Below are 57,671 nucleotides of genomic sequence, written 5' to 3' on the forward strand. Positions count from 1 at the left end.
CCGTACTGTTGGCGCCGGTGTGGTGGCTAAAGTAACTAACTAAGCCTAATCAGCTTAAGGTGACTAACTAATTATTGGTTTACTGATTGTTAGTTTTCACGATAAAAAAAGACGTCCATGGTGACGTCTTTTTTTATGGCCGCTAAAATTACAAGATAAAGGGTTCAATTAGCATAAAAAATAGCCATTCGTGATAGTTTTTGCATTTTCAGTGAACACTTGTCCCTAATTGATAAAAGGCTGGCCTATTTTGCACTACAGTAACGACGCGGGGTTTTTTATGATCAGGTTATAGGCAGTGTCGTCCTTCGACATCAGCAAGAGGAAAATAACATGAACGCCACAGTTGCTACGCAAGTTGCTTCAAATAGCTCAATTAAAGCCAATGCCATTAAGGCCAGCTTTCCAGTACGTCGTATGGACTTTGAGTTTAATCAGGTACCTGAATACTGGATGAATGGCTCTGCGGGTCTAACCCATTTTATGACCGCATTATCTGCCCTGTTTCCAGATGGCGAAAAGTTCTTTGTGGATAGTGTGCGTGCTGTGCGTTATCACCCTCTGCTCAAAGACAATCCGGCTATGCAAAAGGAAATTTCTGCCTTTATCGGGCAGGAAGCCATGCATTCCAAGGAACACGTAGGGTTTAACCAGTCTGCCAATGCATATGGGCATGATGTGGCCAGCCTTGAGCGCAAGACCAATACGGTCATTCAAACCTTCCGTAAAGGGTTTGTCAAACTGCTTAAACCTGTTGGTATTACCCAGGAAATGATTGACCTGACCGCGACCACAGCGCTGGAACATTTCACGGCTACCATTGCTTCCCAGTTACTGCGCAATGAAGAAATTCAGGCTAAAATGACTGATGAAACCATGTATCGCCTGTGGATGTGGCATGCGGTTGAAGAAAACGAGCATAAAGCCGTTGTCTATGATGTGTTTGAAGCCATTCATGGCCGTGGTATCAAGGCATATGGCTTGCGTACATCTACCATGGCAATAGCGATGGTGGTGTTGTTAATTACCCAGAGCTATTTTGCTTACCGTTTGCTGAAGCAGGATGGCCAGTTTAATGCCAAATCGCTGGGTGTGATTTATAAATACGCCTATAGCTTTAAACACGGCATTATTACCGGCATGCTTCCAGAATTGGTTGATTATTTCCGTCCGGGCTTCCACCCCAATGATCATGACACCAATGCGTTGCTGGCGCGCTGGAAAGAAAAGCTGGGCTTTAATACCCACTAAGCGGTTTGTTGTGCTCCATAGCGGCTGATTACAGCCGCTTTTTTTATTCTGAAATTGATTAAAATATTACAAAATAGACTTAATGAATTAAGTTAATTCTAAATATAAAACTTGAGATTTTGTCTCTGCCAGTTGTCCTTAAGTGATCAAGCACTGGCCGTTGTTGTCAACATTCTTATAAATTTTTTTATGCCCCGAAATGCCAGCATTAAAGCCACTTATTCTGGTTCTGGGTTCTGCATACGTGGCACGCCATTAAGGCATAGAGGTATAAAACCGTATCATACTATTTTTTTATATGTTCTGACTGGCTAATCCATCACACTGAAAACTGCTGGGTTTCCGCTAGGCGCTTACTTATAATAATGCTTTAAATTCTGGTATATACCAATGGCCGTTTTACTTCGTAGCATGACACTGGCTGATGTACCGGCAGTTTATGCCATTGAACAGCAGGTACAAACCCATCCATGGAGCCAGCAGTTGTTTGTGGATAGTATTGCTGCCGGGCATCATTGTACAGTACTGGAGCAGGGCAGGGCAGGGGATAGTCAAATCGTCGGGTTTTGTATTTTGCAGCCAGTGCTGGACGAAGCCAATTTGTTACTTATGGCGATTGCCCCAGCTTGTCAAAAACGGGGACTGGGCTATCAGCTACTTGAGCAATCCATTGATGGGCTGGTCAATGCACGTAGTACGCAAGGCTGCAATATGATTTTTCTGGAAGTCCGTCAAAGCAACCACGCCGCTATTGCATTGTATGAAAAACTGGGTTTTGCCCAGATTGACCTGCGCAAAAATTATTATCCTACCAGTACAGGCAAGGAGCATGCAGTCATTATGGCGCTAACCCTGCACATGAGTTTTGCCTAAGTAATAGTCCATGAAAAATATAAAAGCTGAGGTATCTGGCAGGCCAACTAAGGAGAGTTAGTAAATCTGGATAATTTTATCTACAGGGCCTAACGATTTGCTAAGTTCGGCAATTTCCTGGTCAGTTAAATGATCCGGCAGGCAAGTCCATTGACCATTCATGAGTACTTCCAGGGCAGCAAACTGTGCCTTGTATTTCATCTTGGCGGCGCTGGGAACCCAGTAACCCAGATAGACATACGGTAACTGGTTGCGTTTGGCCCATTCAATTTGCTGCAAAATGGCAAAAGTACCCAGACTGCGTTGCGGCAAACTGGGGTCAAAAAAGGTGTACACTGCAGAAATCCCATCATCCAGATGGTCACAGGTGGCTACAGCCATCAACTGGTTGCCCAGCCACATTTCCAGAAAAAAACTGTTGGTGCAGCTATCGACCAGAAATTTTTCAAACTGCTCACGGCTTGGGGGATACATGTCGCCGTCAGCATGGCGCAGCCGGATATAACGCTCATAGAGCTGATAATGCACATCCGTGGCATGATAGGTTGCACGGGTTTCCAGCCGTAAATCCTTGTTGCGTTTTAAGGCTTTTTGCTGGCTGCTGTTTATTTTAAATGAGTCAACCCGAATGCGCGCAGACAGGCACTGGCGGCAATGATTGCATTCAGGGCGATAGACAAAATCGCCACTACGCCGAAATCCCTGGCGCGATAATTCAGATAGCGTGACAGTATCAATCCGTTTGACCGGATCCAGAAATACCATGCGCGCGGCCCGCCCTTCAATGTAACTACACTGATGCGGCGGTGTAATGTAGTACTGAATGTCCTTCATGGTGGACTAATATAAACGGCCCTTTATCCGGTTAACATAATCCGATATGGCTTAGTGAATCAAGTCTAAAAACGCATCAGTTGTTAATATATATTGAGTGGGAAAAGCCCGGGCAGTAAATGCATGCCAATTGGGTGGCACCTGTGTGATCACTGATTTAAGCTGCTGCAAAAATTCATGGCGCGGCAGGGTGGTGGCACCAAGGCTGATCAGGTGGTCATTGGGTAACTGGCAATCTACCCATGTAAAGTTTGAGGCTGCACACAGTTTCATTAAAAAGCAAAACGCCATTTTGGACACATCGGTCTGGCGGCTAAACATGGATTCACCAAAAAATGCCCGGCCAATCTGTACCCCATACAACCCACCGACCAGTTGTGTGCCTTCCCAGACTTCGACGCTGTGAGCCAGCCCGGCCTGATACAAGCCAGTGTAGCCCGCAATAATACCTTCGGTAATCCAGGTTTCCTCTGCATAGGCACGCGGTTGTGCACAGGCGCGTACCACCTGCTCAAACGCATGGCTGAGGGTAATAGTATAGCGGTTTTTTTTGAGCTGGCGGATCAGTGATTTGCTGGGCTGAAATTCACTGGGATAAATGATGCAGCGCGGATCAGGACTCCACCAGCAAATGGGATCATCCTTGGAAAACCATGGAAAAATGCCATGGCAATAGGCTTCCAGTAACGTGGACGGCGACAGGTCTGCACCAATGCCAATGATGCCTTCGCCTTGGGGATCAACCTGTTCGGGATCGGGAAACTGAAACTGGCTGGCAGACAATCTCATGTGTTTAACTGTATTGTGGTAAAAATGAATAGTAAGGGATTTTAACCAATAATCACTGCCCAGAATAACAATTTGCCTATAAAAAAACCGCGCTATCCGAAGATAAGCACGGCTTTGTTTCTGTAGCCAGACTCAACCAATAACAGGTTAAACCTTGGGAGCTTCCAGCTCATCTTCGGTATGAGTTTCCAGCGCATCCAGATACTTTTCAGCATCCAGTGCGGCCATACAGCCTGAACCTGCTGAAGTAATGGCCTGGCGGTAGATATGGTCGGCCACATCACCGGCAGCAAATACGCCCGGAATATTAGTTGCGGTGGCATTACCCTGAGTGCCGCTTTGTACCTTAATATAGCCATTTTCCAGATGCAGCTGGCCTTCAAACAAACCCGTGTTGGGCTTGTGTCCAATCGCAATAAATACGCCTTGTACATCAACAGTTTGCTGTGCATCGTCAGCAGTAGATTGCAGGCGAACGGCATTAACACCACTGTCATTACCCAGAATTTCATCAATCTGGTTGTTCCACAGGATGCTGATTTTGCCTTCTTTTTGCTTAATAAACAGTTGGTCCTGCAAAATCTTCTCGGAACGAACCTTGTCACGGCGATGTACCAGCGTGACATGGCTGGCAATGTTAGCCAGATACAGTGCTTCTTCCACGGCTGTGTTACCGCCACCGACCACCATTACGGGCTGGTTTTTGTAGAAGAAACCATCACAGGTTGCACAGGCACTTACTCCACGGCCCATGTATTCTTCTTCCGAGGGCAGGCCAAGGTACTGGGCAGTAGCACCCGTGGCAATAATCAGCGCATCACAGGTGTATTCGCCTTCATCACCCACCAGACGGAAAGGGCGCTGCTGCAAGTCCACTTCATTGATGTGGTCGTACACCAGTTCAGTCCCAAAACGTTCGGCATGGGCCTGCATGCGTTCCATCAGCGCCGGGCCGGTTAAACCATGTGGGTCGCCGGGCCAGTTATCTACTTCAGTCGTAGTGGTCAGCTGGCCGCCCTGTTGCATGCCGGTAATGATCACTGGCTTTAAGTTGGCACGCGCCGCATAAACAGCAGCACTGTAGCCTGCGGGGCCGGAACCTAAGATCAGTAGACGGATGTGCCGGGAATTCATGGTTATTCCTTTTTTCAGATGTTTTTACGATTGTTCGGAATTATACGGCAGATCATTGTAAATGCCAGAAAGGAATGACAAGAAAATACATATCATGATAATCGGTTTTCTCGTTTTAGCAGGCTGGCATGCCGCATTAATCAGGCCGGAATAAAGCGGCTATTTACATCCAGCCGCTAGACGGAACAGCCAGAACAGGTCAAACTTGGGAGTTATACTGGCTTTTCGGTATGATGCCTTTTGGCACAGTGTTTTGATAACATGCCTTGATAAAAAGTAGTGCGCAGGGGCGCATGATGAGTGCATGGTACTTATCATTGATAATTGTAGCTGATACTTGGTGGTAGGACATTAATGAACCCAGCAGCGGGCGCATATGCGCAGCGAATTTTACTGACAGTATTTCTGGCATCGTTTGGTATCTATTTGCTGATAGCAACCATCACCTATACGCCGTTTGATCCGGGCTGGACGCATGTATCCAGCGATACCCAGCAGGTGAGCAATGCCAGTGGGGTTGCCGGTGCCTGGATTGCCGACTTGCTGTACGGCTTTTTAGGCCGTGCTGCCTTTTTATTGCCGGTTTTTATTCTGGTCGAAGCCATTCAGTTGTGGTGGCCGCACAGCTTTTTAAGCCGTCCGTTTCGTGTGGCTGCCGAAGTGTTTTTGCTCATGATCATGGCAGCCCTGTTTAGCCTGCATTGGCTGGAACCGGCGGATACCTTAAGCAATGCCTCTGGCGGGATTATTGGCTATGAAATTGGCCGTAACCTGCTATCGCTGATGGGCATGATGCTGGCTACCGTGTTTTTGGTGGGGTTGCTGCTGGTCATGGTGACGCTGGCTTTTGGCATTCGCTGGGATAAAACCATGGATGGACTGGGTAAAATTCCTGGTCTATTGCAGGAACTGTTTTATCGCAATGTCCCGGAACGTGAAGCTGCCCCTGATTTAACCATTGCTGATTTTCCCGGCAAGAACTTTACCGCTAATAATTTGCCAGACACTACAGGGCAAGTGGCCAACGCAACAGGCTCTGCTTCACTGGATCAGCTGGAACTGGCAGACACTGCTACAGCGGCTGAGGTAGCCTTAACTCAGGCTGCTGTACCTCAGGTGATCCATAGCGGGGAGCGCTGGGCAGCACATACAGCCCCAACTGCCAAGGCCAGTGAGGCAATGCCAGCGGCAATAACTACCACGCCTGTAACAGCCAAAGCAGCCACCAGCACGCTGGATCATCTGGCCGAGCTGGTGCAGAGGGCCGATCATGTGCTGGCTGAAACCAACACCCCCATTAGCCTGTCCACCAATGAGGCCACGGCACAGGTGCTTAATACCCAGATTGAACCCAGCTTTGCCTGGCAGGACAATGACCTGCTGGATGAATTACTGGGCACCAGCCCTGAAAATCCGTTTAAACCGGCAACGGTGACCAGTGCATCAAATGTAGCTGTGCCTTCTGATGCGCTGGAACGTACCCTAAATATTTTTGAGCAATCACTGGTTGTGGTACCTGAACCTGCTCTAACAACTGATGAAACCCGGGCTGATATTGATGGCAAAGACACCGCGCAGCCTGATTTAGTAGAACTCCAGCCTACTGAATCCCAATATGTTGAACAGGTCGGGCAGTCATTAAATTCGACTCGTGATACTCATGTACAGCTAACAGATGGTGTAACTACTGCAAGCCCGCAAGCTGTAATTCAACCGGCAATGATTCAGCCTGTAACTCCAGCACAGCCTGCAACACGCCTATCTACCGAAGAAGATATTGAAGCCCTGATTAAGGAGTTTGGGCAAAATGAAATCGATCAGCAGGATGCCTTGGCTGCTTATGCCGATCCTGTTAGTCAAATAGATGATTTTGATGCACCGCTCACTGACGCAACAGGCCGACCCATGTCGCGTGCCATGCAGGTCATCCAGCATCGTGCCACCCTGCCACCCTTGCCGGGCCTTGACCTGCTGGACTTACCAGACCCCAGCCGTAAGGTGAGCTATACCGCCGAACAACTGGAGCGCCTGTCCAAGCTGCTGGAAATCAAGCTACAGGAATTTAATGTCAAGTCCAAAGTGGTTGAAGCACAGCCCGGCCCGGTGGTTACCCGCTTTGAGCTGGAACTGGCACCGGGGGTTAAAGCCTCCAAGGTCACCAATATTTCCCGAGATCTGGCGCGCTCTATGTCCATGGCTTCAGTGCGCGTGGTCGAGGTGATTCCCGGCAAGCCTTACATTGGCATTGAAGTGCCCAATACCTCGCGCGAAATGGTGCGCCTGATTGAACTGCTGGAAACCCCAACTTACCGTGATCCGGCTGGCCTGATTACCATGGCGATGGGCAAGGATATTGCGGGTAAACCAGTCTTAACTGATTTATCCAAAGCGCCGCACATGCTGGTCGCAGGTACTACAGGTTCAGGGAAATCAGTGGCGGTGAATGCCATGCTGCTGTCCATTTTGCTTAAATACACGCCGCAGCAAATCCGCCTGATTTTGATTGATCCCAAGCAGCTCGAGCTGGCCAGTTATAGTGATATTCCGCATTTGCTCACCCCTGTGGTTACCGACATGAAAGATGCGGTAAGCGCGCTGAACTGGTCAGTGAATGAAATGGAACGGCGCTATAAGCTGATGACCTTTTTAAAGGTGCGCAAGATTGATGAGTTCAACCGCAAGGTGAATGAAGCGATTGAACGTGGTGAAGACCTGCTTGATCCCACATGGAAGCCCAATGACAGTGCGGTGCAGGATCGTGCGCCTCGTTTGCAGGCGCTGCCTTCCATTGTGATTGTGGCCGATGAATTTGCCGACATGATCATGCAGGTGGGCAAAAAAGCCGAAGAACTGATTACCCGTCTTGCACAAAAATCGCGTGCTGCCGGTATTCACCTCATGCTGGCCACCCAGCGCCCGTCAGTGGATGTAATTACCGGTTTGATTAAAGCCAATATTCCAACCCGTGTGGCCCTGCGCGTGAATAGCAAGATTGACTCGCGCACCATTCTGGATGGCGGCGGGGCAGAGGACTTGCTGGGTCATGGCGATATGCTGTTTTTGGCACCGGGTAAAATTGAGCCGGAGCGTGTGCATGGTGCATTTATCAGTGATGATGAAGTCAACCGCATTACTGATGCTTGGCGTGAGCGCGGCAGCCCGGATTATGTAGATGACATCTTGACACCTTACGATGAAGACGGTGGCTCCAGCCGTGGCTTTGAGTCTGATGAAGGCAGTTCTGACCGTGATGCAATGTATGATCAGGCGGTGCAGTTTGTACTGGAAACCCGTAAGTGTTCAGCTTCTGCCTTGCAGCGCAAGTTTAGCCTTGGCTATAACCGTGCTGCGCGTTTGATTGATAACATGGAAGAAGCGGGCATCATTAGTCCCATGGGCCCCAGTGGCAAGCGGGACATTCTGGTTTAATCGTTCAGAATGAATAAACACATGGATGAGTTGAGGTATCAAGCACAGCTTATCCAATGGCTTTTACAGGATCAGCAGCGTATGCAAATTTTGCAGATTGCTGCTAATTTTTGCCAAAAAAACCATTTAAATGACTGGTGTCTGGGTGCAGGTTTTGTCAGGAATCTGGTGTGGGATCACCTTCATCACTATATTGATGCAGTACCACTGAATGATATTGACCTGATTTATTTTAATCCTGCCAATCTTTTGGAAAGTACAGACTTACAGTTTGAACAAGAATTAAGGAAACAATTCAATATTAACTGGTCGGTAAAAAATCAGGCCCGCATGCATCGCCGTAATAATGACTTGCCTTATAAAAATACCGCTAATGCGATGAGCTACTGGCCAGAAATGGAAACTGCTGTGGGAGTTTTAATTAGGCAAAACCGGCTTGAAATCATAGCCCCTTTTGGGTTGGCGTCACTGTTTGCCGGTCATATTACCTTAAATCCAAAACGACCCAAGCTAGAAATTTTTCAGCAAAGAATTCAGCATAAAAGATGGCTGGAAAAATGGCCGAAACTGCAAATCAAGCTACATTAAAAACCTTATTCCTTTACCTCAACCGGCTTACTGTGCTCCACATCAACATTTAACAAGTCACGGGTTTTAAAGTAGGTCAATGCGGCCACCAGCAAGGTAATGCTGCCACCCAGAATCGTGGCTGGAATCACTGTTAAATAACGTGCGGCCACGCCGGACTCAAATGCACCCAGTTCATTGCTGGATGACACAAACATGCCATTTACCGCGGCTACACGACCACGCAGGTTTTCAGGTGGAAAGATTTGCAAAATGGTTTGGCGGATGACCACGCTAATGCTGTCAAATGCACCGGTCAGCGCCAACGCCAATAGCGATAGCCACAGGGTGGTGGAAAAGGCAAATACCAAGGTAAAAACCCCAAAACCGGCCACCGCCAGCAACATATTGCGCCAAGCATGATGGGTAGGCGGATACTTGGCCAGAACCACCATCATCAATAGCGCGCCAACCGAGGGCGCAGCACGCAACAGGCCAAGTCCTTCAGCACCGACCTTTAAAATATCATCGGCATAAATGGGCAATAGGGCAATCACACCGCCAAACAATACCGACACCAGATCCAGCGAAATCGACCAGAAAATAATCTTGGTTTTAAAAATAAAGCGAAAACCTTCGCTTAAACTCAGCAACACACTGTCATGTTCAATGGGTGGAAAGCGACGACGTTTGAGCAAGGTTAGCAGCACACTACAGACCAGCAGCAACCCTGTTACCAGATACAGGGTTTGATGCAGACCCAAATAGCCCAGCAGCAAACCACCAGTGACCGGCCCTAGCACCACGGCACTCTGCCAGCCAATGGTGGTCCATGTGGCGGCATTGGGATACAGGTTTCGGGGCACTAAAAATGGCTTAAGTGAGCTCACAGAAGGGTTATAAAAACCACGAATTGTCCCCAGCAAAAAAATAATGCCATACACGCCCATCGAAAGCTGCTGCGCGGTTAAATCCCCGTTTTCATGGCTACTAAATAACGCTGATAAAATAAGCGGCAATGGTAGCGACAGCACCATACAGATTTGCATAATAATCTGGCGGTTGTAGCGGTCAGCAAAATACCCACCCCATAAGGATAGCGCAATAAACGGTATAGCCTCTGCCAGCCCAATAAAGCCCAATACCAGCGGATCACGCGTGAGGTGATACAGCGCATAGGCCACAATGACTTCCTGCATCAGGATAGCCAGCGTCAGACAAAACTGGTTAATGGTGACAATGGAAAAATCACGGTAACGCAGGGCAGCAAAGGTATCGTGCGGAACAGGCGGGGTAGGCATTGGCTGGGCTTGGGTACAAAAACCATTCTGGCTGTTATGATAAAAATTAAGCCTGATTTAAGATAGAATTTTTTAAACTAATTTCTGTAATAGTGTTGCCTTGAAAAATAATAATTTATAGCGAGGTCTAATGCTTTTTTTTTAGACAGAAATCAATTAAACTACGCGCCCCCTACCTGCAAGCCGTCTGTAATGGTGCAACGTGCTGAACAGGTGCTCAAAGAGGTTGTTATGGCTAAAGTTAAGATGAAAACTCGCCGTGGTGCAGCAAAACGCTTTAAAGCGACTGCAAATGGCTTTAAGCGCAAGCAAGCATTCAAGCGTCACATTTTGACCAAGAAATCTCCTAAGCGTATTCGTCAATTGCGCGGCTGTGTAATGGTTCACGTGAGTGACGTTGCATCAGTTCGTCGTATGTGCCCATACATCTAAGGAGAAATTAAATGGCTCGTGTAAAACGTGGTGTAGTGGCTCATCGTCGTCACAAAAAAATTCTTGCCCGCGCTAAAGGCTACTACGGTGCGCGTTCGCGTGTTTACCGCGTAGCGTTCCAGGCGGTAATCAAAGCCGGTCAATATGCATACCGTGACCGTCGCCAGAAAAAACGCCAATTCCGCGCACTGTGGATTGCCCGTATTAACGCTGGTGCCCGTCAGAACGGTCTGTCATACAGCCGTATGATTGCTGGCCTGAAAAAAGCGCAAGTAACTATCGACCGTCGTGTACTGGCTGACATTGCCATGCATGATAGCGTTGCATTTGCTGCGATTGCATCTTTGGCCAAACAGAATTTGGCGGCTTAATTCGTCATTTCTGTAGTGCTTTAATGCTAAAAACCGCCTTCAGTAATGACAGGCGGTTTTTTATAGTCCTTATTGATATAGTTTTTTATAGCGATTAATCGTTTTTCCATATCTTTAGAAAATAGATAGCTAATGAGTGGCAGCAATAATTGTCCTAATAATCCGCCTTTAAGTTCAAAATTATAAGTAAATATGAGGAGTGAATTCTGGTCATCAATTTTTTTTGACATTCCACGCACCACTAAAGCGTTTCAAAATATAGTTACCTTTAACCATAGTGACTGCTGCAACATAAGGTCGATGAAATGATATATATCTTGAAATCATGATTGACCCTGACGTATTTCGGCAGAATACTTCTACCCCAACAGCTGGCTGTTGCGCATTATTCATTAACTAAGCTTTTGCTAGATAATTATCCCATTCGAGACGTTTTTTATAATTCTGGGTTAAAACAAATAGTGCTGTCTGGTTAATTGGCAGTTCAATAGAATGTCTTATAGTTTTCATATTGTTGCCGCTTAAATATTGATGTGAGACATAGTGCTATCTTATGTAGCATTTAAAATTCCAAAATGTCAAAATTCCTATAAGATAATAATGATTAGACCAGTATAAAGAAAACATGAGTTCTTCAAACCTGGAACTTCTCGATTATATTATTTTTTTCGAAAGTGAGCCGGAATGGATTCACTCGGATGGCTGGTATTATGGCGTACGCTTTTTAGTGAAACGCGATAAAGAGTGCCTTTTGGTAACTCTGGCTCCTGATGAAGCAGAGCTTGCGGTAGAGTGGTGGCAGGATGGAATTCTTCGAATCAAATTCAAAACGGTTATGGCAATAAGCTGGCAAATACATAGCCGTGATTCACAAGAATGGTTATGGATTCAGTGTAATACTGAGCGTAGCATTTTTTGTAGAATTCAGCTAAAACCCTATATTCAAGTTGAATGGGAAATGACTTGGTAAGACTACGATGCAATAAAATATATTCCTGCTGAATAATACAAGTAAGATTGAGTAGAGCTATGAAACTGATCAAGCGCGGCGGCTTTCGCGAACAAGCCGCCCGGCAATTAAAATATAAAAATTCAGTCAATCAACGTGCCGATATTACCGCCCAAAAAGCCTACCAGCCTTCGCATCACACTGATGAAGCAGCGCAGGACAGTACCACGCCACCTGATCCAGTTCTGGTAGATAATATGGATGACGTATCCAGTCATTCTTCCACTGAACACGATGCAACCCATAAAAGCATCCATAAAAATACCTAAGCTGTCGAAAAATCTTACCAATTGCCAAGCCCTTCATTTCAAAGCCATACCTTTCTGCTGTAAAAAACTGTTAAAATACGCGGCTAACTTAAGTCATCACAGACTTATTTTTTAACTCAATTGATCAGAGAGAAATCATGTCACTGGACAACCTGAAAGACGATGCATTGGCAGCCATTCGCGGCGCCCAAGACTTAAGCAGCCTTGACCAAGCACGCGTTCAATTTACAGGCAAAAAGAGCCAGCTGGCAGAGTTTTCCAAGGGGTTAGGCGCGCTTGACCCCGAGCAAAAAAAGGTGCAGGGTGCGGCAATTCATGCAGTGCGTGAAGCCATCAATGCGGCATTAAACAGCAAGCAGGCCGAGCTACAGCAAGCAGCACTTAATGCCAAACTGGCTAGCGAAACCATTGATGTGAGCTTGCCGGGTCGCGGTCAGGCCATTGGTAGCATTCATCCAGTCACGCAGGTACAGGAACGCATCAGCAACTTTTTTACCCGTGCCGGTTTTGTGGTAGAGCGCGGGCCAGAAGTCGAAGATGACTACCATAACTTTGAAGCACTCAATATTCCGGGCCATCATCCGGCGCGTGCCATGCATGACACCTTTTATTTTGATGCACACCACCTGCTGCGTACCCATACCAGTTCGGTACAGATTCGCACCATGGAAACGCAAGGCTTGCCCATCCGCATTATTTGCCCGGGGCGTGTTTACCGCTGCGATTCCGACCAGACCCATTCACCGATGTTTCACCAGATTGAAGGCTTGGTCATTACCAAAAACACCAGTTTTGCCGAGTTGAAAGGCCTGATTATCAATTTACTGAATGAGTTTTTTGAAAAAGAATTACAGGTGCGTTTCCGTCCGTCTTACTTTCCATTCACTGAACCCAGTGCTGAGGTGGACATTATGGATGAGCGCGGACGCTGGCTAGAAGTGATGGGCTGCGGCATGGTGCATCCGAATGTACTCAAAAGCTGTGGCATTGACCCGGAAGAATACAAAGGCTTTGCCTTTGGGCTTGGGGTTGAGCGTTTTGCCATGCTGCGCTATGACGTGAAAGACTTGCGCCTGTTTTTCCAGAATGATGTGCGCTTTTTAAGCCAGTTTGCTTAAAACCTTTAAAACCCTCTCTAACTCTCCCTTAACAATGGGAAGAACTCCTTTACGGATAAGGGATGAGAACAAAATGTGCTTATGCATTTTGCTTAACATGAGGGGTTTTAAGATCTCATGCAGAATTTAAGAAAAGAATTTAGGAAGTTGCGGTTATGAAAATTAGTGAAAACTGGTTGCGGTCATGGGTGAATCCTGCCGTTGACAGCGATGTATTGGCACATCAGCTCACCATGGCTGGCCTTGAAGTGGATGACAGTAGCACGGTGGCCAAGCCCTTTACTGGCGTGGTGGTGGGAGAGGTGCTGACGGTTGAGCAGCATCCGGATGCAGATCGCCTGCGTGTCACCACAGTAAATATTGGTAGTGGTGAGCCGCTACAGATTGTTTGTGGCGCACCGAATGTGGCGGTAGGCTTAAAGGTGCCTGTCGCAACGATTGGCGCAATTCTTCCTGGCGACTTTAAGATTAAAAAAGGCAAGCTGCGTGGTGTGGAATCGCATGGCATGTTGTGTGGGGCGTCGGAAATTGATCTGGAAGACAGCATTGATGGTTTATTGGTATTGCCCCAGGATGCGCCCATTGGAACAGACATTCGGGATTATTTAAAACTCGATGACCGCATTATTGAGATCAGTATTACGCCAAACCGTGGCGATTGTTTTAGCATCAAGGGAATTGCGCGTGAGCTAGGTGTAATTAATAACCTTGCAGTAACACCAGTTGATATTCAGCCTGTAGCAGCCAGCATTGCTGATAAAAAGTCTATTCAATTGCATAGTGCAGGTTGCCCTCGCTATGCCGGGCGGGTGATTAAAAATATTAATGCGCAGGCCACAACCCCACAATGGATGGCCGATGCCTTAAGCCGTTCTGGCATCCGCGTACACAGTGTGCTGGTTGATATTACCAATTATGTACTGCTGGAGCAGGGTCAGCCATTGCATGCCTTTGACCTCAATAAAATTGAAGGTGATATTCAGGTGCGGCAGGCTAGACCGCAAGAAAAGCTCACCTTGCTAAATGAGCAAGACATTGAGCTTGGCGACGATGTGCTGGTGATTAGTGATGACACGAAGGTGCTGGCCATGGCTGGCATTATGGGTGGACTGCACAGCAGTGTAACTGATGCCACCACCGATATTTTTCTGGAAAGCGCCTTCTTTGACCCACTGGCTATTGCAGGGCGTGCCCGCCGCTATGGTATGCATACCGATGCCTCACAACGTTACGAGCGTGGCGTTGATTTTGAACTGGCGATGCCTGCTATTGAGCGTGCGACCCAGCTCATTTTGCAACTGGCTGGCGGTGAAGCTGGCGAAGTGGTGCTGGTAGAGCAACCGGAAGCATTACCCAAGCGCTTGCCGATTGACCTGACCTTGACACAAATCAACCAGTTGCTGGGTTACGAGGTTGCTGCTGATTTTGTGGAACAAACCTTAAGCCGTCTGGGCATGCAAATTAGTACTCAGGGTGCTGGCTGGCTGGTTGTTCCACCATCCTATCGTTTTGATATTGCCATCAAGGAAGACCTGATTGAAGAAGTTGCCCGTATCTATGGCTATGACAATATCCAGACCAAAATGCCGGTGCTTGAGATTGACCTTAAACCTGCAAAGGATCGCTTAAGTATTCAGCAATTGCGCCAGACTCTGGTTAGCCTTGGCTATCAGGAAGCTATTAGCTTCAGCTTTGCCGATGAAAAACTGGAAAAACAGCTTAATCCTGACGTAAAGCTGCTAACGCTGGCCAATCCAATTTCCAGTGAACTAGGGGTAATGCGCAGCACTTTATTATCCAGCCTGATTCCATCGGTGCAATACAACTTAAACCGTCAGCAAAGCCGGGTGCGCCTGTTTGAAACCGGCCTGCGTTTTGATTATGAAAACGCCACGGGTATTCAGGATTTAAAACAAATTCCTACGCTGGCCCTCATTGCTACTGGCACAGCCATTCCTGAACAGTGGCATGCCAAAGCCCAGCCCATGGATTTTTATGACCTCAAGGGTGAAGTAGAGCGCATTTTAACCTGTGCCCGCCTCCAAGCGCATTTTGAACCTAGCGCAAGGGCATGGCTACATCCGGGTCAAAGTACCAATATTGTGGTGCAAGGACAAGTCATTGGGTATTTGGGCCGTTTACATCCCTCTTTGGAAGATCAGCTTGATTTAGGCAAAACCTGGGTCTGTGAAATGGATCTAGATGTGCTTTTGCAACCTTATGTATCTAATTTTACAGAATTATCACGTTTTCCTACGGTTCGACGTGATATAGCTATTTTAATCAGTGCTAATATTACTATTGACCAAATTCAGCATACGATTCAATCAGCTGCAGGAGAGTGGTTAATCCAGAGCTGGTTGTTTGATGTGTACACCGGTCAGGGCATAGAAGCAGGGCAGCGTTCACTGGCGTTTGCACTGCTGTGGCAACATCCGGAGCGTACATTGGAAGATGCTGAAATTAAGGAAGGAATGCAGCGTGTTATTGATGCGTTGCAAGATACGTATAAGGCGACTTTGAGGGCATCATGACTGCACTAACAAAAGCCGAAATGGCCGATCATTTAAGTGAAAAAACCGGTCTTAACCGCCGGGAAGCCAAACAATTGGTAGAGCTATTTTTTGAAGAAATCAGTCAGGCACTTATTGCAGGCGATCAAGTAAAGCTCTCAGGGTTTGGAAATTTTGAGCTGCGTGACAAGCGTCAGCGTCCGGGTCGCAATCCTAAGACTGGTGAGGAAATTCCTATTACAGCGCGACGTGTCGTTACTTTCCGTGCTGGGCAGAAGTTTCGCCAGCGGGTAGAGCAGGAACAATACGACGAGTAACTTGGTGCTGAGCAGTTTGTTACTGATCAGTGTAAAGGTGATGAAAGAGCAGCAGTAAGCTGCTTTTTTATTACTGATTTTTTATGGGTGATCTTGATAACTGGAATTTTATATTAACGTGTGTTGCATCTGGCAGAACTAGACAGGCTGTAAATAACCTAAGTTAAAGCTAAAACTATAAGGCAATAAAAAAGAGAGCTAAAAAGCTCTCTTTTTTGAAGCACGTAACTATTACTGAGCAGCTGGAGCTGTAGTAGTAGTGGCAGTGGCATCAGTAGTAGCTGGAGCAGCAGCAGCGTCAGCAGCAGTGTTCGCACTGTCAGCAGTGTCAGCAGCAGCGCTAGCAGCGTCGTTAGCAGCATCAGCAGCGTTGTTTGCAGCGTCAGCAGCAGCAGCGGTAGCATCAGCGGTAGCGTCAGCAGTAGTAGCAGCAGCAGCGTCGGTAGCAGCAGTAGCAGCATCAGCAGCGGCAGCAGAAGCTTGAGCAGCAGAGTCTTGGGCTTCAGCAGCGTGTTCGTCAGCTTTTTTTGAACAACCAACGAAAGCTAAAGAAGCAGCAATAGCAGCAGCGATTGCGATTTTTTTGATTTGCATGGCATCACTCTCACAAAAGAAATAAGGTTTTCGAAAACCACAAATTAATCTGTTTCTTGCTTATTGCTATCCGTTGCCTTACGGTGAGGACACAGCGCAAGGGTCAGATTAAATGGTGAAGCAATGCTAGCACTGGTCTTTAAAAAAAACTACTCCCTTTTTGATTATTTTTTTAAAAATTAATCACTTTGTTTGGCATTAATAAAGATAAGTCGGTTGACATTCTGGATTTCTGCTTCGTTTAAAGCACTCATCATTTGCAATAAAATATCTTCAAGGGCGATTTCGTGTTCAAGCGGCACAGGGCATACGCCATACTGAAGCCGGATATCTGGCTGGTGCATTTCATCTTTGATCATGCCTAATGCCTTAACCACATGTCCGGTCTGGGCGGCACTAGTGTCACATAATAGTATGGCCAGATGCTGGCGATCCAGTTGTACCAGTACATCACATTTGCGCAAACGGTGTTTATAGCCTGCAAACAGTGCACGCACAAATTCTTTTTTAGCGCGTGTGGCTGTTTCTACCCGGATCATTAATAGACTTAAGGGAATCTGGTGGCGCTGATGGTAGGGGTATAAATAAGTTAGTGCTTCAACTAGCTGTTTTTTTTGTAAAATTCCACTATTGAGGGCACCTTTTAAATCGTTGGTGCTGGTTTGCAGGTGCTGCTTGAAACAGTGCAGGTAACCCAGGGCAAAAATACTAAAGCCTGTTAAATGAACAGGCTGCAACTGACTGTTATCTAAAGTATTATAAATAAAACCTGCCATAACCGCTGCAACAATATAGCTGGCATTAACCATGGTTAGCAGCGAAAGCTTAAGATCGCTATAGGCTGCAATAACAAAAGTCATGGCCATTACCAGAATAACACTGGCCTGATTGGGCAGCAAAAACAGCAGGCTGACGGCAAAGCAATAGTCCAGAGCAATGCCCAGATAAAAAATCCGGGCGCTAGTAGGCCGAAATAGCATGGCCAGATAATTAATAATGGCCAGTATGCCATATATACCCAGTGCTACATGAATGTTCTGGTTGATAAATACGGCTGAAAAATCGGGCTGGTCATATACCTGCCAAGCCAGTATGCCAATCAGCAGCAGGCGGACAATCAGCAGCAATCCTTGAAATTGCCGACTGTGCTTTAATTCCTGCAGGGAGTGCAATGACAGTAGAGGGGACATACGTGTGGAGCCGCGTGAATAAATGAATAATCCAGTATTAAGCAATAGCCATTTGTGCCATTCATTCTGGAAAAGGCATGATAGCATGTTAGGACTATAGAGCGTTAAAACCATATTTTCGCCGCATTTATTTCAATAAAGCTCTTAATAAAAGAATCGGAGAAATACCATTGGCTTGTTTTATCGGTGCAATTTAACCCATAAAAAAAGCACTTTAATGCCAGCATTAAAGTGCTTTTCGGTTCGGTCAAACTCAGGTAGAAGACTTGCGCTTCATCTGGTCAAAAAACTCATCATTGGTTTTTGAGTCTTTCATGCGATCCAGCAGGAATTCAATCGCTGCCAGTTCATCCATTGGATGTAGCAACTTACGTAAAATCCAGACTTTACGTAGATTGTCTTCATTCATCAGACGCTCTTCACGACGCGTGCCTGATTTCTTGATATTCATGGCCGGGAATACGCGTTTTTCAGCAATACGGCGATCCAGATGGATTTCGTGATTACCCGTACCCTTAAATTCTTCGTAAATGACTTCATCCATTTTACTGCCGGTTTCAATCAGCGCAGTTGAAATAATGGTGAGAGAGCCACCTTCTTCAATATTACGGGCCGCACCAAAGAAGCGTTTTGGCCGTTCCAGTGCATGTGCATCCACACCACCGGTAAGTACTTTGCCGGATGAAGGGATCACCGTGTTATAAGCACGTGCCAGACGGGTAATGGAATCCAGCAAAATCACCACGTCTTTTTTGTGCTCAACCAGACGTTTTGCCTTTTCAATAACCATTTCAGCCACCTGAATATGGCGTGCTGGCGGTTCATCAAAGGTTGAGGCGATTACTTCACCGCGTACGGTGCGCTCCATTTCGGTGACTTCCTCAGGACGTTCGTCAATGAGCAGAACAATGAGGAATGCTTCCGGATTGTTGCGGGTAATGGACTGCGCAATACTTTGCAGCAGCATGGTTTTACCCGCTTTGGGTGGCGCCACAATAATGGAGCGCTGGCCTTTACCAATCGGCGCAATCAGGTCAACCACACGGGACGTTAAATCTTCAGTGGTGCCATTACCCAGTTCGATAATCATCTGTTCGGTTGGGAACAGCGGTGTCAGGTTTTCAAACAGAATCTTGTTACGGGAGTTTTCCGGCGTATCGTAGTTAATCTGGTTGACTTTGAGCAATGCAAAATAGCGCTCGCCTTCTTTTGGCGGACGAATAGTGCCAGTAATGGTGTCACCAGTACGCAGGTTAAAGCGGCGGATTTGCGAAGGGCTAACATAAATATCGTCTGGGCCAGCAAGATAAGAACCAGCGGCCGAACGTAAAAATCCGAAACCGTCCGATAAAATCTCTAGAACGCCATCACCAAAAATTTCTTCGCCATTCATGGCATGCCGTTTGAGAATCGCAAAAATAATATCCTGCTTGCGATTACGTGCCATGCCTTCAAGACCCATGAACTCGGCAATTTGAATGAGTTCACCAATTGGTTTTTTCTTCAGTTCAGTAAGATTCATAGAGGTTCAGATGTGAATAAAGATAGGGGATACAAACGCAGCAAAAGATTGCAAGGGTGCGCCTCGATAAGATGAAAATATACAAAAATGCATTTTTACCTGCTTTATGCTGAGCAAGTTAAAAACCACCAGTAGATAACGAAAGCGAAAAGTCGAAAGACAATTTCAGGTGCCGAACGGCTATTCTCCGAATGATAAAAATGATTCCATCATTCAAGCGGCAAGTGACTTGCCTTAATCTTCATGACACTATAAAACCCTGATCCAGCGTTTGTCAATATTTGTTCAATATGAACTTGTCGAAACTCATTAGACTTTTTGCCAACCCGCCATACTTTCCCTGTTTGTCCAGCGGATGCTGGCAGTGAAAGCACGAGTCTTGGTGTATAAGAATGTAGCTTAAACAAACTCTTAAGGATGAATACAGAAAGTGTAGTACTGGAAACAACTTGACGAGGGAAGCATGAAGCATGTGCAACAGTAAAATACCGTCCGTGAGTAGATTCAGGGACGGTAGGCAAAACCTAGATATTCTGGTCGATGAATGCAGCCAGTTTGGAGCGTGGCTGGGCACCAACTTGCTGGGCAACCGCTTGTCCATCTTTAAAAATCAGCAATGCAGGAATGTTGCGGATGTTGTACTGAACGGCTGTATCTTCACAGGAGGTCACGTCAACTTTAACAATCTTGAGCTTGCCATCATATTCGTTGGCGAGGTCTTCCAGTACAGGTGCAATGGCTTTACATGGTGCACACCAGCCAGCCCAGAAATCTACCAGTACAGGCACATCAGACTCTAAGACGTCTGCTTTAAAATCTTGGTCAGTTGTATTGACGATACCAGTCATAATTTTACTCCGGTGATATAATGGATCATGCAGCATATTATTATGCATTTGATTAAACGCATGATACCGCTAAGGTTTGTTTATTGTCAGCGACATTGGGTTTTTTGTCCAATGGATGCTTTCGATTTTATGTATCGTTTTAGGCAATCAATTGTTTTTGCCGTATTGATACCGCCAGAAGCTGCACATGATATAAACTGGATTAACATATCGCCAATACTGGCTTTTCTTTCCTAAAGGGGTGCTTTACCCTGTACGGGCTTAGGGTGGAGTAAATAAATCAATATGTCTGATTTTCTAGCAGAAGAAGAGTTACTGGCAGCCATTGATATGGGCTCAAACAGTTTCCATCTGGCTATTGCCCGTCTGGATCATGGCGAAGTGCGCAAAGTGGCGTCAATGTCGGAAAAAGTCCAGCTTGCCGCAGGGCTTGATGAAAATAATTATTTAAATGAAGCGGCCCAGCAGCGTGGACTGGAGTGCTTAAGCCGGTTTGTCGGGCGTCTTGGTTCGGTAACGCCCAACCGGCTGCGAATTGTGGCCACCAATGCATTGCGTCAAGCTGAAAACTCACAGGAGTTTATGCAGCGCGCCGCCGAAATTTTGCCAAAACCCATTGAAATTATTGCAGGCCGTGAAGAAGCCCGGCTGATCTATCTGGGCGTCTCACATACCATGGCCAATGGTGGACGCCGGCTGGTGGTGGATATTGGCGGTGGTTCGACTGAATTTATTATTGGTGAGGATTTTGAGCCGATCCATACCGAATCATTGCAAATGGGCTGCGTGGCCTATACCAAGGCATTTTTTGCCGATGGCATTATTAGTCCCAAGGCATTTGACCGGGCAGTGGCTGCAGCCAAAAAGGAAATCCGGGCCATTGCCAGTACTTATAAGGCAACTGGCTGGGATACCGTGGTGGGTTCTAGCGGAACCATCAAGGCCTGCCGTCAGGTACTGGTCAGCCTTGGCTTGAGTGATGCACAGGAAAATATTCTGTACTCCGGCTTGCAGGTACTCAAGGAGCGCCTGCTGAAGCTGGGTGATATCAGGCAGATTGATTTTGAAGGGTTGCGTGATGACCGCCGGGCCGTATTGCCGGCGGGTCTGGCTATTTTGTGGGCCATTTTTGATGTGCTTGAACTGGACAAAATGGCGTATTCCGATGGAGCCTTGCGTGAAGGGGTGATGTACGACCTGCTGGGCCGTTTTCGTCATGAAGACATCCGTGACCGCAGTGTGCAGGCCATGATGGCACGTTATCATGCTGACCAGCGGCAGGCAGAGCGGGTGGTCAGTACCGCCCGGCAATTGTTTGATCAGGTGGCGCCAACCTTGCAACTGGATGCCGACTGTGCTGATTTATTGCGTCGTGCTGCGTATTTGCATGAAATTGGGCTGGCCATTAGCCATGGGGGCTATCACCGCCATGGCGCTTATCTGTTACAGCATTCGGATATTCCCGGCTTTTCACAGGTGGATCAAAGCCGCTTGGCCCTGCTGGTTGCCAGCCATCGCCGCAAGCTTAAGGCGGAGCAAAAGGAACAGGTGCTTAAGAGTGGTGGTATGCCATTGCTGCATTTGTGCCTGTTGTTGCGGTTGGCGGTTTTATTGCACCATAGCCGCAGTGACCAGCAAGTGCCTGAGGTGCAGCTTGCCATTAAGGATAGCCAGACCTGGCAGCTTGGCATTAATGACCACGGTCAGGCCAACCTGTTATTCCTGACCGATTTGCAGGAAGAGCAGCAACAGTTTGAGCACTGGGGCATTCATCTGGAAATACTCAATACATCGGCCCAACTTCATACATCGAAGCAAGAGGGATAGCAAATTGATGAAAGTAGAGCCTACTGTCTATGCGGCCTGGAAAACGGTGCAGATTGCACGGCATCCCGAGCGGCCACAGTTTCTGGATTATGTCGGTGAACTGTTTAGCGAGTTTGATCCCCTGCATGGCGACCGCCTGTATGGTGACGATGGTGCCATGATTGGCGGACTAGCGCGCTTTGATGGCCAGCCGGTGATGGTAATGGGCCAGCATAAGGGCCGTAGTACCCGTGAGCGCCTGCAACATAATTTTGGCATGTGTAATCCGGAAGGCTATCGCAAGTCATTGCGCCTGCTTGAAATGGCCGAGCATTACGGGCTGCCGGTATTTACCTTTATTGACACCATGGGTGCTTATCCGGGGGTCGGGGCCGAAGAGCGTGGTCAGGCCGAAGCCATTGCCCGCAATCTGGCAGCTTTGTCACGCCTGAAAGTTCCAGTGATTGCCACCGTGATTGGTGAGGGTGGCTCTGGCGGTGCGCTGGCCATTGGGGTAGCAGACCGGGTAATTATGCTGTCGCACAGTATTTATTCAGTCATTTCACCGGAAGGCTGTGCGGCCATTTTGTGGAAAACCAATGAAAAAGCCGCACAGGCCAGTGAAGCCATGGCCATTACCGCCGATCGCCTATATGGCATGGGTATTATCGAGCATGTTATTGATGAAGGCGAAGGTGCCCATTTACAGCCGCTGGTGGTGATGGAGCGGCTGCATCAGGTGTTACGCGATTCGCTGGATGAGTTGTCATTAATGGAGAGTGAAGCGCGATGCCAGGCACGCTATCAACGTCTGATGCGTTTTGGCAGCAGCCAGTTACAAAACAGCTCCAGCAACAGCTAAGCCAGTTTGATCCACAGCAACAGTTTTTAGTGGCGTGCAGTGGTGGCCGTGATTCCTTAAGTCTGGCCTGTGCGCTGCATTTGCTGTGTCCGGGTCGGGTCCGTGTTGCTCATATCAATCATCAGCTACAGGCACCCGCTACCCAATGGGCCAACTGGCTGGCAGCACAATGCCAGCAATGGCAGATACCCTGCACGGTGCAGGCTGTTGCAGTCGCGCCCGGTAATATTGAGGCGCAAGCCCGCAAGGCGCGCTATCAGGCTTTGTTTCATCTGCTGCAAAATGACGAGATACTGGTGCTGGGTCACCACCAGCAGGATCAGGCAGAAACCATATTTTTGCGCTTAATGTCGGGCAGCGGGGTAAAAGGCCTGTCTGCCATGCAGGTGTTGGAACATCGCAAAACCAAATGGTTATGGCGGCCATTGCTGGATTGTTCTCGCCAGCAAATTACCGAACTGGCGGCATTAATTTGCCCGGATTATATTGATGATCCGGCCAATCAACAGGCCAATTTTGACCGGGTGTTTTTGCGTCAGCAGGTCTGGCCACTGCTAAAAACCCGCTGGCCTGCAATGGATAGCACACTAAACCGCACTGCCTTGCTGATGCAGGATAGTCATGAGATTTTACAGGAAGTGCTGGCGCAGGACTGGTTGCAGTGTGGCGACCAAAATGCGCTGGACATTCAACAAGTTAAATTATTGGGCCAGCCACGGCAGCGGTTATTATTATCGCGCTGGATGCAGGGCGCTGAGCAGTATGCACCAGCCTTTCATCTGGTTGAGCAGGTGCGGCAAACCCTACTGGATGCCCGTCAGGATGCAACGCCCAGAATTGAATGGCAGGGCTGGCAATTCCGGCGTTACCAGCATCAGGTGTACCGCCTGCCACAGCAACTGGAAAAGGCACAGGATATGCAGATTTTCTGGCCGCCTGAGCAAATACTTGAATTGCCTACCGGCCAGTGGCAATGGCAACCACAAAAATCTGGTTTTGCTAGCCAGCTAATGACGCAGCCATTGGTATTGCAGGCCCGTCGCGGTGGTGAGGTCATGCATGTGCAGGGGCGAGCAGGACACTGGCCGCTAAAAAAATGTTTGCAGGAAGCAAAAATCCCACCATGGCAGCGTGAACAGGTGCATCTTTTGTACGCTGGCGCGCAGCTTCTGGGTGTGTTTACTGCACAGGGTTTCTGGTGCAACCAGATGCAGGATTTGGTACAGGATGGCTGGCTGCCGTGTTTGGTTTCTTCAACACTTAATTTTAAAAAGGCTACCCAACAACATGAAATATAAAATGGATTCAGGTGAACTGGACAAACGCCTAAAGCAGTTCATTCCGTATTTGAGCAATCAGGTGCAGTATGCCCAGCGGGTACTGGGTTCGCAGCGCATTCAGCCGATTACTCAAAGCAACTGGTATCAGCCGCGGGAAATTGTACTGGGAAATCCGGCAGACCAGCCTGCATTTTTGCCTCTTACCGACCAGTTTCCGCTGTCAGGGCAAGGCTGGCAGGCCATTGACCAGTACTTGTTAAAACACCAAACCCGTGCTTTTTTGGTGTTATGGAAAGGCCAGCTGGTGCATCAGTTTTATCATCAGTTTAAGCCGCACTATCAGTTTAATTCGATGTCAATGCTTAAAACACTGGTGGCACTAATGGTAGGCATTGCCATTGATCAGGGCCTGATTGCGGATGTTCACGTAAAAGCTGCTGAGTTTTTGCCGGAATGGCAGCATGATCAGCGCCGTGAAATTAGCATTGAGCATTTGCTGAGCATGCAGTCGGGATTAAAAAGTGATGTCAAGGTCGATGCCAAAACCTGGGTATTGCCGATTATTCCGTTGTATCTGGGTGATGAAATCGAGCGGACTGCACTGGCTTTGCCTGCGGTAGCCCCACCGGGACGTTATTTTGAATATAATAATTACAATACCCAGTTGCTGGGGATTATCTTGCAACGGGCCTCGGGCTTAAGCGCAGCTCAATTTCTCAGCAAGTATGTGTGGCAGCCATTACACTGTCACTCAGGATTTTTATGGTTGGATAAACCCAACGGTCAGGCGCGCACCTTTGGGGCTTTTTTTGCGCAGGCAGAGGACTGGTTGCGGGTTGGCCAGTTGTTTGTCAACCGGGGTCGTTTTCAGGGCCAGCAAATTGTGTCGGAACAATGGCTGGATGAAATGCAGGTTCCGCGTAATACACCTGCACGTGGTGTGATGGATGGGCGTGCCGATTATGGCTACCAGTTATGGCTCAAGGCGCATGACTATGGCCTGATCCGTGGCATTCCGTGGTATGAAGCTACGCATGCCACCACGGCATTTGCTGATGATGAACTGTTTTATTTTGAAGGCTTGCGTGGCCAGTGTTTATTCATTCATCCACGCCATGACCTGGTGGTGTTGCGGATGGGTGAGCGGCCCAAAAAAGACTGGGATATGAGCTGGATGATTAACCAGCTATGTCAGGCCTTACCTTAATTTTAGTGATTGAATATGAAAGAGGCAGCTATGCACGCAGTAACATCCGGACAAGCACCTGAACAAGCCCATGAAACGGTAAGCCATAAAATTGCTTTTATTGGTGGTGGTAACATGGCACAGGCGCTGATTGGCGGCTTGCTGGCCCAGCAGTTTAAGGCGGCAGACATTACCGTGTCAGAGCCAGTAGAAGCCCTGCACGACACCTTGCGCGAGCTGGGCGTCAAGGTCACCACGGATAACCAGCAGGCAGTCCATGATGCTCGGGTGGTGGTGCTGGCAGTCAAGCCGCAGGTAATGGCTTTAGTGCTGGAACCCTTGCGTGACCAATTTAAGAATCAGTTAATTATTTCAATTGCAGCGGGTGTTACTATTTCCACGCTGTCACGCCTGCTAGGTAACTATCCGCGTATTGTACGGGCCATGCCCAATACGCCCGCCCTGATTCAGACCGGGGCAAGCGGTTTGTATGCTACGGCAGCGGTGGAAACGGCAGACCGTGCTTTGGCTACCACTGTATTGCAGGCCGCTGGTCTGGTACTGTGGGTAGAACAGGAACAGCAACTGGATGCAGTCACGGCGGTTTCGGGTTCTGGGCCTGCTTACTTTTTTTACCTGATGGAAGCCATGATTCAGGCTGGGCAGGATATGGGCTTGACGGAAGCACAATCCAAGGCACTTACCCTGCAAACTGCACTGGGCGCTGCTAAAATGGCCGTGAACAGTCCGCATTCACCAGCTCAGTTGCGCAAAAACGTTACCTCACCCAATGGCACCACGCAAGCGGCAATAGAAGCCATGGATGCCACCCAAGTGAATGTTCATATTCAACAGGCCTTGCAGGCTGCTGCCACGCGCAGTGCAGAATTGGCAATTGCGCTGGAACACAGTAGCGCCACTGTAAAGTAGTGATGAAAAAATTGTGTTGCCTCAACGCTACACTGGGTCAAAGACGCGTTAGTTAAATTTTAAATCTGGAACACATGCATGGAACCTCTTTCTTCGGTTTTGTTTAATCTTGTGATTAACATTGCAACACTGTTGATTTTTTTACGTTTTATCATGCAATTGGCCGCAGTGGATTATTTTAATCCCGTGGTGCAGGCTACCATTAAGGCAACGCCTATGGTGGACATGTTTAGCCGGATTCTGCCAACGGTGGCCAATGGTCGCCTTAATCTGGCGGCACTGGTACTACTGGTATTGCTTAAGCTACTGGATTTAATGGGAAATGCCTACCTCAATGGATTGCCAGCGCCATTGCCGGTCGAGTTGTTAATGGCAACCTTTTTATCGCTGATTCAGGGCTTATTGCGTTTTTGTCGTTATATTATTTTTGGTTCCATTATTTTAAGCTGGGTGACAGTCTTTACCAATGCACGCTCGCCATTTATTGATGTAATCTGGCAACTGGCCGAACCATTGCTGGCGCCGTTTCGCCGTATTTTGCCCAACACCGGTCCGCTGGACTTCTCACCCATTGTGGCCTTGCTGGCTATTTATATTGCCGAGCAACTGATGGCGCAGGCTGCGATGGTGCTGCTGGCATCAATTGGTTATTAATGCCAAGGCCAACAGGGGATTTTGCAGGTTTCTGGTAAAAAGTGTGTAGGCAGGCAAATAAAAAAGCATATCCATGGATATGCTTTTTTGTTGTTTAGATGGCCTTTTTAACAGGCGGGAGTGTTAGTCAGCCTAAGGAGTTAAAAGCGCTACTTTAAAGGCTTGGTTATGAAAAGCTTAGTTATGCGCATCTTCCCAGTTTTTGCCTTTACCCACTTCCACCAGTAACGGTACATCAATATGCACCACATCCTGCATGACCTGACTCAACGCGCTGGCCAGTGAATCAGCAATGGCGTCATCGACCTCAAACACCAGTTCATCATGGACTTGCAACAGTAACATGGCCTGATCCTTAGGCAGCATGTGATCCACGGCAATCATGGCCTTTTTAATAATGTCAGCCGCGGAGCCTTGTAAGGGTGCATTGATGGCGGCGCGTTCAGCGGCCTGGCGCACCATGGCATTGCGTGCATTGACATCCGGCGTATACAGGCGACGGCCCATCAGGGTTTCCACAAAGCCCTGTTCGGACGCCAGCTTGCGGGTGTTTTGCATGTATTCATACACGCCGGGATAACGGGCAAAATACTGGTTAATATAGGACTGCGATTCCTGCCGCGACAACTTGAGCTGCTTGGATAACCCAAATGAGGACATGCCATATAGCAGGCCAAAATTAATGGTCTTGGCCTGACGACGCTGGTCATTGGTCACATCTTCCAGTGCAATGCCCAGTACCTCGGCAGCGGTGGCCTGATGAATGTCCAGCCCTTGCTGGAAAGCCCGCAACAGTGCTTCATCCTGTGAAAAATGGGCCATCAGCCGCAGTTCAATTTGTGAATAATCCGCGGCCAGTAGCACACGGCCTTCCGGCGCAATAAAGGCCTTGCGGATTTGCCGGCCCGTTTGTCCGCGAATGGGAATGTTTTGCAGGTTAGGATCGGTAGAAGACAAGCGCCCGGTTGCTGTTACTGCCTGATGATAACTGGTATGTACCCGGTTAGTACCCGGATCGGCCTGCGCAATCAGACGATCAGTATAGGTGCTTTTCAGCTTGCACAGGCTACGGTGTTCCAGCACGGTGGCGGCAATCGGGTGATCAATTTTTTCAAGCACGGCTTCGCCCGTGGCATATTGGCCGCTAGCGGTTTTTTTCCCGCCGGCAATGCCAATTTTATCAAACAGGATTTCACCCAGTTGTTTGGGCGATGACACATTAAACGGCTGGCCAGCCATTTCAATGACCTGCTGTTCCAGTGTGTCAATAAGGCCAGAAAACTCATCACCCAGTTTGGCCAGAAACCGGGTATCCAGCTTGATACCACAGCATTCCATGTGGGTTAAAATTTGTGCGACGGGCAGTTCCAGTTTTAGTAACAACTGTTCGAGAGCCGGGTCTTCTTTCAGCTTGCGACTAAATACTTCATACAGGCGATAAGTCACATGCGCATCTTCACAGGCATATGGTGCGGCCTGTTCCAGTGGAACCTGATTAAAGGTAAGCTGCTTGACGCCTTTGCCCGCCACATCCTCAAAGGTGGTGGTCATGTGGCTTAAATACAGGCGCGCCACATCATCCATGCCATGCCGGGTGGCCGTTGGATTAAGCACATAAGACGCCAGCATGGTGTCAAACACCCAGCCTTTTAAATTGATGCCATGGTTTTTAAACACATGTGCGTCATATTTTAAGTGATGGCCAATCTTGCCAATCGCGGCATTTTCAAAATACGGTTTAAGCTGTTCTAAAATAAGTTCACGGTTTAACTGTTCGGGTGCATCCAGATAATCATGCGCCAGCGGAATGTAAAAAGCTTCCTGTGCATCAAAGGCAAAGGACAGGCCAACAATTTGTGCAATCCGGTAATCCAGACTGGTGGTTTCGGTATCAATGACAAAATGATCAGCGTTTTGCAGGCGTTTAAAAAAGTCATCAAACTGCGCTTGGGTTAAAATGGTGTGATAGTGCGCAGTGCCCAGCTTGTCATCACTGCTGCTACTTTCCGACAGGCTGTCAAATGCCTGATTAGTCTGTTGCTGGGTATCTTCAGTTTGCGTGCCCAGCTTTTGGGTGGCTAAGCGGTCAGGATTGTTAGGATGCTCCAGCGACTGCAACTGGCTTCTAAATTCCAGCTCGGTATACAAGCGACGCAATTCCTCAACATTGGGATTGCCCAGTTTGAGTTCCGTCCAGTCCAGTCCTACGGGCAAGTCACACACAATGGTGGCCAACTGGTGATTGAGCGGAATACTGTCCTGATGATCGCGGATATTCTGGCCCAGCTTGCCTTTAATCTTGTCCAGATTTTGCAGGATGCCATCAATGTTATTATATTCCTGCAACAGCTTGGCGGCAGTTTTGGTACCCACGCCCGGAATGCCCTTGATACCATCAGACGCATCACCCATCAGGGTGAGATAATCCACAATCTGCTGTGGCCAGACCCCAAATTTTTCAAATACGCCCTGGGTATCCAGCACGCGGTCACGGAAGCTGTCTTCCAGATTCACGCAATCATTCACCAGTTGGGCCATGTCCTTGTCACCGGTAGAAATCAGCACATGATGGCCTTGCTGGCAGGCGCGCTTGGTTAGCGTTCCCATCAGGTCATCGGCCTCAACACCGGGCAGGATCAGCAATGGAATACCCAAGGCGCGAATCACCGCATGCAGGTAGGGAATCTGTTCTGCCAGCTCGGAGGGCATGGGCGGACGATCACCCTTGTAATCACTGGACAGCTTATGCCGAAAAGTAGGTTCTGGCGTGTCAAATACCACCGCCATGTGGGTGGGCTGGGTACGGCGCATGAGTTTTTGAATGGCTGATAACGCACCACGTACTGCATTGGTGGTCAGTCCGGTGGAGGTGGTTAACGGTGGCAATGCATGAAATGCCCGAAACAGGTAATACGAACCATCAACCAGTACAAAGGGGGGCATGTCATCTTTCATCATTTAAAATAGCCATTTTCCAAGAGGTAGAATTGAATACTTGCGCACAGGATAATGTGCATCACGTCGGTTTCATTCCAGCCGGACCTGTGCAGAATAACACGAAAAAACCTGAAAATAAGTGCCTACCCAGCATGGGCATTAAGCAGCAGGGGTGTGATTTTCAACCAGAAGCCAAATGTGTCCAAATTGAAAATGCAGTAGCGGTTCAGCAGGAAAAATGATGCAAAAAATACGGTGTTAACATCCTGTACGTGAAGATTAATATGGAGCAAAAAGCACAAATTTCAACAGTCAGTTGTGGTTTAAAGTACGGCTTTTGTGCATTGTGAGTTGATGAATTTTAAAATAAAAATATAAAAACGCAAAAAAGGTTTTGCAATGGATTCAGGTTTTTATGGTTATTATTCAGTAGGGCAAACTCGTGATTAGGCAAATTTGTTAAATTAAGCCTTTACATAAACTAAATTTTTAATCTATTGCATTGCGGTACGATGAAAAATAAGTAAAACAAGGATAAGGTTCGATGTTTCATTTGTCGTTTTGGGCCATTGTGGTGTTTGTGCTACCGCTGGTGTTGGCTATTGTGGCACTGCTCAACAGCCTGAAAACCCAGCGTCAGCTGGACAAGGATATTGGCCGGCTGGAACAGTTACTAAAAAGCACCATTCAGCAGTCATCAGCCTATCAACAGGCAAGCTCTGCATCTGCTCAAACGGCATCCTACCCGCACCCATCCACATCATCAGATGACAACTTAAGCGAGTTACTTTCACCAGCAAGTCAGGTGCCTGTGGAGCTGGCTTTGGCAGCACAAACCAGTGCCATCGAACCACCTGATACCAACTCACTGGGTTTACCGGACACAGCACCAGTCACAAGTCCTGCAAAAGCAGCCTGGCCGCAAGCGCAAGCCACACCGGCACGTCCACACTCCCGGCTACTGGAGCCGGATGAGCAATCACTAAACATTGTAACGTCTATCTGGCATTCCTTTTTGCAATGGTTTAAAGGTGGCAATGCCATTGTACGGGTAGGGGTAATTGTCCTGCTGGTGGGGGTGATTTTACTGCTACGGCTGGCCAATGACCTGCTGACCATTCCCATTGAGTTGCGGCTGGGTGCGGTTGCCATGGGTGGTGTTGCGCTCACCCTGATTGGCCTCAAGTTACGGCAAAAACGCCGCAGCTACGCCATGAGTATTCAGGGCGCTGGCCTTGCCATTGTGTACTTTACCCTGTTTGCTGCGTTTCGCATGTATGAGGTATTGCCAGCCAGCCTGACTTTTGGTTTGCTGGCGATTCTGGCAATTGTGAGTGCAGCGCTTGCCTTGATGCAAAATGCCTTGCCGCTGGCCTTGCTGGCCTTTGGTGGCGGTTTTCTGGCCCCACTGCTCACCTCAACTGGCAGTAATAATCTGGTTGGGCTGTTTAGCTATTACCTGTTGCTTAATGTGGCGCTAGCCTGGATGGCGCATTATAAAATCTGGAAAGTGCTGAACGTACTGGGTGCGGCCATGACCTTTGGTGTAGCGGGTTATGTGGGCTGGAACAGCTATGAAGAGAGCATGCGCTGGCCGCTGGAAGGCTTGCTGCTGGCGCATTTGGCGCTGTATTTATTTATTGTGGTGCGTTACAGCCAGCAACTGGCCGCGGTACAACCCAGTGACTCAGTGAGTATTGCACCAGTAGACAGCAGCCTGCTGTTTGGTGTGCCACTGATGGGGTTTGCCCTGCAAGCTGGCTTGCTGCGTGACATTCCGTATGCGCTGGCGCTCAGTAGTGCCGTGCTGTCGGGGCTGTATCTGGCGCTGGGTTATAAGCTGTTTTACCAGAATAAAAAGCTGGTGCTATTAACCGAAGGCGTATTGGCACTGGGCATTGGCTTTATGGCATTGGTAATTCCGCTGGCGCTGGATGCCCAGTGGACCGCAGTGGGCTGGTCGGTACAGGGTGCGGCGCTGGTGTGGCTGGGCAAGCGGCAAAACCGCATCTGGTCAATTCGTTTTGGCATATTGCTGGAAGGTTTAAGCACGCTGGCACTATTATGGCTGGCTTTTAATGGCAAGGACATGCTATTGCCACTGGTGATCTATAGCGTGTGCCTGTTGATATGTGCCTTGCTGGTGCGGCGTCCGGATCAGCGCGTAATGTCACTGGTCAATTTGCCCTTAAACCTGTTACAGCCTGCATTTCTAATGTTGCTTTGGGCTTTTGCAGCCAGCCAGATTACCTTAAACGAGCTGGAGCAATGGAGTATGGGCCATCAGTTTTACTGGCCCTTGCATCTGTTGCAATTTAGCCTGTATCCACTGATTTTTATATTTTTGGCAATACTGGCCAGTTGGCGTTTTTACTGGCCGCAACTAACATTACTTATCAAGCTGATTCTGGCTGCGTTAACCCTGCATGCCGCTGTAATCTGGATTGATTATGGCCGCCTGTTTAACCACCGCTTACTCTTATGGCTAACTATCATTGGCTATACAGCTTTTGGCCTGTTGGCCATCCAGCGTATTTCCAGCCAGATTACCAAGGCCGCAGCGCAACCACTACAGCTACAGGAACCATCCGGGTCTGGTCCACAGGTTCAGCTACAGTCCCAGCGCCATGGACAACCACTATCCAGCCGTTTTGAGCAGGCCGTATGGGTATTAGGCTTGCTGGTTTATGGCAGTGTGCTATTACAGGTGTACTGGATTCAGCAGCCTATGGTTGCCATGATTATTCTGCCATTGGCTTTCATGGCAGCACTGTTACTGGTCAACACATCCATTTTGCGGATTGACCCCCAGCTTTTACGACATGATTTAAGTATTCCGGTGAGTGTGGCCCTGTTTGGCTGGATTATGGGTGCCAACTGGCTGTCCAGTGGGCAGATTGGCGGGTTGCCTTATATACCGGTGCTAAATCTGCTGGATATTTGCCTGATTATGGCAGGTTTGGTGATTTACCGTTTAATGAGTAATTTACCGCAAGCCATAGTGAAAGTGGCACAGGCTGCGCTGGGCATTGCAGCATTTTTTAGCTTAACCAGCCTGATTATTCGCACCCTGCATGAATGGGCAGCAACCCCGCTGTGGGAAAACGGTGCATGGCAGGTTGATCTGGTGCAAACCAGCTTAACCATTATCTGGACGCTATGTGCATTATTGCTCACGGGTCTGGCCAGTCGCTATGGCTGGCGCCAAGTGTGGCTAGCGGGCATTGCCTTGCTGGCTGTGGTTGTCATCAAGCTGTTGCTGGTGGACTTGTCCAATGTTGCGGCGATTGCACGAATTGTATCTTTTATTGGTGCAGGCTTGATTATGCTGCTGATTGGCTATATTGCACCTTTACCCCCAGTAAAAGTGCCTGAACCTTCGGCACTTCCCCCCGGCTCCAAGGATAGGTAGGGCTAAAGATGACCTTCAAACTGATGATCGCGGCTGGTCTCTGGAGCTGGCTGGCCTCCGCCAATGCTGCTGGCAACCCGCTCAGCACACCAATTACTGAAAAAAACCTACAGGGTGTGCAGCAGCTTGAGCTAAATCTGGCCAATATTGCCGCCTATCTGGAGCAGCCCCGACAGCTATCGGTGGTGGATGCCAACTGGCAAGTCATGCCCATGCGTATTGTACAGCCCGTACAAAAACCCCAAAAAACCAGCATTCCATTGCAGATTTATCGTTGGCCCGCACAGGCAATATTTAATAATCCTGCAGCCCTGAACCAGCTTCAGCTTCAATTAAAGCAGGGTGAACAGCAGGCCGTGGTGACATGGCCGGGCCAGCCGGATTTAAACCTGATTCAGGCAGGTACAGATCAAAGCTGGCTACTGGCTGCGCCGCCGTTGCCGGAACAATTGCAGGCTGAAGCACTCATGCTGAGCTGGAATACTAATGATTTTTCCAGTCAGGTACAGGTGGAGGGCAGTGATAATCTGGTGGACTGGCAGTTTGCCGGCTTGGGGCAGGTGTTGCAAACCCATGACGGCAAAGGTCAAAAGCTGGTACAGCAACGGGTAGATATCCGGCAGTATTACCCGTTCTGGCGGTTACGGTTTGACCAGCCACTGGCATTGCAGCAAGTGCAGCTTCAGGCGAGCCAGCCAGTGATGCCACAGTGGCAGCAGCAGGAATTCCAGTTGCAGAAAACCACGGATACCACGCGACAATGGCAGCTCCAGTTGCCCTACCAGATTGCCATTCAAAAAATGCAGTTTGAGGTGCCCGCCAACCAGTTATGGCAGGTCACGGTGCTGGCCAGAATGCCACAGCAGGGCCGTGAGATATGGCAGGAAGTAGGGCAGGCCGAGTTGTATCGTGATGGTCAGGATGGCCTAAATGCTGACAAGGACAACATGAACCAGATCAACTTTAACCGGCCTGTTAGGGCGCGTGAATGGCGTGTACACATTGAAGCCCCGCTAAATCTGGCCCACTTGCCGGTACAGGTATTTGCGCCCAAAACAGTGCTGTATTTTTTGGCGCAGGGTACAGCGCCTTATCAGCTGGTGAGTGACCCACAAACCCAGCGCTTGGCACCACGCCTGCCTGAAAAACTAAATCCGGTGGGCAAAGTGCATCTGGGCCAGACCACGGTTACGGTTAAGTCCGTATCAACTCGCCAGTATGGGCTGTGGGTAGGGCTGATGCTGCTGGTTAGCGTGCTGGCTGTTGCTGCATGGCGTCTTTATAAAACCATGCAGCAGCCGGGGAGTTCCTAGTGATAAAGCACATAGTCACTCAGCCAGTTAGCGTCGTGGTGTTGTGGTGGGTGGCAGGTTGTTCAGGGACTGGGCATTAAGGTTGGGGCCTTGCAGGTTATCTGCCGACATGATGCCATCCAGATCATTCAGGCCCTGATGCAGGTTAATCTTAGGTACTGGAATCTCAATGTGGTTACGGATAAAATCATCCTTGATCATTTCCTGAATTTCATCGCGCACCGTTAAAAAATTCTCACGCCGGGTCCAGACCGCAAACATGATCTCAATGGTGGATTCCCGGAATGCAGTCACGGTAACCCGTGCCTTGGGTTCATCCAGTACCAGCGGGTATTCACTGGCCAGATTCAGCAGTACCTGCCGTACCTTGCTCATGTCTTCAGAGAAAGCAATGGCCAGCGTAATGGGAATGCGCCGGATTGGAAAGCGTGACAGGTTTTGTACGGGTGTACGGATCAGCTGCTCATTGGGCACCCGGATAAAAATATTGTCCACTGTCTTTAGCTTGATAGACAGCAAATCAATCGACATCACTTCGCCTTCAATCACATAGCCGCGAATCAGCGTCATCTGGATAATATCACCTACCTCAAACGAGCCTTCGCCAATCAGGAACAAGCCGCTAATCAGGTTGGACGCAGAAGTTTGTGAGGCAAAACCAAAGGCAACTGTCAAGATTCCGGCTGCCCCCAGAAATACGCTAAGCTTGAATCCGGCTTCGCGCAGGCTGGTAATCAAAAACAGCATGAAGATAAAATAAAAAATCCCGCGCCGCCAGACCAGCCGCTGATGGGCATTAAAGCGAAAGCCAATGGTACGGATAAAGGCATTGCTAAGTAAGCGCGCCACAAAAAAACCCAGCACCAGCATCACTAGCGCAACCAGAATATCTTCAATGCGATCGGTCTTTACCGAGCTAAACATGCCCATAAAGGTGCTTTTGAACTGTTCGGTAATATCAAGCGCCATTTATCCAATCCAGTGACAAATTCAGTGTTAGGTTTAGTACGAAGTCCAGCATTAAAAAACTGAGGTTAAAAAAAGCTGTCAAACATATGAAATAAACCACCTTCGCCAATACGTGGAGGCTGAATAAAAGCCACCTGGCCCGCCTGTGGTGGTGTACGGTTTTCAATCCGGATGCGTGGTGGGCGGTTGGGTGTGTCCTGTACCACCCGGATTTGTGATGTCCAGATGCGGCCGCTGTCACTACAGTGAAACAGTGGCAAGGCTTGCACTGGCAGGTTCATGCGGTCCAGCTGTAGCAGCGTATTGCTGGTGTTGTGAAAATGCACCGGGGTTACCGCCCGAAAGGCACGCGGCACCAGTTGCCTTAAATCGGTACGGCCTTCCACCGGGGTGGCATAGCACAGCTCACCTTTAATGGTATCGGGGCCAAACCATGAATCCTTGGGCCGGTTGATGGCAATATCAAATAAAGGCTCACGCTGCCCACCGACAAACCCTGCCGTCCATAACGGGGTACTCACAAACAGGGTGCCTTGCTGGCCTGCCGGAATAAAAATGGGATTAATTGGTTTCACAATTACCGAGCGATCAGCCAGCCGCGGATACAGTGACAACGAATCACCGGTATGCGCAAACATATAGCGCTCCAGTACGGTAGGTTCGCTAAACGCCGTATCCATATCCAGTATTTCCCAGTCCTGCATGTTTTCATTCTGGTGGCGCGGCCGATGGTATTCCAGCTGCCACTCATTAATACTGCGGGTAATACGCATATACAGCGAGCCTAGCCGCCATGCCCGGGTCTGGCCAACCATAAAACTTAATGGCCCCCACCATGGCTCCAGTGGCGAATGGTCATGCGAGGTGTGATGTAGCAGCGCGTCAGGTGTCAATGTCATACCCTGTATTGCAAAATCCAGCCTTAAAAAACCGGTGAAAAAATTAGTCGAAATACCATTGAGGCAGCAGTCTAAAAACCATACAACAGCCGATTTTAAAAAACTATTCCCGAAAACAAAGCCAGCGCTTCAATCAGCCTGATGCTTAGAGTACACTCATTATCCCTTTTAATGAAAATGGATTTTGTCGTGCAATTGCTTCGTCAAGCTCAGCTTCCCTACAGTTATGCCAAGCGTCATGGTGTGCTACTCCAGTTTGAGGGCGAGCAGGCTATTATCGTGCGCCGGCAAAATGCACCCTTACCGGCACTCACCGAGGCCCGCCGTTTTCTCGGATCTACTGCCAGCTACAAGACCGTGGCCGATGAAGAATTTTCCCGCCTGCTGGCCGCCTCATTTGCCGGTGATACCGGAGAATCGCAACAGGTGGCCGCTGGTTTAGAGGATCATCCGGACTTATTAAGCCTTGCCGATCAGGTACCTGAAACCGAAGACCTGATGGATCAGGAAGACGATGCACCGATCATTCGCCTGATCAATGCCTTGCTGAGTGAAGCCATTCGACTGGGTGCGTCCGATATTCATATTGAATCCTTTGAAAAGCGTCTGTCTGTGCGCCTGCGGGTCGATGGCCAGTTACGTGAAATTGTACAGCCCCGCCGTGAACTGGCACCGTTACTGGTGTCGCGGATCAAGGTGATGGCGCGACTGGATATTGCCGAAAAACGCATTCCGCAGGACGGGCGTATTTCATTGCGTCTGGCGGGCCGGGAAGTGGATGTGCGGGTGTCAACCTTGCCGTCCAGTCATGGTGAACGCGTGGTGATGCGTCTTTTAGATAAGCAGGCAGGCCGCCTCAACATGACCCATCTGGGTCTGATGAAAGACGACTATGAGCGTCTGACCCATTTAATCCATCGGCCACATGGTATTATTCTGGTCACTGGGCCAACCGGTTCGGGTAAAACCACCACCCTGTATGCCGCACTCACTGACCTGAATGACAATACCCGCAATATCCTGACCGCCGAAGACCCGATTGAATATCAATTGGAAGGCATTGGCCAGACCCAGGTGAATACCAAGGTAGACATGACCTTTGCCCGTTCTTTACGAGCCATGTTGCGTCAAGACCCGGATGTGGTGATGGTGGGTGAAATCCGCGATCTGGAAACTGCTGAAATTGCCGTGCAGGCTTCGTTAACCGGTCACCTTGTACTTTCCACTTTGCACACCAACACGGCGGTGGGGGCAGTCACCCGACTCAAAGACATGGGGATTGAGCCATTTTTGCTATCTTCCTCCCTGATTGGCGTCATTGCCCAGCGGCTGGTACGTACCCTGTGTAAGCATTGCCATACGTGGCGTGAAGCAGATAGCTACGAGCAGCAATTATTTAAACAGGTCGAGTTAACGTCACCGCTAAAAGTGCCCGTGGCACAGGGTTGTGAGCAATGTAACCAGTTGGGCTTTACTGGCCGTACTGCCATTTATGAAGTGGTGCCAGTGGACGATGCCATGCGGCGCCTGATTCATGGCAATGCTGCCGAGCATGAACTGGAAGAATATGCCCGTACTTATGCGCCATCCATCCGGCATGATGGGTTGCTGAAAGTCTTGCAAGGCAAAACTACACTTGAAGAAGTGTTACGAGCGACGCAGGAAGAGTAAATATACTCAAATACGGCTGAGCTGCGGCAGATTCTGTCGCAGCTTAACTGGGATTAAACTTATAACTATAGAAGAATCATTCGTTCAACATTAATAAATACAGGAAGTTATTCAATGACTTTAATAGATCTTTTAAAAATATCGGGCGTTGATAGTTCAAAATCAATCAAAATTATGCGCCATAGCAATAAACACGATGCAGTGATCAAATTGTTTGACGAGAATCTCGAGATGCTGGAAAAGTATCAGGCTATTCAGAATATCGGCAATTTAAATTGTGATTATGTGGTGTCCTGCTTAAAGGATGATAAAAATAAAACAATCGTTCAAGCTGTTTATGAGGTAAAAAGTCATCGGCCTGCAACTAAAGCCGATCTCAGCACTAATGACATCATTCAGACGTTGCTTGAGAGTGAAAATGTTGATCAGCTGGAATATACACATTTAGAGCGAGTTTCTGGATTTGCAGACCTGGAAAAACGAGTTGTTATTAATTGGGGTGGAGCAGCAATTAAATGGCTGCAATCATTAAACAATAATCCTAAACCGATTGTTGAAATTCGTGCCAGAGGAAAAATCGAACAGTTTCTGAATTACGATCAAGTTCTGTTAACTTATCAGCAACTGCAAGCTATGATTAATTATCCTGAAGCCAACCGTGAATGGCATCAAATGCTATCTGTTAATGGAATTTACCTTATTTCAAATAATAGAACAGGGCAGCTTTACGTCGGTTCAGCCTATGGCAAAAAAGGCGATAAGGGAATTCTTGGACGCTGGAGTGAATATGCTAGAACTGGGCATGGAGGCAATAAACGATTGGTTAGTCTGCTTAAAGCCAATCCTAAAGCTATCGATGATATGCAATACTCCATTTTAACGACGGTAGCTAGTAATAAAACTGACACTGAGATTATTAACTTAGAAAATTTCTATAAGAAAAAGTTAGGTAGGTCTGCGGTAACGCTTAACCATGAAGGACATTTAAGTCATGAGGTTAAAATCGAGCGTCGAAAATTATTGGTGAATTATTTGCAGCAATTTCTACATGAGCAGCACGGTACTGATGAGCCGCCCAAACTTCCTTTAAGTAAATACAATAAAGTTGATCTGACAGATACTCAAAAATTATTTTATGCCTTTATTTCGGAAGATGGCGTGAACGAGATACTGCTGGTTAAACAATTAAAAATAGGCAAAGGCAGCTTGTATCTGGAGTTTAATCTGGATGGAAAGCGTCATTTAGTGATAACGCCATGGCAAAGAAAATATGTGCTGGAGTTACATGAAGCACTTGAGCAAAGTGCAATTACTGATGATCGCGAAGTCAGGGAAGTTGGAATCATTGATAAAAGTGATCGTCCCTATTTTCAGCTTGCAGTGGAGGGTAGATTGGGATACGGCCACAGTATTGAAGAAACAGAATTTAAGGAAATTGTTGCGCAGTTATCAGGTAAAGATGGCTGGTATGATGCTTATATTATGAATGAACCAGTTTAAGAGAAGCCCATGTTTACCGGAATTATCCAGGCTGTTGCTACCATTGAAAATGTCACTGATCTAGATGGCATTCGCACTTTTACCATTGGCTTTCCAGCAGGGTTTTGTCAGGATTTGCAGATTGGCGCCAGTGTGGCTATTGATGGCACCTGTCTAACGGTAACCGAAATACTCGATGATTATACAGCACGCTTTGATGTCATGCTGCAAAGTCTGGCAATTACCACGCTGGGTGAGTATCAGGCCGGAACACGAGTGAATGCGGAGCGGGCTGCTAAGGAAGGCGCAGAAATCGGTGGCCACCCATTATCCGGTCATATAGATTTTGCCGCCACGCTTTTAATGGTACAGCAGTACGACAACAACTTTTGCTACCGTATTGGCGTCGCCCCAGAATGGATGAAATACATTTTTTCCAAAGGGTATATTGCCATTAATGGCACCAGCCTGACACTGTTTGAAGTCAACAAAACCGAAAGCTGGTTTGAAGTCTGGCTGATACCCGAAACCCGCCGCATGACAGTGTTTGCACAAAAGAAAGCGGGTGACCGGTTAAATATAGAAATTGAGCGCAGTACACAGGTTATCGTAGACACCATTCATGATGCACTGGATGAAAAACTGGGCGCCTTGGCACCGTTACTTGAAAAAATCATGCAGCAGCAAGGTATAGATTTAGCCAGTGAAATAGTTCAAAAATTGCCTAAATTATAATTTTAAAATTAGAAATCTTTTAATAAGCCAAGACGGCGGTGTTGCAGCAGCGGCATGGATTCACGCCGTTGCTGGATAGCCGCAAGGTCAAACTCCGCCGTTATTATGCCTGCACCAGCTTCGGTACGTTCAGCGATAATTTCCCCAGCGGCATTGCTAATTGCACTGTGCCCCCATGTTTGTCTTGAGCCGTGTGTACCTTGCTGACCTGCCCCTAGTACATAGCACTGGGTATCAGCAGCACGGGCGCGTAGCAATAATTGCCAGTGCAGACGACCAGTCATTTCAGTAAAGGCAGATGGCGCAGTTAACACATCAGCACCCTGCTTGCGCAAGGCCAGCGCCAGCTCTGGAAAGCGCAGGTCATAGCACACCATCATACCAATACGGCCAAAGGGGGTGCTGGCCACTACTACAGCTTCACCAGGTTCAAAAGTTGCCGATTCCTGATAGCTGCCGGTATTGTCGCCAACCTGCACATCAAACAGATGAATCTTGTCATAGCGGGCGGCTGTGGTGCCATCCGGGCTGATCAGCAAACTGGTACTGCGCACGCGACCATGGCTCACGGGTTGTCCATTGGGACGGTACGGACAGGGAATTGAACCTGCTACAAGCCACAAGCCATGCGTTGCTGCCAGTTGTTGAAGCTGCTGCTGCAATTCATCAAAGCGCTCGGCAGTTGTGGCTTGTTGTCCCGGTGCAAAGCAGGCAAAATTTTCGGGTAAAACCAGCAGGGAAGCCTGTTGTGTGGCAGCCTGCTGCATCAATAGCGTTGCATTGGCAAGATTCTGGTCAATTGAATCCTGCGAATTCATTTGCGCCACTGCAAAAACAGGCAAGCTATCTTGAAAGGAACCAGTCATGGGGTAACAGGTTTAATGAAACTGCGTTGAGGAAAGCTGCTGGGCGGCTTGCTGCTGGCGTTGTTCTTCTTGTTCGAGTTGTTTAACCAGTGGCTGGAACATATTATGATTGGTTTTATTTAGGCACATGAGGGTTCGGTGTGCTTCCAGTACGGTATGCAGCATTTCACTGTGATCACCGTGTTCTTCCGGCAATACCTGTGTACAGCATGCATCAGCCAGACAGTTAAGCATGACAAAGACCTGACTTAAGCCCATGCTGTTGGCCAGCGTAGTAATATCAGGATTGGTAGTAATCATTACTGCCTGAATATCATGAATTTGCTGTAGCTTTAAACCCAGTTTCGCTAAAATTCCCAACACAGTACTATCAATAAAGGTTGCCTTGGTTAAATCAACCAGTGCGCCTTTAATGTCAGTTTGCTGTTCTATTTTATCTAATAGGTGATCAAGACTAATACAAGCGGTCGCTCGGACTTCACCAATAAGTTTGAATACGTGGGTGCCATCCAAGCCTGCATATTCAATATGACCAGTTGACATAAACATGCCATTTTCATACGGGGAGTAATAATTATCCCATAGCTCATGCACTTCGGCAAGTAAGCTAGTGGTAATTACCGCCTTAAGCGTGGCTAATAAGTGTGCTTACTTGCGTGAAAAACATAAAATGGCAATGTCATCCGGCACATGCTCTGGTGGCTTAAGCCCATCTTTTTGCAGCGTTTTTATAAGCTGATTGAACTGTTCATTCAAGCCGCCCTTAAACGATTCCAGCGCGCCATCCGAACAAAAAATTAATTGTGCGCCCGGTTGCATACGCAAATGCTGGGTCTGAATCTTGAGGTCACTGGTCAGTCCAAGCGGCAAGCTGCTGGTGGTTAAAATCGTGGGTTCCTGACCAGGTTGCAACAAAATTGGCGGGGGATAATGCCCGGCACTGCACCATTCGATATCATGCGTCTTAAAGTCCAGCAGGCCGCAAACCAGCGTAATGTGTTTTTCCGCATTTTGGGCTACCAGCTTGTTATTCAGCTTGGTGACCAGTTGCATCGGGCTATAGGCACGGCCATGAAAACCTGCCATCCATGAGGTCAGCAGGCTACTGGTAACGCCATGTCCGGCCACATCAGCCAGATAAAACAGGATTTGCTGATCATCCACTTGCCAGTAATCAAACCAGTCACCCGACAAGAAGGCAGCGGGTTGAAAAAATTGCTCAATCTGGTAACCATCAATGGCCAGTGGGCGGGGTAACATACGCTGTTGCAGGCGCGCTGCAGCAGGCAGGTCACGACTGTCCTGATTACGTTTGTACTGTAAATCCAGTTGTTTAAATACTTCTTCCGGCTGGGCGGGTAGTTCATTCCAGATCCAGCCCGCCAGCGCGCCTTTTTGCCAGGCTCGCGCCAGCAACGACCCTTGTTCGGCTCTGGCCAGCACAATGGTTGGATTTCTCCACTGCTGGTTTAAAAAGGTTTCAACGTCTGAAAAAACCACCAGCGTGTCATCAACCGTGGACAGCTCATCAAGCCTGATTTGCTGCAAACTAGGCAGTGCCCGCTGGAGCTGGGCAATTTCTGCTGACAGGTCAGCTTTATAAATGACAAGCATTGTATTAGGCAACTGATTGATTGAAGTAAAACATTAAAAAGCGGCATCCGCATCGGGATTATTGTTGGCGGCAGGCACTGGCTGCTGCTCTGAATCCGGGGTGAGATTCGGTGCAGTATCACCAAAATTGTGATCCATGTTTTGGTCCATATTACTGTCAGCACTGCTGCCATTAGCCGTTCTGTCCTCAGGGGCATCACCAAAACTGGCATCTTCATCGCCAAAGCTATTATCAACTTTGGGATTTTGTTCACTACCTGAAATCAGGTATTGCCGACGTTGCAGGTACAGGTCGCGCAACAGGGCATACTGGTCGCCTTGGACCAGATCTTCTACTCCGACAAATCTGGCTCGCGCATCAATTCCTTCGACGCCATTTAAACTCCAGTAAAAGGAGTTTTGATCCAGATAATGAACTGGCCGACCAAATGAATCCAGTATGCGGCCAGCACTATCGCGTAAAGTAGACGGGCCTAAAACAGGCAGCATAAGAAACGGCCCTGATTTAACCCCCCACTTACCCAGTGTCTGTCCAAAGTCTTCATTGCCCTGTGAGGCAAAGCCAAGTTTGGTGGCTGGGTCAGCCAGTCCCAGGCTGCTAAAGGTATTCACGGTAAAACGACCGAGGCTTTTATAGGATGATGTGCCATCACCCTGAAGCAGGTGGTTAACCGCATTCCACGGTTCGCGCAGATTGGAAAAAAAGTTTCCAATACCTGTTTGAACCGGCGCAGGGACGTTGTTCTTGTAGGTTTTTGCTACGGGAAGCAAAACATATTGATCAACTTTGGAATTAAACTGGAAAACCTTGCGGTTAATCGGCTGAAACGGGTCTTTGACTACATCAGGCTGGCTGGCATTGGCATCAACCCGAAGTTGCTTGAGCGTAATCCGGCTCAACGCATTAAAGGTAAAGGGGTCATCGTAGACATTAATCTGGGTATTGTCAGGATTGCTCGGCTGAACAGGTGACTGAATAACTTCGCTAATCGTCAGTGTTTGAGGCGTTACATTTTTTGTTACTGTGGCGTTATCAGCAGGGGCTTGATTTTCCTCTACATTATTATCGATTGCCAATGCAGGTGTAACCAGTGCAGCATTCATGGCAGCAATACTGAACCAGCGGGCAATTGCAGTCGTCATATACCGAATCTTCCTAACTTTATTTCACGGCAGAGTAAGGCACTTTGCAGTTGTTGTAAATTATTAGACAGCCTGTTATAGCATATTCCCATCATACTCCCAGATTACTGTTTGATGTATAAATAAATTTTATGTAAGGAGTTGCGTGCGTTTATTGTGCAATTAAGCCACTGTAGGCACGGGTATTTTTGCTGCGGCATAAAATTTGCTTTCCCTTTTGCTTTCGCCTTGTGGTTATAATAAAAACTCATACTAAAAACAGGACATCAGTATGAAGCTATCCATGGGGATGAAAGTTTCTGCGTCACTATCCTTAACACCCCAGTTGCAACAGGCTATTAAACTGCTGCAATTATCTTCGCTTGAGCTGGAACAGGAGATTCAGGTTCAGCTGGATAGTAATCCTTTACTGGAAGTCATCGATCCAAATGAAGACAATCAGCCCCCTGCCGAGGTATCTGCAAACCAGAGCACTGCGGATTCAGCCGATATGGATACTTTGGATTATGAAGCAACGCTGACTGAACAGATGCAGGCCACCCAGCTGAATGATGAGCTGCCGGTAGATACCCAGTGGGATGACATTTTTACCCACCAGTCCACGGCGCTGGCTACTCCGGAATTTGAAGAACGGGAAGACAATCGCACCAGTCAGGATTCCATCTGGGATCACTTGCGCTGGCAGGTTAACTTTGCCCATTTTAGCCCCATAGACCGCCTGATTGCCGAATGTATCATCGACGGCATCGATGAGCGTGGCTACCTGATGATCAGTCTTGAAGAAGTGCAGGAAGCCGCCTTGCAGCAACTGGAATCACTTGGCCTGTTAAGTGAGGACATGGACCCGGCTGAATTGCTGGATTATGACATTGAGCTTGAAGAAGTCGATGTGGTACTAAAGCGCATCCAGAATCTGGAACCGGCTGGTGTGGGTGCTCGCAGCTTGCAGGAATGCCTGCTATTACAACTTAAAAACCTGCCTGAACACACACCCTGCCGTCAGGAAGCCTTGAAGCTGTTGCAGCATCATGAGCTGCTAATTGCCAATGACATTAACCGGCTCATGCGCCAGACCCAGTTGGGACAGGAAGCATTAAAAGAAGCCCTATGCCTGATCAAGTGTCTTGATCCATATCCGGGCCAGAAGTTTTCTGATCCCGAGCGTGATCACCAGGTGCCGGATGTGATTGTCCGTAAAAAAAATAACCGCTGGGAAGTGCAGCTCAATACCGATATTTTGCCAAAATTACGAGTTAATCCTTATTATGCGGGCCTGATTCGCCGTGCAGACAGCAGTAGCGACAACCAATACCTGCGCCTGCATATGCAGGAAGCACGTAACTTTATTAAAAGTGTGGATGAGCGACACAAGACCTTATTAAAAGTATCCACCTGTATTATTGAGCATCAGCGTGATTTTCTGGAGCACGGTGCCGAGGCCATGAAACCGCTGATCCTGCGTGATATTGCCGAAGAAACCGACCTGCATGAATCCACTGTGTCACGCGTTACTACCCAAAAATTCATGCTGACACCCCGTGGGCTGTTTGAACTGAAATATTTCTTTTCAAGTCATGTGGGCACCAGTAGTGGCGGGGAGTGCTCATCCACGGCCATCCGTGCCATGATTAAAAAAATGGTTCAGGAAGAAAATGTACGTAAGCCATTGTCTGATAATGCAATTGCCGAGAAGCTACAGGCCGAGGGAATTGATGTGGCGCGGCGCACAGTAGCCAAGTATCGCGAGTCGCTAAATATTCCATCATCCAGCGAGCGAAAACGCTTGCTTTAAGCCTGTGAATATGATTATTTAAAGGTGTCACCAGTGGGGTGACATGTACCGTCCGACTCTAGATTGCTCTTTGATTTTTAACAAAAAATTGCAATCATGAGCCGTATCTCTGCAAGGCGAAGAGTTTGTTCCCATCAGGTTCAAATCGACCTATTTTCCTTTGGAAAAAAGGCCGCCGTTTGCTTATGGGGACGCTCGATTAATTAACGATAGTTAATGCGAGGATGGATTTATGCATATCAAAATTAGTGGACACCACATTACTGTAACCCCTGCCATTGAAGCCAGCATTCTTGAAAAATTTGCGCGTGTCGAGCGCCATTTTGACCATATTAATAGTATGCAGGTGGTTTTATCTTTAGATAATCATCATACTGACTGCAGCCATAAAGGACAGTCCAACCATAAGGCAGAAGCCATTTTACGAGTACCGGGTGCTGAGCTGTTTGCACAGGCCTGTGCCGATGACATGTATGCATCCATTGCCATGCTATCCGAAAAACTGGATCGTCAGGTCAAGCGCCATAAAGAGCGCCAGATGTCGCGTTATTAAAGATCAGGTGATCACGTAGAAAAAAGGGCTTATCACAAGCCCTTTTTTTAGCCCTGTAATTTTGGTGACAGAGCTGTTTTATCAAATTCATATTGTTATTTTTTTCAGTGCAGCGTATTGCAGGGATGTGTTTAACAAACGCTTAAACTAGTTACGTGAAGCACGCTTTTCTCACACAACCCGGCTTTGGACTGTACAGCTTGTAACCAGTATTGATGACTTTATAGCCTAGAATTTCAGGCACAGATAACGTAATAAAATTTTTTAGGTTTTAACCATGTACACGTTTGATATTGATTGCAGTTTTGGTTACGAGGTCAAGCAGCCATCGGAATTTATTTTTCATATACAGGTGGCGCATCATCCCTGGCAAACCATTCATGAGGAAGTACTACAAGTTTCCTCGCATCTGGAGATACACGAATACGAAGACGAAAAGCAGCTTAACCGGCTATTTCGTTTTAGTGCGCCAGAAGGTCCGATTGAAATGCGCTATCGGGCGCGGGTGAGTGTTGACATGCCTTACCGTGACCCGGCTTTCCGTGAAATGGACATTGCCGAGTTGCCTTCTGAGGTACTGCATTATTTGCTGCCCAGCCGTTATTGTGAATCTGATTTGCTAAGCGGTATGGCACAGCGTACGTTTGGCCATATTCCACGGGGCTTTGACCGGGTTGAAGCAGTATGTGACTGGATTAAGCAAAATATTGCCTACGAGGTTGGTTCATCCCATGCATCGACTACCGCACGCGATGTACTGGCCAACCGTGCCGGTGTTTGCCGTGACTTTGCCCATCTGGGTGTGGCATTGTGCCGTGGCCTGAATATTCCGGCGCGCTTTGTGTTTGGTTATGCCGAATTTGAGGAACCACCACCGGATTTTCATGCCTTGTTTGAGGCCTATGTGGGTAACCAATGGGTATTGTTTGACGCCACCCGTATGGCACCCATTGAAAAAATTGTCCGCATTGGTACAGGTACAGATGCCAAGGATGTAGCCTTTGCCACCATTTATGGTGATGTAGAAATGAAATACATGAAACCGCTGATTTGTGACCATGTAGACGGGCAGGAACCCAATTTTGTACACAAGGATCAGTTTATTGGCTTAAAAACAGCCTAGACCTGTATCTGGGCTTTAAAACCGACAAAAACCTATAGAAATGGTATAGCACACTGGACGTTTTGGATTGGGCAGAGTAACCTTTCGCCCAATCTTTTATCTATTTTAAAATTTTCCCATTACAGTTTCTTCATTCCAGGGGTTTGCAATGAATAGCGACCAACTTGCCATGCTTTTACAGGCGGCTTTTCCTCAAGCTGAAGTTCATGTCACCGGACAGGCTGGCAAATTTGACTTGCGCATTGTCGATGCCCAATTTGAAGGTCTGCGTCCGGTTGCACGTCAGCAAGCGGTTTATGCACCTATTAATGAACAGATTGCCAGCGGTGCCGTGCATGCGGTAACAATTCGTGCCATGACCCCGGAAGAGTGGCGCAAAGCCAGCCTGTTTGGAGCATAACCACAGCATGGATCGTTTTTTAATTACTGGCGGCAAGCGCCTTGAAGGCGAAGTACGCATTTCCGGTGCCAAGAATGCCGCGCTGCCTTTACTGGCTGCCACACTTTTGGCAACCACACCAATTACCTTAACCAATGTACCACGCCTGAAAGATGTTTCTACCCTGATCAAACTGATTCAGGGGCTTGGCATTACTGTGCATTATGAGGGTGATACGGTTACGGTAGATACCTCTACCTTAAGTAACCAGTTTGCCCCGTACGAGCTGGTTAAAACCATGCGTGCGTCCATTCTGGTGCTGGGACCGTTGCTGGCCCGTTATGGTGAGGCCAAGGTCTCGCTGCCCGGAGGTTGTGCCATTGGTTCACGTCCGGTTGACCAGCATTTAAAAGCACTGGAAGCACTGGGTGCGCAAATTGATGTGGAAGCTGGCTACGTGTATGCCAAAAAAGACGGCAGGCTGGATGGTGGACAGGTCAAGTTTGACATGGTGACTGTGGGTGGGACGGAAAATATCCTGATTGCAGCCAGCATTGCCAAAGGAACCACCATTATTGAAAATGCTGCGCAGGAACCGGAAGTCACTGATCTGGCCAATCTACTGGTAAAAATGGGTGCACAGATTGAAGGCATTGGCACCAGCACTTTAACTGTGCATGGCGTTGAAGCACTGACCGGCTGTACCTATGCGGTCGTGGCTGACCGGATTGAAACCGGTTCTTATCTTGCTGCAGCTGCCATTACTGGCGGCCGTGTACGCACGACCCATACTGATCCAACCCTAATGGAAGCAGTACTGGAAAAATTTGAGGAAATGGGCGCGATTATTAATCGTGGTGCGGACTGGGTCGAGCTGGATATGCAGGGCAGACGTCCCAATGCAGTTAGCTTTGAAACCTTGCCACATCCGCAGTTTCCAACTGATATGCAAGCCCAGCTAATGGCAGTGAATACCATTGCTGAAGGCACGGGCACCATACTGGAAACCATTTTCGAAAACCGCTTTATGCATGTACCGGAATTATCACGTCTGGGTGCAAAAGTGCAGGTGAATGGTTCTGAAGCCGTGGTGACTGGTGTTGAAACCTTGCAGGCTGCGCCGGTGATGGCCACTGACTTGCGCGCTTCATTTTCACTGGTGATTGCAGCACTGGCCGCTCATGGCGAAACCTGCATTGACCGGATTTATCATATTGACCGTGGCTATGAGCAACTGGAAGCCAAACTACAAGGCTTGGGTGCCAATATCCAGCGGATTAAGGCTTAATCGCTATGTTCAAATGCAGTCGCTTTGAATCATGCCAATTTGAATAAGAAGGGTAGTGTTGTGTCAGATGTACTAGGTAATTTTGATCATGGCTTAACGCTGGCATTAAGCAAGGGCCGTATTTTAAAGGAAACATTGCCACTGCTGGCCAATGCCAACATTGCCCTGCTGGAAGATCCAGAGCATTCACGCAAGCTGATTTTCCCGACAACGCATCCCCATGTGCGCATTCTGATCCTGCGGGCCAGTGATGTCCCCACCTATGTGGAAAATGGTGCAGCTGATATTGGTGTGGCCGGCAAAGATGTGCTGATGGAACATGGCGCACATAATGTTTATGAATTGCTGGATCTAAAAATTGCCCGTTGCCGCCTCATGACCGCCGGTAAGGTCGGCGCAGTGCGTCCGGCAGGCCGCCTAAAAATTGCCACCAAATATGTTCATTTAACCCGTCAGTATTTTGCCGGTTTAGGCGAGCAGGTTGACGTGATCAAGCTGTACGGTTCCATGGAACTGGCACCATTGGTGGGTCTTGGTGATTTGATTGTGGATGTGGTGGATACCGGCAATACCTTGCGTGCCAATGGACTAGAGCCATTAGAGGAAATCTGCAAAATTTCATCACGCCTGATTGTCAACAAAGCCAGCTTTAAGCGTAAGCAGGCGGTATTAGGGCCAATTCTGGCACAGCTCGAACAGGCGGTTGCAGCCAAGTCTGTCTAGTAGGTTTGGACAGACTATACTGCATAGGTTATATCCATAAGCTTATGCATAATTTCCTGTCATTGATCCTGCTTAAAACTGCCACAAGATCAGCCAAACACGCTAAACTATCGGTTTGCTTATCATTGTGGAAGTGATGACAATGCGTCGTTTGTCAACCGGGGATGCCAGTTTTCAGCAGCAGCTTTCTGCGCTATTGGCCTTTGAAACTGTTAACGATCCTGCGTTAATTCAAACTGTTGATCAAATTATTGCCCAGGTACGTGAACTGGGTAATGCCCAGGTGCTGGCACTCACCCAGCAGTTTGACCAGCATCCCGCCCAGCACTTTGATGAGCTAGAGCTATCAGCAGCACAATTGCAGCAGGCTTTTGAGCAACTAGATCCTACGGTGCGCGATGCACTGGAACTGGCTGCTGGCCGTATTCGCGAGTTTCACCAGCGTCAGGTTCAGCCTGACTGGCAATATGTTGATGCACTGGGCAATACATTGGGCCAGAAAGTCACGCCACTGGATCGTGTGGGTATTTATGTGCCCGGCGGTAAGGCATCCTATCCATCCTCCGTGTTGATGAATGCCATTCCTGCTGCTGTTGCCGGTGTGCAGGAAATTATTATGGTGGTGCCAGCGCCAAAAGGCGAACTGAATCCACTGGTATTGGCTGCTGCGCATCTGGCAGGGGTGCATCGTGTGCTGACCATTGGTGGCGCACAAGCCGTGGCTGCACTGGCCTATGGTACTGAAACCATTGCACCGGTCGATAAAATTACCGGCCCCGGCAACCGTTTTGTAGCCGCAGCCAAACGTGCTGTATTTGGTCAGGTTGGCATTGACATGATTGCTGGCCCCTCTGAAATTCTGGTGTATGCCGAAGGACAAAACAACCCGGAATGGCTGGCCATGGATTTGCTGTCACAGGCCGAGCATGATGAAGTGGCGCAATCCATTTTCATTACGCCCGATGCCGGGTTGCTGGAACAGGTAGCGCAGGCCATTGATGCTCATCTGGCCACATTGCCGCGTGCTGAAATTGCCTGTACCTCATTGCAAAATCGTGGCGCACTGGTATTGGTCAAGGATCGCGCTGAAGCGATTCAACTGATTAATCAGGTTGCAGCGGAACACCTTGAATTATGCATGGATGAACCAGAGCAAATGCTGCCGCAAATCCGCCATGCCGGTGCCATTTTTATGGGACGCTATAGTCCGGAAGCCATTGGCGATTATTGTGCCGGGCCAAACCATGTGTTGCCAACCTCAGGCACCGCACGGTTTTCCTCACCTTTAGGGGTATATGACTTCCAGAAGCGCAGCAGCATTATTTATTGCTCGCCAGAAGGTAGCAAGTCACTGGCCCAAGCCGCTGATGTGCTGGCCCAGCAAGAAGGGCTGGATGCGCATGCAAGATCAGCACGCTATCGTACCTAGTCAGCATTTATCAAACTCCTTGCCTCTGTATTAATGAGGCTGGGGGCTTAAAGCGTCATTAATTAAAAATATTTAGAGACACAAAGCATGACCACTGAGCAAATCAGCCTGCATTTACAACGCTTATGGAGTCCAGAGGTTCGTACTCTAGAGCCTTATGTGCCCGGTGAGCAGCCCAAATTGGATAACCTGCTCAAGCTCAATACCAATGAAAGTCCTTTCCCGCCTTCTCCCAAAGTAGCAGAAGCCATTATGCTGGCTTTAAGCGAGCAGGCAAATTTAGGTATGGGCAGCAGTTTGCGTCTGTATCCAGATCCGGATGCCAGCGCGCTTAAGCATGCCATTGCAATCCAGCAAAAGCTTCCAGTCGAGCAGATTTTTGTGGGTAATGGTTCGGATGAAGTCCTCGCGCATATTTTCAAGGCATTTTTTATTCAGGACAAACCGGTTTTATATCCGGACATCAGCTACAGCTTTTATCCAGTCTACTCACAGTTCTTTAATTTAAAGGTGGTTGAAGTCCCACTGGCTGCCGATTTTTCTATTGATGTCAGCGGCTACCAGCAGCCTAATGGCGGTATTGTTTTTGCCAACCCCAATGCACCCACTGGCGTATTTTTACCCTTAGACAAAATTGAAGTTATCTTGCAGCAAAATCCGGACAGCGTGGTGGTGGTAGATGAAGCCTACGTTGATTTTGGTGGACAATCCGCAACCTGCCTCATTGACCAATATGACAATCTGGTGGTGTGCCAGACCACTTCCAAATCCCGTGCATTGGCAGGTTTACGCATCGGCATGGCATTTGCCCAGCCGCATTTAATTGCCGCACTGGAGCGGGTGAAAAACAGCTTTAATTCCTATCCTATGGATCGGCTGGCAATTGCAGGGGGCGTGGCTTCTTTCGAGGATCAGGCCTACTTTGAACAGACAAGCCAACAAACTATTAATAACCGTGAGCAACTGGTCGCACAGTTAACCCAGTTAGGTTTTGAAGTATTGCCATCCAAAGCCAACTTTATTTTTACCCGGCATCAGCAATATTCTGCGGCAGAAATTGCTGGCAAATTACGTGAAACCGGCATTATTGTGCGCCATTTTAATAAGCCAAAAATTCATAACTTTTTGCGCATAACTATTGGTACAACGGCGCAGCAGCAACGCCTGATTGACCGCTTAAAAGAAGTCATACAGTAAGGTTTAGGGCAGATAATCCTTTGAACAGAGTAAAAGAATTGTCTGCTCTAAGTTGATAGCTTTAAAGAAATCATATAAATAAAACCTTGGTGCATACTTTAATCGGTTATGGCTATTCTCGCTCACCCAAGCGATTAACACAGTTTAAAATTGCGCCAATTTTATCAAGGCATTCCTGATATTCATCGTCGCAATTTGAGGCAATGGTAATCCCACCACCTGCCCAAGCCGTTAAAGTATTTCCGTGTTTTTGCAAACTACGGATCAAAATATTAAAGCTGCCTGTGCCGTCATAGTTCAAAAATCCCATACTGCCACAATAGGCCCCCCGGCTTTCAGCTTCCAGCTCATCAATGATCTGCATCGCACGGATTTTTGGGGCACCAGTAATGGAGCCACCGGGCAGGGCACTAAACAGCACATCCAGTGCCGAAGCATCAGCCTTAAGCGTGGCCCGAATTTCGCTCACCAGATGATGCACTTGCGCAAAACTTTCAACCTTAAACAGAGCAGGTACCCTTACACTGCCAGTCTGGGCATAAACACCAAGATCATTACGCAGCAAGTCCACAATCATCAGGTTCTCGCTCCGGTCTTTTTCGGACTCCATTAACTGTTGTTTCAGCTGCTCATCAACTCCAGAAGCCTGATGACGGGGACGTGTTCCCTTAATGGGTTTTGTTATCAGTTCGCCATTGGTATTAAACTCAATAAATAATTCTGGTGAACAACTTAACAACTCAAAATCATTATATTTAATAAAACCGCCATACTGAGCTTTAGTCAGATCCATCAAGGCATCTATGACAGGAATTAAGCTTCCCTGCATGTCAGCCTTAAATGGCTGGGTTAAATTGACCTGATAGCAGTCACCTTGTTTTAAGTAATCCTGAATTTTATAAAATGCTTGCTCGTATTGCTGCAATTGCCATACAGCTTGAAAGGGTGTAGTCAAACTAAAAGGAACCTGACTATAATTTTCTAATTTCAAGTCACTTAAAAGAGCTTTGATGTGATTATATACTTCCTGCAACTCGGGTAAATCCGGCCCATAAAGCTGCCAGTAATTTTTTCCTGAACTAGAATTTTCCTGTTTTAGGAAAATATCATAATCACCCATAATTGCAGCAGGTGATGCTAGGTTTGGCAGCGGAATAGATTGGGAGGCAGCCAGATCATAGCCTATAAATCCTAGCAAGCCTCCATAAAAACTCTTGTCAATTCTTGGTCTGTTATCATTGCTTGCAGATTGAGAAATATTCCAGCGTTGTTTTAAAAAAGAAAAATAATTAATTTCCAGCAAACGTGAATCTTGGTGCAAACCGTTTCTTTGACTTAACAATGTCTGAGATGTTGATAAAGCAGCAGCTTGCCATTTAGGAAATATCCCCATGACTTTGTTGTTAAGATGTGTAATCCACACTAAACCAGTACAGTTTTGTAAATATGTGGATAAAGTTTGAATTGAATCACATTCAATACAAAAATCTTGTCTAACAATCACAGTAACAGTATCCAAATGGGTGTTTTATCAAGGTGATTAATGCTATTAAAACATTGATTTTAATAATTAATTCTATAGATAAAATGGTCATTAATGATTAGAGCTAATATTCTACCGTTTATCGGATGTTAAACAAAAGTAGTAAAAAGCACTTGCACACAATCCATACGCATTGTAATTTTGCTGTGCAGGATTAGCTACAAGAATACCATGTAAGGATGCATTGGATACAAATCACCGTACAGGGTAGTAGCGGCAAAACAAAACTTATACTCGTAGGAGAGTGCAATGAAGCTTTTTACTAAACTCGCTTTAGTTTCCGCAGTAGCTATCAGCGGTCAAGCAATGGCAATGGAATCAATGGATGACTCGGCCCTGAGTGCAACTACCGGTCAAGATGGTATTACTTTAACAATTATGACTGATGAAGTTAAAATTGGTAAGTTATTAATCCATGACAATGATGGTCTTTCTACCACTGCAACAATCAGCCCAACTACTGCTACCTTGGCTGGTGGTACTGCTACTGCTGGTGCAATCGTAGTTAATGATATCAGTGTTAAAGTTGATACTGCTGTAGCTCCTGCTGCCTTGGGTGGCGCGCTGGCTCGCGTAAACATTGATACTGATGCTAACGGTGGTGATGCTGTACTAAACGTTAACATGATCAATAATGCTCTGGATATCAATGTTGGTGGTATCGCAGTTGCTGCTTCAAATGATACCTCTACCATGACTGGTGCTCGTCGTGGTGCTGGTGCAGAAACTGAAATTTTAGGCGCCATGAACATTAAAGTGGGTCCAAGTGCACTGAATATTCAACTGGGTGCTGATGCTCCTCAGGGTGCTATGATTTGGGCTAACGGTGTTATTGCTGGTGGTCTGACTATTTCTGGTATTGATCTACAGGATCATTCTGTAATGGGCGGCGGTTCTATTGGTATCGACTCCCTGAAAGTTACTTCTGCTAATAGTGCCAACCTGACTGTTAATACCAAAATTGGTGTAACTACCAATGGTCTGGCCATTAAATCTTCAGGCGCTAATGACATCTACATGAGCGCAGTGCGTTTAGGTAGCGATGTTGCTGCATCAATCGGTTCAGTAGAAATCCAAGGTATGGAAATGGTTAACTCTACCGTTCTGGTATCTGGTCACTAATCGACTACAGGCCGACAATAGCAATATTGTCGGCCTTCTTGACTTGATTTTTGGTAATCGGTCTTATCTTCAAGGGAACAGGGAACAATACGATGAAAACTTTAACAAAACTTGCTTTGGTTTCTGCAATGGCAATGAGCAGCAGTGCTTTTGCAATGCAATCGCTTGATGATGCAGCGCTGAGCCAAACTACAGGTCAAGATGGTGTAACTATTCAGTTAGACTTGCCTTCGACTGGCATTAATGCGCAAGCTATTTTGCATGATAGTGATGGTTTGAAAGTAGGTGCTGTAGCAGGTAATGCAGGTGCTATTGTCATGGGTAATGGCACTACAGCTGGTAACTTTAAAATTGAAGGTACTGCAATTACTTTGGATATTGATGCTGATGGCGGCACAGCTAATGATCCTTTGCTGAATGTTAAAATAACATTGCCAACTAATTTTGCAGTTGAAACTGGCGAAGTGTTTGTAGCAGGTTCATCAGGTGTTGGTGGTGCTTTAACTAACCAGAAAAAGATTTTCAATAATACCAGAATTGAACTGGCTGGCCTGAATGTAAACATGCAGTTGGGTAATGAAGCTCAAGGTTCAATGATTAAAATTGGTGGTGTAGTTACTGGCGGTATTAAGCTACAGAATTTTGGTTTGATTGACTCTGCTTCAGCAGCAGGTGCTTGTACCTCTGAATGTGGTATTTTTGCAGATATCGTATTGAAAGATACCAATACTAACAACTTGACTTTAGGTGACATCACTGTTGATGCTGATGATCGCGGTCTGGTTGTAGGTGTGAACTCTATTGGTTCTGGCGGTATGGATGTACAGATGAATAACTTGAAGCTTGGTGGCAATACTGGTGCCTCTTTGGGTAATGCTGAGCTGCGCGGTTTGCAGTTGGGTGGTACACAACTAGCGATTCGTGGTCACTAATCTTTTAAAAGTTTAGGGTCATATAAGGCGGCTTAGTTGTCGCCTTATTTTTCACTGGGAGGTTTTTGGTTGTGACGTAACTTTACATGAAGTAAAGCAATTGTTAATAGTAAAAAGGGACTAGAATGATGAAGGTAAATCAGATTTTTGCATTGCTAACGTTGCTTGGCGCTAGTCACTCTCTTTTTGCTATGCAAGCACTTACTGATCAACTCTTAAGCCAGTCTACCGGACAAGATGGAATTAAAATCAGCGTCATTAATTCAGGTACTTCAGCACGAGTATTATGGCATGATAACGATGGTTGGGCTGGGCGTGGTGTTGATGCTGCTCGCGGTAGCCTGATTCTTGGAGATGGTAATGCTGCCACTAATTTTAGAATTAATGGAGGTACAACAAACATTGTTATAGATGCTGATGGTGGAACTGGTACTAATAATGCCATGCTTAATATTGGGATTCAATTACCTGATCAGATGGAAATTAGTACGGGTGATATATCTATTGCAGGAAGTGATGGTGCTGGAAATATAATCAATAATAAGAAAATAATGAATGACATGCAAATTCAGCTGCATGGGTTAAATTTGAATATGCAGCTTGGTCATGAAGCGCAAGGTCATATGATATTAGCCACTGGTACAATTGCATCAGGCATACGAATTAATAATTTTGGACTTTTAGATGGTTCAGCTTCAACTGGTACTAATAGTTATGGCATAGGAATAGGCCAGATCCGTATCAAAGATACTGGTGCTGCAAATAACGATTTAACAATAAAAGGTATTGCTGTAGATATTAATTCTACAGGTTTGGTCATTGATGTCATACAAGGTGGCAATGGGGTTGATGTTCAGCTTAATGACCTGAGATTAGGTGATTTATCAAATAGTGCTACAGCGCTAGGTAATGCAGAATTAAGAGGTCTCAAACTAGTAGGATCTTCTTTGACTATTAGCGGCCATTAGCAGTTGCATGAAAATTGTACAATTTCTTTGTATCTGTTAGAGTGTTCACTTATTAATGCGCTATAAAGTGCAATTTAAAGGATCAGGATGGTCGAATGATGAATAAATATGTTCAGTCCATATTGCTTATAGCATTCTTACCAATATCTAATAGTTGGGCACTACAAGCTTTGGATGATGCTGATCTGGCGCAGCAGACTGGCCAGGATGGTGTCACAATTGATATTAAACTTCCTAATTCAACAATAACGTTTAGCGAAGCAGCATTAATTGACACAGATGGGATGACAGGGGCAAGCAATTCTGCCTCTTTGGTTATAGCTCCGAAAACTTATAACTCTACACAAGGTATTCGTCTGTTTAGTGATGCAACGGGTACTTCTATAACCGCTCAGCCTATTTCAATTAAATTAGATACCGATGGTGGAGCTAATCCGCTTTTAAATGCAGAAATTGCACTACCAACCGATATGCGCCGGTTGAAAATTAATCCGTTTTCAGTCTA

51 protein-coding genes (1 of these 51 running past the window's edge) are annotated in these 57,671 nt (G+C 47.5%); 34 read left to right on the forward strand and 17 right to left on the reverse strand.

Going from position 1 to position 57,671, the window contains the following annotated elements:
* Positions 1-333: 333 nt before the first annotated feature.
* Both BKE30_RS01520 and rimI read left to right on the forward strand, forming a co-directional pair.
* Positions 334-1,251, forward strand: coding sequence for a metal-dependent hydrolase (locus BKE30_RS01520; protein ID WP_076876915.1), 918 nt, complete (start codon positions 334-336; stop codon positions 1,249-1,251).
* Positions 1,252-1,641: 390 nt separating this feature from the next.
* Positions 1,642-2,124: a ribosomal protein S18-alanine N-acetyltransferase gene (gene rimI / locus BKE30_RS01525; protein WP_076876916.1), complete on the forward strand. Its 483-nt coding sequence runs from the start codon at positions 1,642-1,644 to the stop codon at positions 2,122-2,124.
* Between the two features lie 57 nt (positions 2,125-2,181).
* On the opposite strand, the gene BKE30_RS01530 is transcribed toward rimI, so the two are convergent.
* The 3 genes from BKE30_RS01530 to trxB form a co-directional block, all read right to left on the reverse strand.
* The gene (locus tag BKE30_RS01530; RefSeq protein WP_076876917.1) at positions 2,182-2,958 is read right to left on the reverse strand and encodes an arginyltransferase; all 777 of its coding nucleotides are present in this window, start codon (positions 2,956-2,958) and stop codon (positions 2,182-2,184) included.
* 51 nt (positions 2,959-3,009) lie between these two features.
* Entirely contained in the window at positions 3,010-3,747 is a 738-nt protein-coding gene (gene aat, locus BKE30_RS01535; RefSeq protein ID WP_076876918.1) for a leucyl/phenylalanyl-tRNA--protein transferase, read from the reverse strand.
* 147 nt (positions 3,748-3,894) lie between these two features.
* The gene (trxB, locus tag BKE30_RS01540; protein WP_076876919.1) at positions 3,895-4,881 is read right to left on the reverse strand and encodes a thioredoxin-disulfide reductase; all 987 of its coding nucleotides are present in this window, start codon (positions 4,879-4,881) and stop codon (positions 3,895-3,897) included.
* A gap of 354 nt (positions 4,882-5,235) precedes the next feature.
* Between trxB and BKE30_RS01545 the strand changes: the two genes are divergently transcribed.
* Together BKE30_RS01545 and BKE30_RS01550 are read left to right on the forward strand one after the other, a co-directional pair.
* A complete protein-coding gene (locus tag BKE30_RS01545) occupies positions 5,236-8,310 on the forward strand; it encodes a DNA translocase FtsK (RefSeq protein ID WP_076876920.1) in 3,075 nt (1,024 codons plus the stop codon).
* An 81-nt stretch (positions 8,311-8,391) separates the two neighbouring features.
* The gene (locus BKE30_RS01550; RefSeq protein ID WP_198938031.1) at positions 8,392-8,898 is read left to right on the forward strand and encodes a nucleotidyltransferase family protein; all 507 of its coding nucleotides are present in this window, start codon (positions 8,392-8,394) and stop codon (positions 8,896-8,898) included.
* A gap of 5 nt (positions 8,899-8,903) precedes the next feature.
* Here the strand turns inward: BKE30_RS01550 and BKE30_RS01555 are convergent, their stop codons facing one another.
* Positions 8,904-10,178 (reverse strand): MFS transporter, encoded by a 1,275-nt coding sequence (locus BKE30_RS01555; protein WP_076876921.1) that lies wholly within the window; start codon positions 10,176-10,178, stop codon positions 8,904-8,906.
* A gap of 231 nt (positions 10,179-10,409) precedes the next feature.
* Between BKE30_RS01555 and rpmI the strand changes: the two genes are divergently transcribed.
* Together rpmI and rplT are read left to right on the forward strand one after the other, a co-directional pair.
* A complete protein-coding gene (gene rpmI / locus BKE30_RS01560; RefSeq protein WP_034280298.1) occupies positions 10,410-10,610 on the forward strand; it encodes a 50S ribosomal protein L35 in 201 nt (66 codons plus the stop codon).
* A gap of 11 nt (positions 10,611-10,621) precedes the next feature.
* On the forward strand, positions 10,622-10,981 hold the full coding sequence (gene rplT, locus BKE30_RS01565; protein ID WP_076876922.1) for a 50S ribosomal protein L20: 360 nt from the start codon (positions 10,622-10,624) through the stop codon (positions 10,979-10,981).
* A 26-nt stretch (positions 10,982-11,007) separates the two neighbouring features.
* On the opposite strand, the gene BKE30_RS01570 is transcribed toward rplT, so the two are convergent.
* Positions 11,008-11,211 (reverse strand): hypothetical protein, encoded by a 204-nt coding sequence (locus BKE30_RS01570; RefSeq protein ID WP_076876923.1) that lies wholly within the window; start codon positions 11,209-11,211, stop codon positions 11,008-11,010.
* 395 nt (positions 11,212-11,606) lie between these two features.
* On the opposite strand from BKE30_RS01570, the gene BKE30_RS01575 reads away from it, so the two are divergent.
* From BKE30_RS01575 to BKE30_RS01595, 5 genes are all read left to right on the forward strand, one after another.
* Positions 11,607-11,951, forward strand: a complete 345-nt coding sequence (locus BKE30_RS01575) for a hypothetical protein (RefSeq protein WP_076876924.1) — start codon at positions 11,607-11,609, stop codon at positions 11,949-11,951.
* A 59-nt stretch (positions 11,952-12,010) separates the two neighbouring features.
* Positions 12,011-12,259, forward strand: a complete 249-nt coding sequence (locus tag BKE30_RS01580; protein ID WP_076876925.1) for a hypothetical protein — start codon at positions 12,011-12,013, stop codon at positions 12,257-12,259.
* Between the two features lie 137 nt (positions 12,260-12,396).
* Positions 12,397-13,377: a phenylalanine--tRNA ligase subunit alpha gene (pheS, locus tag BKE30_RS01585; protein ID WP_076876926.1), complete on the forward strand. Its 981-nt coding sequence runs from the start codon at positions 12,397-12,399 to the stop codon at positions 13,375-13,377.
* A gap of 155 nt (positions 13,378-13,532) precedes the next feature.
* Positions 13,533-15,911, forward strand: a complete 2,379-nt coding sequence (gene pheT / locus BKE30_RS01590; RefSeq protein ID WP_076876927.1) for a phenylalanine--tRNA ligase subunit beta — start codon at positions 13,533-13,535, stop codon at positions 15,909-15,911.
* A complete protein-coding gene (locus BKE30_RS01595; RefSeq protein WP_076876928.1) occupies positions 15,908-16,207 on the forward strand; it encodes an integration host factor subunit alpha in 300 nt (99 codons plus the stop codon). Before pheT ends, BKE30_RS01595 begins: the two co-directional genes overlap by 4 nt.
* A 231-nt stretch (positions 16,208-16,438) precedes the next feature.
* Here BKE30_RS01595 and BKE30_RS01600 read toward each other — a convergent pair whose 3' ends face one another.
* The 4 genes from BKE30_RS01600 to trxA all read right to left on the reverse strand — a co-directional run bounded on the left by BKE30_RS01600 (position 16,439) and on the right by trxA (position 20,364).
* A complete protein-coding gene (locus BKE30_RS01600; RefSeq protein ID WP_076876929.1) occupies positions 16,439-16,801 on the reverse strand; it encodes a hypothetical protein in 363 nt (120 codons plus the stop codon).
* A 179-nt stretch (positions 16,802-16,980) separates the two neighbouring features.
* Complete coding sequence (locus BKE30_RS01605) at positions 16,981-17,991, reverse strand: hypothetical protein (RefSeq protein WP_076876930.1); 1,011 nt, start codon at positions 17,989-17,991, stop codon at positions 16,981-16,983.
* Between the two features lie 253 nt (positions 17,992-18,244).
* The gene (gene rho, locus BKE30_RS01610) at positions 18,245-19,513 is read right to left on the reverse strand and encodes a transcription termination factor Rho (RefSeq protein WP_076876931.1); all 1,269 of its coding nucleotides are present in this window, start codon (positions 19,511-19,513) and stop codon (positions 18,245-18,247) included.
* 524 nt (positions 19,514-20,037) lie between these two features.
* Positions 20,038-20,364 (reverse strand): thioredoxin, encoded by a 327-nt coding sequence (gene trxA / locus BKE30_RS01615; RefSeq protein WP_143253622.1) that lies wholly within the window; start codon positions 20,362-20,364, stop codon positions 20,038-20,040.
* Between the two features lie 282 nt (positions 20,365-20,646).
* Here trxA and ppx point away from each other — a divergent pair, with 282 nt between their 5' ends.
* From ppx to BKE30_RS01645, 6 genes are all read left to right on the forward strand, one after another.
* Positions 20,647-22,188 (forward strand): exopolyphosphatase, encoded by a 1,542-nt coding sequence (ppx, locus tag BKE30_RS01620; RefSeq protein ID WP_076876932.1) that lies wholly within the window; start codon positions 20,647-20,649, stop codon positions 22,186-22,188.
* 7 nt (positions 22,189-22,195) lie between these two features.
* On the forward strand, positions 22,196-23,029 hold the full coding sequence (locus BKE30_RS01625) for an acetyl-CoA carboxylase carboxyltransferase subunit alpha (protein ID WP_076876933.1): 834 nt from the start codon (positions 22,196-22,198) through the stop codon (positions 23,027-23,029).
* On the forward strand, positions 22,957-24,327 hold the full coding sequence (gene tilS, locus BKE30_RS01630) for a tRNA lysidine(34) synthetase TilS (RefSeq protein ID WP_083698388.1): 1,371 nt from the start codon (positions 22,957-22,959) through the stop codon (positions 24,325-24,327). Before BKE30_RS01625 ends, tilS begins: the two co-directional genes overlap by 73 nt.
* Positions 24,317-25,516 carry a serine hydrolase domain-containing protein gene (locus BKE30_RS01635; protein WP_076876934.1) on the forward strand — a complete coding sequence of 400 codons (1,200 nt, stop codon included), beginning with the start codon at positions 24,317-24,319 and terminating at the stop codon, positions 25,514-25,516. Before tilS ends, BKE30_RS01635 begins: the two co-directional genes overlap by 11 nt.
* A 30-nt stretch (positions 25,517-25,546) precedes the next feature.
* Complete coding sequence (gene proC / locus BKE30_RS01640; RefSeq protein WP_076876976.1) at positions 25,547-26,425, forward strand: pyrroline-5-carboxylate reductase; 879 nt, start codon at positions 25,547-25,549, stop codon at positions 26,423-26,425.
* 78 nt (positions 26,426-26,503) lie between these two features.
* The gene (locus tag BKE30_RS01645) at positions 26,504-27,079 is read left to right on the forward strand and encodes a YggT family protein (protein WP_076876935.1); all 576 of its coding nucleotides are present in this window, start codon (positions 26,504-26,506) and stop codon (positions 27,077-27,079) included.
* Positions 27,080-27,256: 177 nt separating this feature from the next.
* Here BKE30_RS01645 and polA read toward each other — a convergent pair whose 3' ends face one another.
* Positions 27,257-30,022, reverse strand: coding sequence for a DNA polymerase I (gene polA, locus BKE30_RS01650; protein ID WP_076876977.1), 2,766 nt, complete (start codon positions 30,020-30,022; stop codon positions 27,257-27,259).
* Between the two features lie 538 nt (positions 30,023-30,560).
* On the opposite strand from polA, the gene BKE30_RS01655 reads away from it, so the two are divergent.
* Together BKE30_RS01655 and BKE30_RS01660 are read left to right on the forward strand one after the other, a co-directional pair.
* Positions 30,561-33,428: a DUF2339 domain-containing protein gene (locus tag BKE30_RS01655; RefSeq protein WP_076876936.1), complete on the forward strand. Its 2,868-nt coding sequence runs from the start codon at positions 30,561-30,563 to the stop codon at positions 33,426-33,428.
* An 8-nt stretch (positions 33,429-33,436) separates the two neighbouring features.
* Positions 33,437-34,741 carry a DUF3999 family protein gene (locus BKE30_RS01660; protein ID WP_076876937.1) on the forward strand — a complete coding sequence of 435 codons (1,305 nt, stop codon included), beginning with the start codon at positions 33,437-33,439 and terminating at the stop codon, positions 34,739-34,741.
* Between the two features lie 27 nt (positions 34,742-34,768).
* Here the strand turns inward: BKE30_RS01660 and BKE30_RS01665 are convergent, their stop codons facing one another.
* Positions 34,769-35,671 carry a mechanosensitive ion channel family protein gene (locus tag BKE30_RS01665; protein ID WP_406564650.1) on the reverse strand — a complete coding sequence of 301 codons (903 nt, stop codon included), beginning with the start codon at positions 35,669-35,671 and terminating at the stop codon, positions 34,769-34,771.
* Positions 35,672-35,775: 104 nt separating this feature from the next.
* Positions 35,776-36,525 (reverse strand): hypothetical protein, encoded by a 750-nt coding sequence (locus BKE30_RS01670; protein ID WP_406564651.1) that lies wholly within the window; start codon positions 36,523-36,525, stop codon positions 35,776-35,778.
* A 273-nt stretch (positions 36,526-36,798) separates the two neighbouring features.
* Here BKE30_RS01670 and gspE point away from each other — a divergent pair, with 273 nt between their 5' ends.
* From gspE to BKE30_RS01685, 3 genes are all read left to right on the forward strand, one after another.
* Entirely contained in the window at positions 36,799-38,280 is a 1,482-nt protein-coding gene (gene gspE, locus BKE30_RS01675; RefSeq protein ID WP_076876978.1) for a type II secretion system ATPase GspE, read from the forward strand.
* Positions 38,281-38,394: 114 nt separating this feature from the next.
* Positions 38,395-39,780 carry a GIY-YIG nuclease family protein gene (locus tag BKE30_RS01680; RefSeq protein ID WP_076876939.1) on the forward strand — a complete coding sequence of 462 codons (1,386 nt, stop codon included), beginning with the start codon at positions 38,395-38,397 and terminating at the stop codon, positions 39,778-39,780.
* A 9-nt stretch (positions 39,781-39,789) separates the two neighbouring features.
* The gene (locus tag BKE30_RS01685) at positions 39,790-40,494 is read left to right on the forward strand and encodes a riboflavin synthase subunit alpha (protein WP_076876940.1); all 705 of its coding nucleotides are present in this window, start codon (positions 39,790-39,792) and stop codon (positions 40,492-40,494) included.
* Positions 40,495-40,502: 8 nt separating this feature from the next.
* Here the strand turns inward: BKE30_RS01685 and BKE30_RS01690 are convergent, their stop codons facing one another.
* From BKE30_RS01690 to BKE30_RS01705, 4 genes are all read right to left on the reverse strand, one after another.
* On the reverse strand, positions 40,503-41,336 hold the full coding sequence (locus BKE30_RS01690) for a carbon-nitrogen hydrolase family protein (protein WP_076876979.1): 834 nt from the start codon (positions 41,334-41,336) through the stop codon (positions 40,503-40,505).
* A gap of 36 nt (positions 41,337-41,372) precedes the next feature.
* Positions 41,373-41,903, reverse strand: coding sequence for an STAS domain-containing protein (locus tag BKE30_RS01695; RefSeq protein WP_076876941.1), 531 nt, complete (start codon positions 41,901-41,903; stop codon positions 41,373-41,375).
* Positions 41,904-42,008: 105 nt separating this feature from the next.
* A complete protein-coding gene (locus BKE30_RS01700) occupies positions 42,009-42,965 on the reverse strand; it encodes a PP2C family protein-serine/threonine phosphatase (RefSeq protein WP_406564652.1) in 957 nt (318 codons plus the stop codon).
* A gap of 42 nt (positions 42,966-43,007) precedes the next feature.
* On the reverse strand, positions 43,008-44,117 hold the full coding sequence (locus tag BKE30_RS01705) for an MlaA family lipoprotein (protein ID WP_076876943.1): 1,110 nt from the start codon (positions 44,115-44,117) through the stop codon (positions 43,008-43,010).
* Between the two features lie 271 nt (positions 44,118-44,388).
* Between BKE30_RS01705 and BKE30_RS01710 the strand changes: the two genes are divergently transcribed.
* The 8 genes from BKE30_RS01710 (at position 44,389) to hisC (ending at position 52,601) form a co-directional block, all read left to right on the forward strand.
* Positions 44,389-45,909 carry an RNA polymerase factor sigma-54 gene (locus BKE30_RS01710; protein ID WP_076876944.1) on the forward strand — a complete coding sequence of 507 codons (1,521 nt, stop codon included), beginning with the start codon at positions 44,389-44,391 and terminating at the stop codon, positions 45,907-45,909.
* Positions 45,910-46,141: 232 nt separating this feature from the next.
* Positions 46,142-46,462: a ribosome hibernation-promoting factor, HPF/YfiA family gene (gene hpf, locus BKE30_RS01715; RefSeq protein WP_076876945.1), complete on the forward strand. Its 321-nt coding sequence runs from the start codon at positions 46,142-46,144 to the stop codon at positions 46,460-46,462.
* Positions 46,463-46,739: 277 nt separating this feature from the next.
* On the forward strand, positions 46,740-47,585 hold the full coding sequence (locus BKE30_RS01720; protein WP_076876946.1) for a transglutaminase-like domain-containing protein: 846 nt from the start codon (positions 46,740-46,742) through the stop codon (positions 47,583-47,585).
* Between the two features lie 148 nt (positions 47,586-47,733).
* Positions 47,734-47,985: a BolA family iron metabolism protein IbaG gene (gene ibaG, locus BKE30_RS01725; RefSeq protein ID WP_076876947.1), complete on the forward strand. Its 252-nt coding sequence runs from the start codon at positions 47,734-47,736 to the stop codon at positions 47,983-47,985.
* Positions 47,986-47,992: 7 nt separating this feature from the next.
* Entirely contained in the window at positions 47,993-49,252 is a 1,260-nt protein-coding gene (gene murA, locus BKE30_RS01730) for a UDP-N-acetylglucosamine 1-carboxyvinyltransferase (protein WP_076876948.1), read from the forward strand.
* Between the two features lie 60 nt (positions 49,253-49,312).
* Complete coding sequence (hisG, locus tag BKE30_RS01735) at positions 49,313-49,975, forward strand: ATP phosphoribosyltransferase (RefSeq protein WP_227518290.1); 663 nt, start codon at positions 49,313-49,315, stop codon at positions 49,973-49,975.
* A gap of 142 nt (positions 49,976-50,117) precedes the next feature.
* Entirely contained in the window at positions 50,118-51,404 is a 1,287-nt protein-coding gene (gene hisD, locus BKE30_RS01740; protein ID WP_076876949.1) for a histidinol dehydrogenase, read from the forward strand.
* A gap of 87 nt (positions 51,405-51,491) precedes the next feature.
* On the forward strand, positions 51,492-52,601 hold the full coding sequence (hisC, locus tag BKE30_RS01745; RefSeq protein ID WP_076876950.1) for a histidinol-phosphate transaminase: 1,110 nt from the start codon (positions 51,492-51,494) through the stop codon (positions 52,599-52,601).
* Positions 52,602-52,713: 112 nt separating this feature from the next.
* Here the strand turns inward: hisC and pabB are convergent, their stop codons facing one another.
* Positions 52,714-53,994 carry an aminodeoxychorismate synthase component I gene (gene pabB, locus BKE30_RS01750; protein ID WP_143253624.1) on the reverse strand — a complete coding sequence of 427 codons (1,281 nt, stop codon included), beginning with the start codon at positions 53,992-53,994 and terminating at the stop codon, positions 52,714-52,716.
* Positions 53,995-54,393: 399 nt separating this feature from the next.
* On the opposite strand from pabB, the gene filA (BKE30_RS01755) reads away from it, so the two are divergent.
* The 4 genes from filA (BKE30_RS01755) to BKE30_RS01770 form a co-directional block, all read left to right on the forward strand.
* Positions 54,394-55,266, forward strand: a complete 873-nt coding sequence (gene filA, locus BKE30_RS01755) for a putative pilus system protein FilA (RefSeq protein WP_076876951.1) — start codon at positions 54,394-54,396, stop codon at positions 55,264-55,266.
* A 92-nt stretch (positions 55,267-55,358) separates the two neighbouring features.
* Entirely contained in the window at positions 55,359-56,198 is an 840-nt protein-coding gene (filA, locus tag BKE30_RS01760; protein WP_076876952.1) for a putative pilus system protein FilA, read from the forward strand.
* Positions 56,199-56,323: 125 nt separating this feature from the next.
* Complete coding sequence (gene filA, locus BKE30_RS01765; protein WP_076876953.1) at positions 56,324-57,166, forward strand: putative pilus system protein FilA; 843 nt, start codon at positions 56,324-56,326, stop codon at positions 57,164-57,166.
* A gap of 95 nt (positions 57,167-57,261) precedes the next feature.
* Positions 57,262-57,671, forward strand: partial view of a DUF6160 family protein gene (locus BKE30_RS01770; protein WP_076876954.1) — the start only. 553 nt of this gene lie beyond the right edge of the window; only the first 410 of its 963 coding nucleotides appear in the window; the start codon lies at positions 57,262-57,264; the stop codon falls past the right edge of the window.

Source organism: Alkanindiges hydrocarboniclasticus, from assembly GCF_001982605.1.
In the GTDB taxonomy this organism is placed as follows: domain Bacteria; phylum Pseudomonadota; class Gammaproteobacteria; order Pseudomonadales; family Moraxellaceae; genus Alkanindiges; species Alkanindiges hydrocarboniclasticus.

What these genes read in the sequence shown, in the direction of transcription:
- BKE30_RS01635 (WP_076876934.1), top strand. Translation starts at nt 24,317, where the DNA reads ATGAAATATAAAATGGATTCAGGTGAACTGGACAAACGCCTAAAGCAG.
- filA (WP_076876951.1), top strand. Translation starts at nt 54,394, where the DNA reads ATGAAGCTTTTTACTAAACTCGCTTTAGTTTCCGCAGTAGCTATCAGC.
- BKE30_RS01545 (WP_076876920.1), top strand. Translation starts at nt 5,236, where the DNA reads ATGAACCCAGCAGCGGGCGCATATGCGCAGCGAATTTTACTGACAGTA.
- pabB (WP_143253624.1), bottom strand. Translation starts at nt 53,994, where the DNA reads ATGGGGATATTTCCTAAATGGCAAGCTGCTGCTTTATCAACATCTCAG.
- murA (WP_076876948.1), top strand. Translation starts at nt 47,993, where the DNA reads ATGGATCGTTTTTTAATTACTGGCGGCAAGCGCCTTGAAGGCGAAGTA.
- BKE30_RS01570 (WP_076876923.1), bottom strand. Translation starts at nt 11,211, where the DNA reads ATGTCAAAAAAAATTGATGACCAGAATTCACTCCTCATATTTACTTAT.
- trxB (WP_076876919.1), bottom strand. Translation starts at nt 4,881, where the DNA reads ATGAATTCCCGGCACATCCGTCTACTGATCTTAGGTTCCGGCCCCGCA.
- tilS (WP_083698388.1), top strand. Translation starts at nt 22,957, where the DNA reads ATGCCAGGCACGCTATCAACGTCTGATGCGTTTTGGCAGCAGCCAGTT.
- BKE30_RS01705 (WP_076876943.1), bottom strand. Translation starts at nt 44,117, where the DNA reads ATGACGACTGCAATTGCCCGCTGGTTCAGTATTGCTGCCATGAATGCT.
- BKE30_RS01520 (WP_076876915.1), top strand. Translation starts at nt 334, where the DNA reads ATGAACGCCACAGTTGCTACGCAAGTTGCTTCAAATAGCTCAATTAAA.
- BKE30_RS01625 (WP_076876933.1), top strand. Translation starts at nt 22,196, where the DNA reads ATGAAAGTAGAGCCTACTGTCTATGCGGCCTGGAAAACGGTGCAGATT.
- BKE30_RS01575 (WP_076876924.1), top strand. Translation starts at nt 11,607, where the DNA reads ATGAGTTCTTCAAACCTGGAACTTCTCGATTATATTATTTTTTTCGAA.
- BKE30_RS01665 (WP_406564650.1), bottom strand. Translation starts at nt 35,671, where the DNA reads ATGGGCATGTTTAGCTCGGTAAAGACCGATCGCATTGAAGATATTCTG.
- BKE30_RS01710 (WP_076876944.1), top strand. Translation starts at nt 44,389, where the DNA reads ATGAAGCTATCCATGGGGATGAAAGTTTCTGCGTCACTATCCTTAACA.
- BKE30_RS01605 (WP_076876930.1), bottom strand. Translation starts at nt 17,991, where the DNA reads ATGTCCCCTCTACTGTCATTGCACTCCCTGCAGGAATTAAAGCACAGT.
- polA (WP_076876977.1), bottom strand. Translation starts at nt 30,022, where the DNA reads ATGCCCCCCTTTGTACTGGTTGATGGTTCGTATTACCTGTTTCGGGCA.
- BKE30_RS01550 (WP_198938031.1), top strand. Translation starts at nt 8,392, where the DNA reads ATGCAAATTTTGCAGATTGCTGCTAATTTTTGCCAAAAAAACCATTTA.
- BKE30_RS01685 (WP_076876940.1), top strand. Translation starts at nt 39,790, where the DNA reads ATGTTTACCGGAATTATCCAGGCTGTTGCTACCATTGAAAATGTCACT.
- BKE30_RS01695 (WP_076876941.1), bottom strand. Translation starts at nt 41,903, where the DNA reads ATGTCAACTGGTCATATTGAATATGCAGGCTTGGATGGCACCCACGTA.
- pheS (WP_076876926.1), top strand. Translation starts at nt 12,397, where the DNA reads ATGTCACTGGACAACCTGAAAGACGATGCATTGGCAGCCATTCGCGGC.
- BKE30_RS01555 (WP_076876921.1), bottom strand. Translation starts at nt 10,178, where the DNA reads ATGCCTACCCCGCCTGTTCCGCACGATACCTTTGCTGCCCTGCGTTAC.
- pheT (WP_076876927.1), top strand. Translation starts at nt 13,533, where the DNA reads ATGAAAATTAGTGAAAACTGGTTGCGGTCATGGGTGAATCCTGCCGTT.
- filA (WP_076876952.1), top strand. Translation starts at nt 55,359, where the DNA reads ATGAAAACTTTAACAAAACTTGCTTTGGTTTCTGCAATGGCAATGAGC.
- ppx (WP_076876932.1), top strand. Translation starts at nt 20,647, where the DNA reads ATGTCTGATTTTCTAGCAGAAGAAGAGTTACTGGCAGCCATTGATATG.
- rpmI (WP_034280298.1), top strand. Translation starts at nt 10,410, where the DNA reads ATGGCTAAAGTTAAGATGAAAACTCGCCGTGGTGCAGCAAAACGCTTT.
- rho (WP_076876931.1), bottom strand. Translation starts at nt 19,513, where the DNA reads ATGAATCTTACTGAACTGAAGAAAAAACCAATTGGTGAACTCATTCAA.
- proC (WP_076876976.1), top strand. Translation starts at nt 25,547, where the DNA reads ATGCACGCAGTAACATCCGGACAAGCACCTGAACAAGCCCATGAAACG.
- aat (WP_076876918.1), bottom strand. Translation starts at nt 3,747, where the DNA reads ATGAGATTGTCTGCCAGCCAGTTTCAGTTTCCCGATCCCGAACAGGTT.
- ibaG (WP_076876947.1), top strand. Translation starts at nt 47,734, where the DNA reads ATGAATAGCGACCAACTTGCCATGCTTTTACAGGCGGCTTTTCCTCAA.
- BKE30_RS01680 (WP_076876939.1), top strand. Translation starts at nt 38,395, where the DNA reads ATGACTTTAATAGATCTTTTAAAAATATCGGGCGTTGATAGTTCAAAA.
- BKE30_RS01645 (WP_076876935.1), top strand. Translation starts at nt 26,504, where the DNA reads ATGGAACCTCTTTCTTCGGTTTTGTTTAATCTTGTGATTAACATTGCA.
- hisC (WP_076876950.1), top strand. Translation starts at nt 51,492, where the DNA reads ATGACCACTGAGCAAATCAGCCTGCATTTACAACGCTTATGGAGTCCA.
- BKE30_RS01595 (WP_076876928.1), top strand. Translation starts at nt 15,908, where the DNA reads ATGACTGCACTAACAAAAGCCGAAATGGCCGATCATTTAAGTGAAAAA.
- BKE30_RS01600 (WP_076876929.1), bottom strand. Translation starts at nt 16,801, where the DNA reads ATGCAAATCAAAAAAATCGCAATCGCTGCTGCTATTGCTGCTTCTTTA.
- BKE30_RS01660 (WP_076876937.1), top strand. Translation starts at nt 33,437, where the DNA reads ATGACCTTCAAACTGATGATCGCGGCTGGTCTCTGGAGCTGGCTGGCC.
- BKE30_RS01720 (WP_076876946.1), top strand. Translation starts at nt 46,740, where the DNA reads ATGTACACGTTTGATATTGATTGCAGTTTTGGTTACGAGGTCAAGCAG.
- BKE30_RS01655 (WP_076876936.1), top strand. Translation starts at nt 30,561, where the DNA reads ATGTTTCATTTGTCGTTTTGGGCCATTGTGGTGTTTGTGCTACCGCTG.
- filA (WP_076876953.1), top strand. Translation starts at nt 56,324, where the DNA reads ATGATGAAGGTAAATCAGATTTTTGCATTGCTAACGTTGCTTGGCGCT.
- hisD (WP_076876949.1), top strand. Translation starts at nt 50,118, where the DNA reads ATGCGTCGTTTGTCAACCGGGGATGCCAGTTTTCAGCAGCAGCTTTCT.
- BKE30_RS01670 (WP_406564651.1), bottom strand. Translation starts at nt 36,525, where the DNA reads ATGGTTGGCCAGACCCGGGCATGGCGGCTAGGCTCGCTGTATATGCGT.
- hpf (WP_076876945.1), top strand. Translation starts at nt 46,142, where the DNA reads ATGCATATCAAAATTAGTGGACACCACATTACTGTAACCCCTGCCATT.
- rimI (WP_076876916.1), top strand. Translation starts at nt 1,642, where the DNA reads ATGGCCGTTTTACTTCGTAGCATGACACTGGCTGATGTACCGGCAGTT.
- BKE30_RS01580 (WP_076876925.1), top strand. Translation starts at nt 12,011, where the DNA reads ATGAAACTGATCAAGCGCGGCGGCTTTCGCGAACAAGCCGCCCGGCAA.
- rplT (WP_076876922.1), top strand. Translation starts at nt 10,622, where the DNA reads ATGGCTCGTGTAAAACGTGGTGTAGTGGCTCATCGTCGTCACAAAAAA.
- BKE30_RS01530 (WP_076876917.1), bottom strand. Translation starts at nt 2,958, where the DNA reads ATGAAGGACATTCAGTACTACATTACACCGCCGCATCAGTGTAGTTAC.